The 57,671-nt window shown below is 73.2% G+C and carries 50 protein-coding genes (2 of these 50 cut by a window edge); 31 read left to right on the top strand and 19 right to left on the bottom strand.

The window, feature by feature from the left end:
* Positions 1-382, bottom strand: partial view of a PQQ-dependent sugar dehydrogenase gene (locus tag ASG76_RS05485; protein ID WP_157558958.1) — the 5' portion only. It extends 806 nt beyond the left edge of the window; the window shows 382 of its 1,188 coding nt (coding positions 1-382); it begins with the start codon at positions 380-382; its stop codon lies off the left edge, out of view.
* A gap of 42 nt (positions 383-424) precedes the next feature.
* Positions 425-1,306, bottom strand: a complete 882-nt coding sequence (locus ASG76_RS05480; RefSeq protein WP_162254086.1) for a GNAT family N-acetyltransferase — start codon at positions 1,304-1,306, stop codon at positions 425-427.
* Positions 1,307-1,400: 94 nt separating this feature from the next.
* Between ASG76_RS05480 and ASG76_RS05475 the strand changes: the two genes are divergently transcribed.
* From ASG76_RS05475 to ASG76_RS05430, 10 genes are all read left to right on the top strand, one after another.
* On the top strand, positions 1,401-1,886 hold the full coding sequence (locus tag ASG76_RS05475) for a SigE family RNA polymerase sigma factor (RefSeq protein ID WP_056600934.1): 486 nt from the start codon (positions 1,401-1,403) through the stop codon (positions 1,884-1,886).
* On the top strand, positions 1,883-3,184 hold the full coding sequence (locus tag ASG76_RS05470) for a hypothetical protein (protein ID WP_056600932.1): 1,302 nt from the start codon (positions 1,883-1,885) through the stop codon (positions 3,182-3,184). The genes ASG76_RS05475 and ASG76_RS05470 overlap by 4 nt, the downstream gene beginning before the upstream one ends.
* An 83-nt stretch (positions 3,185-3,267) precedes the next feature.
* Positions 3,268-5,310 (top strand): NAD(+) synthase, encoded by a 2,043-nt coding sequence (locus ASG76_RS05465; RefSeq protein ID WP_056600930.1) that lies wholly within the window; start codon positions 3,268-3,270, stop codon positions 5,308-5,310.
* Between the two features lie 101 nt (positions 5,311-5,411).
* Complete coding sequence (locus ASG76_RS05460) at positions 5,412-6,050, top strand: hypothetical protein (RefSeq protein ID WP_056600927.1); 639 nt, start codon at positions 5,412-5,414, stop codon at positions 6,048-6,050.
* Positions 6,051-6,139: 89 nt separating this feature from the next.
* The gene (glnA, locus tag ASG76_RS05455) at positions 6,140-7,483 is read left to right on the top strand and encodes a type I glutamate--ammonia ligase (RefSeq protein ID WP_056600926.1); all 1,344 of its coding nucleotides are present in this window, start codon (positions 6,140-6,142) and stop codon (positions 7,481-7,483) included.
* A gap of 4 nt (positions 7,484-7,487) precedes the next feature.
* Entirely contained in the window at positions 7,488-8,207 is a 720-nt protein-coding gene (locus tag ASG76_RS05450; RefSeq protein WP_056600924.1) for a type 1 glutamine amidotransferase, read from the top strand.
* Entirely contained in the window at positions 8,204-11,197 is a 2,994-nt protein-coding gene (locus tag ASG76_RS05445) for a bifunctional [glutamine synthetase] adenylyltransferase/[glutamine synthetase]-adenylyl-L-tyrosine phosphorylase (protein ID WP_056600922.1), read from the top strand. The genes ASG76_RS05450 and ASG76_RS05445 overlap by 4 nt, the downstream gene beginning before the upstream one ends.
* A 45-nt stretch (positions 11,198-11,242) precedes the next feature.
* Positions 11,243-11,890 carry a SatD family protein gene (locus ASG76_RS05440; protein WP_056600920.1) on the top strand — a complete coding sequence of 216 codons (648 nt, stop codon included), beginning with the start codon at positions 11,243-11,245 and terminating at the stop codon, positions 11,888-11,890.
* Between the two features lie 11 nt (positions 11,891-11,901).
* Complete coding sequence (locus tag ASG76_RS05435) at positions 11,902-12,630, top strand: hypothetical protein (RefSeq protein WP_056600918.1); 729 nt, start codon at positions 11,902-11,904, stop codon at positions 12,628-12,630.
* Positions 12,631-12,739: 109 nt separating this feature from the next.
* The gene (locus tag ASG76_RS05430; RefSeq protein WP_056600916.1) at positions 12,740-13,894 is read left to right on the top strand and encodes a hypothetical protein; all 1,155 of its coding nucleotides are present in this window, start codon (positions 12,740-12,742) and stop codon (positions 13,892-13,894) included.
* A 522-nt stretch (positions 13,895-14,416) separates the two neighbouring features.
* Here the strand turns inward: ASG76_RS05430 and ASG76_RS19345 are convergent.
* Positions 14,417-15,496 (bottom strand): hypothetical protein, encoded by a 1,080-nt coding sequence (locus ASG76_RS19345; RefSeq protein WP_200948067.1) that lies wholly within the window; start codon positions 15,494-15,496, stop codon positions 14,417-14,419.
* 398 nt (positions 15,497-15,894) lie between these two features.
* Between ASG76_RS19345 and ASG76_RS05420 the strand changes: the two genes are divergently transcribed.
* The 5 genes from ASG76_RS05420 (at position 15,895) to ASG76_RS05400 (ending at position 21,532) form a co-directional block, all read left to right on the top strand.
* Complete coding sequence (locus ASG76_RS05420) at positions 15,895-17,193, top strand: HNH endonuclease signature motif containing protein (protein WP_056600912.1); 1,299 nt, start codon at positions 15,895-15,897, stop codon at positions 17,191-17,193.
* Between the two features lie 191 nt (positions 17,194-17,384).
* Entirely contained in the window at positions 17,385-18,473 is a 1,089-nt protein-coding gene (gene cax / locus ASG76_RS05415; RefSeq protein ID WP_162254085.1) for a calcium/proton exchanger, read from the top strand.
* Positions 18,474-18,697: 224 nt separating this feature from the next.
* Complete coding sequence (locus ASG76_RS05410) at positions 18,698-19,003, top strand: hypothetical protein (RefSeq protein WP_157558956.1); 306 nt, start codon at positions 18,698-18,700, stop codon at positions 19,001-19,003.
* Positions 19,004-19,161: 158 nt separating this feature from the next.
* On the top strand, positions 19,162-19,728 hold the full coding sequence (locus tag ASG76_RS05405) for a TerD family protein (protein ID WP_056600907.1): 567 nt from the start codon (positions 19,162-19,164) through the stop codon (positions 19,726-19,728).
* A 214-nt stretch (positions 19,729-19,942) separates the two neighbouring features.
* On the top strand, positions 19,943-21,532 hold the full coding sequence (locus ASG76_RS05400; protein WP_056600905.1) for a CHAP domain-containing protein: 1,590 nt from the start codon (positions 19,943-19,945) through the stop codon (positions 21,530-21,532).
* Positions 21,533-21,583: 51 nt separating this feature from the next.
* Here the strand turns inward: ASG76_RS05400 and ASG76_RS05395 are convergent, their stop codons facing one another.
* The 4 genes from ASG76_RS05395 to cobT are packed head-to-tail and all read right to left on the bottom strand — an operon-like array spanning position 21,584 to position 24,674.
* Positions 21,584-22,270: a maleylpyruvate isomerase family mycothiol-dependent enzyme gene (locus ASG76_RS05395; protein ID WP_056600904.1), complete on the bottom strand. Its 687-nt coding sequence runs from the start codon at positions 22,268-22,270 to the stop codon at positions 21,584-21,586.
* Between the two features lie 4 nt (positions 22,271-22,274).
* Positions 22,275-22,802 carry a bifunctional adenosylcobinamide kinase/adenosylcobinamide-phosphate guanylyltransferase gene (locus ASG76_RS05390; RefSeq protein ID WP_056600902.1) on the bottom strand — a complete coding sequence of 176 codons (528 nt, stop codon included), beginning with the start codon at positions 22,800-22,802 and terminating at the stop codon, positions 22,275-22,277.
* Between the two features lie 31 nt (positions 22,803-22,833).
* On the bottom strand, positions 22,834-23,613 hold the full coding sequence (locus ASG76_RS05385; RefSeq protein WP_235529413.1) for an adenosylcobinamide-GDP ribazoletransferase: 780 nt from the start codon (positions 23,611-23,613) through the stop codon (positions 22,834-22,836).
* Entirely contained in the window at positions 23,610-24,674 is a 1,065-nt protein-coding gene (gene cobT / locus ASG76_RS05380; RefSeq protein ID WP_082587269.1) for a nicotinate-nucleotide--dimethylbenzimidazole phosphoribosyltransferase, read from the bottom strand. Before cobT ends, ASG76_RS05385 begins: the two co-directional genes overlap by 4 nt.
* Before the next feature lie 29 nt (positions 24,675-24,703).
* On the opposite strand from cobT, the gene ASG76_RS05375 reads away from it, so the two are divergent.
* From ASG76_RS05375 to ctlX, 4 genes are read left to right on the top strand one after another with little or no spacing between them, the layout of a single operon-like run.
* Entirely contained in the window at positions 24,704-25,228 is a 525-nt protein-coding gene (locus ASG76_RS05375) for a 2'-5' RNA ligase family protein (RefSeq protein ID WP_056600901.1), read from the top strand.
* Positions 25,229-25,254: 26 nt separating this feature from the next.
* The gene (locus ASG76_RS05370) at positions 25,255-25,458 is read left to right on the top strand and encodes a hypothetical protein (RefSeq protein WP_056600899.1); all 204 of its coding nucleotides are present in this window, start codon (positions 25,255-25,257) and stop codon (positions 25,456-25,458) included.
* A 13-nt stretch (positions 25,459-25,471) separates the two neighbouring features.
* Entirely contained in the window at positions 25,472-26,569 is a 1,098-nt protein-coding gene (locus tag ASG76_RS05365; RefSeq protein WP_056600897.1) for a threonine aldolase family protein, read from the top strand.
* Entirely contained in the window at positions 26,566-27,597 is a 1,032-nt protein-coding gene (ctlX, locus tag ASG76_RS05360; protein ID WP_056600896.1) for a citrulline utilization hydrolase CtlX, read from the top strand. Before ASG76_RS05365 ends, ctlX begins: the two co-directional genes overlap by 4 nt.
* Positions 27,598-27,621: 24 nt before the next feature.
* Here ctlX and ASG76_RS05355 read toward each other — a convergent pair whose 3' ends face one another.
* Positions 27,622-29,439, bottom strand: coding sequence for a bifunctional metallophosphatase/5'-nucleotidase (locus ASG76_RS05355; RefSeq protein WP_056600894.1), 1,818 nt, complete (start codon positions 29,437-29,439; stop codon positions 27,622-27,624).
* Between the two features lie 127 nt (positions 29,440-29,566).
* Positions 29,567-31,591: a PhoX family protein gene (locus ASG76_RS05350; protein WP_056600892.1), complete on the bottom strand. Its 2,025-nt coding sequence runs from the start codon at positions 31,589-31,591 to the stop codon at positions 29,567-29,569.
* Between the two features lie 151 nt (positions 31,592-31,742).
* Between ASG76_RS05350 and ASG76_RS05345 the strand changes: the two genes are divergently transcribed.
* Positions 31,743-32,567 carry a class I SAM-dependent methyltransferase gene (locus ASG76_RS05345; protein WP_056601051.1) on the top strand — a complete coding sequence of 275 codons (825 nt, stop codon included), beginning with the start codon at positions 31,743-31,745 and terminating at the stop codon, positions 32,565-32,567.
* Between the two features lie 165 nt (positions 32,568-32,732).
* On the opposite strand, the gene ASG76_RS05340 is transcribed toward ASG76_RS05345, so the two are convergent.
* Complete coding sequence (locus ASG76_RS05340; RefSeq protein WP_056600890.1) at positions 32,733-34,151, bottom strand: HNH endonuclease signature motif containing protein; 1,419 nt, start codon at positions 34,149-34,151, stop codon at positions 32,733-32,735.
* Positions 34,152-34,209: 58 nt separating this feature from the next.
* On the opposite strand from ASG76_RS05340, the gene ASG76_RS05335 reads away from it, so the two are divergent.
* Together ASG76_RS05335 and ASG76_RS05330 are read left to right on the top strand one after the other, a co-directional pair.
* Positions 34,210-34,836, top strand: coding sequence for a hypothetical protein (locus ASG76_RS05335; RefSeq protein WP_056600888.1), 627 nt, complete (start codon positions 34,210-34,212; stop codon positions 34,834-34,836).
* Between the two features lie 9 nt (positions 34,837-34,845).
* Positions 34,846-35,514, top strand: a complete 669-nt coding sequence (locus ASG76_RS05330; RefSeq protein ID WP_056600887.1) for a GOLPH3/VPS74 family protein — start codon at positions 34,846-34,848, stop codon at positions 35,512-35,514.
* Positions 35,515-35,538: 24 nt separating this feature from the next.
* Here the strand turns inward: ASG76_RS05330 and ASG76_RS05325 are convergent, their stop codons facing one another.
* The 6 genes from ASG76_RS05325 to ASG76_RS05300 are packed head-to-tail and all read right to left on the bottom strand — an operon-like array spanning position 35,539 to position 42,900.
* Entirely contained in the window at positions 35,539-36,699 is a 1,161-nt protein-coding gene (locus ASG76_RS05325; protein WP_056600885.1) for an endonuclease/exonuclease/phosphatase family protein, read from the bottom strand.
* 56 nt (positions 36,700-36,755) lie between these two features.
* On the bottom strand, positions 36,756-37,763 hold the full coding sequence (locus tag ASG76_RS05320; protein WP_082587266.1) for a 5'-3' exonuclease: 1,008 nt from the start codon (positions 37,761-37,763) through the stop codon (positions 36,756-36,758).
* Positions 37,764-37,792: 29 nt separating this feature from the next.
* Positions 37,793-38,491, bottom strand: a complete 699-nt coding sequence (locus tag ASG76_RS05315; RefSeq protein WP_082587265.1) for a glycosyltransferase — start codon at positions 38,489-38,491, stop codon at positions 37,793-37,795.
* Entirely contained in the window at positions 38,488-39,801 is a 1,314-nt protein-coding gene (locus tag ASG76_RS05310) for a bifunctional PIG-L family deacetylase/class I SAM-dependent methyltransferase (protein ID WP_056601047.1), read from the bottom strand. The genes ASG76_RS05315 and ASG76_RS05310 overlap by 4 nt, the downstream gene beginning before the upstream one ends.
* On the bottom strand, positions 39,798-40,832 hold the full coding sequence (locus ASG76_RS05305; protein ID WP_200948065.1) for an acyl-CoA dehydrogenase family protein: 1,035 nt from the start codon (positions 40,830-40,832) through the stop codon (positions 39,798-39,800). Before ASG76_RS05305 ends, ASG76_RS05310 begins: the two co-directional genes overlap by 4 nt.
* Positions 40,825-42,900 (bottom strand): catalase, encoded by a 2,076-nt coding sequence (locus tag ASG76_RS05300; RefSeq protein ID WP_056600882.1) that lies wholly within the window; start codon positions 42,898-42,900, stop codon positions 40,825-40,827. The genes ASG76_RS05305 and ASG76_RS05300 overlap by 8 nt, the downstream gene beginning before the upstream one ends.
* Before the next feature lie 136 nt (positions 42,901-43,036).
* Here ASG76_RS05300 and ASG76_RS05295 point away from each other — a divergent pair, with 136 nt between their 5' ends.
* Both ASG76_RS05295 and ASG76_RS05290 read left to right on the top strand, forming a co-directional pair.
* Positions 43,037-43,360: a putative quinol monooxygenase gene (locus ASG76_RS05295; RefSeq protein ID WP_056600880.1), complete on the top strand. Its 324-nt coding sequence runs from the start codon at positions 43,037-43,039 to the stop codon at positions 43,358-43,360.
* Between the two features lie 75 nt (positions 43,361-43,435).
* Positions 43,436-44,299: a universal stress protein gene (locus ASG76_RS05290; protein WP_056600878.1), complete on the top strand. Its 864-nt coding sequence runs from the start codon at positions 43,436-43,438 to the stop codon at positions 44,297-44,299.
* A gap of 22 nt (positions 44,300-44,321) precedes the next feature.
* On the opposite strand, the gene ASG76_RS05285 is transcribed toward ASG76_RS05290, so the two are convergent.
* Positions 44,322-45,299 carry a zinc-binding dehydrogenase gene (locus tag ASG76_RS05285; RefSeq protein WP_056600876.1) on the bottom strand — a complete coding sequence of 326 codons (978 nt, stop codon included), beginning with the start codon at positions 45,297-45,299 and terminating at the stop codon, positions 44,322-44,324.
* 108 nt (positions 45,300-45,407) lie between these two features.
* On the opposite strand from ASG76_RS05285, the gene ASG76_RS05280 reads away from it, so the two are divergent.
* The 4 genes from ASG76_RS05280 to ASG76_RS05265 all read left to right on the top strand — a co-directional run bounded on the left by ASG76_RS05280 (position 45,408) and on the right by ASG76_RS05265 (position 51,758).
* The gene (locus tag ASG76_RS05280; protein WP_056600874.1) at positions 45,408-45,776 is read left to right on the top strand and encodes a DUF2256 and DUF3253 domain-containing protein; all 369 of its coding nucleotides are present in this window, start codon (positions 45,408-45,410) and stop codon (positions 45,774-45,776) included.
* A gap of 236 nt (positions 45,777-46,012) precedes the next feature.
* The gene (locus ASG76_RS05275; RefSeq protein WP_056600872.1) at positions 46,013-47,527 is read left to right on the top strand and encodes a DUF3375 domain-containing protein; all 1,515 of its coding nucleotides are present in this window, start codon (positions 46,013-46,015) and stop codon (positions 47,525-47,527) included.
* A complete protein-coding gene (locus ASG76_RS05270; protein WP_056600871.1) occupies positions 47,524-48,315 on the top strand; it encodes a DUF4194 domain-containing protein in 792 nt (263 codons plus the stop codon). The genes ASG76_RS05275 and ASG76_RS05270 overlap by 4 nt, the downstream gene beginning before the upstream one ends.
* A complete protein-coding gene (locus ASG76_RS05265; protein ID WP_056600869.1) occupies positions 48,312-51,758 on the top strand; it encodes an ATP-binding protein in 3,447 nt (1,148 codons plus the stop codon). Before ASG76_RS05270 ends, ASG76_RS05265 begins: the two co-directional genes overlap by 4 nt.
* A gap of 140 nt (positions 51,759-51,898) precedes the next feature.
* Here ASG76_RS05265 and ASG76_RS05260 read toward each other — a convergent pair whose 3' ends face one another.
* Complete coding sequence (locus tag ASG76_RS05260; protein ID WP_056600867.1) at positions 51,899-52,192, bottom strand: hypothetical protein; 294 nt, start codon at positions 52,190-52,192, stop codon at positions 51,899-51,901.
* 77 nt (positions 52,193-52,269) lie between these two features.
* Here ASG76_RS05260 and ASG76_RS05255 point away from each other — a divergent pair, with 77 nt between their 5' ends.
* The 3 genes from ASG76_RS05255 to ASG76_RS05245 all read left to right on the top strand — a co-directional run bounded on the left by ASG76_RS05255 (position 52,270) and on the right by ASG76_RS05245 (position 56,912).
* Positions 52,270-54,264 (top strand): ATP-binding protein, encoded by a 1,995-nt coding sequence (locus tag ASG76_RS05255; protein WP_056600865.1) that lies wholly within the window; start codon positions 52,270-52,272, stop codon positions 54,262-54,264.
* On the top strand, positions 54,261-55,874 hold the full coding sequence (locus tag ASG76_RS05250) for an amidohydrolase (protein WP_056600863.1): 1,614 nt from the start codon (positions 54,261-54,263) through the stop codon (positions 55,872-55,874). The genes ASG76_RS05255 and ASG76_RS05250 overlap by 4 nt, the downstream gene beginning before the upstream one ends.
* 99 nt (positions 55,875-55,973) lie before the next feature.
* Entirely contained in the window at positions 55,974-56,912 is a 939-nt protein-coding gene (locus ASG76_RS05245; protein ID WP_056600861.1) for a universal stress protein, read from the top strand.
* Positions 56,913-56,938: 26 nt separating this feature from the next.
* Here the strand turns inward: ASG76_RS05245 and ASG76_RS05240 are convergent, their stop codons facing one another.
* A protein-coding gene (locus tag ASG76_RS05240; protein ID WP_056600859.1) for an alcohol dehydrogenase catalytic domain-containing protein crosses the window boundary here: on the bottom strand, positions 56,939-57,671 show its 3' portion. The gene runs 371 nt beyond the window's last position; only the last 733 of its 1,104 coding nucleotides appear in the window; its start codon lies off the right edge, out of view — the gene reads right to left on this strand; the stop codon is at positions 56,939-56,941.

Raw genomic sequence — 57,671 nt, 5'->3', positions numbered from 1 at the left:
AGACGGTGCGCGAGCGGGCATCGACGGCCAGGGACATCAGGCCGGTCTCGCCGGAGACCCACACGAGCCGCGACAGGTCCGCGAGCGTGCGGCGCCTGCCGTCGCGTGCGACGCTGATGCGGGCGCGGTCGCGCTCGGTCACCACGAGCCGCCCACCGGGCGCCGGCTGCACGTCCCACGGGTGCTGCAGCCCCCGGGCGACCGTGCGGACCCGCCAGCGGGACGACCCGGCGCTCACGGCGCGGTGTGCCGACGGCAGCGCGGCGCGGTCGGCCGTCCCGACCCCGGCGGCCGACCCCGGCGGCGCCGTCGCCGGCAGCGCGACGCCCACTGCGGCGGTCAGGGCGGAGACGAGGCGGGTGGTCCGAGACGTGGGGCGCACCCCGGCGACGCTACGCGCGTCGGTGGTCGCCGGGAAGGGCGCTCACGCGGGGTGCAGGGGCCGCGCGAGCTGGAGACCGACCCGCGTCGTGGCGTAGCCCAGGCGGGTGTTGAGGGCTCGCATCGCCGCGTTGCCGTCCTGGGTCCAGGTGTAGACCTCGCTGACGCCGTGGTCGGCGGCCCACGCCAGGGCGACCAGCTTGAGGTGGATCGCCAGGCCCCGACCGCGCCAGTCGCGGCGTACGGCGGTGAGCCCGTTCTCGGCCCGCGACGGGTCGTCGGCGTCGAGCCCGAGGCCGGCACAGCCGACGACCTCGCCGTCGTGGACGGCGAGGAACATCGGGTCGACGAGCCAGTCCCGCGCCCACCGCTCCGGGCTCACCTCGAGCGGGGTGTCGACCGCGAAGTCGGCCAGGCACTCGCGACCGAAGCGCTCGTAGGACGCCTCCCACAGACCGGGACGGTCATGGGCGGTGACTACCTCGACGCCGGCGGGCACGGGCGTCGGCTCGACCGGACCCTCCACCCGGAAGGTCTGCTCGATCTCGCGGTTGACCTCGCGGAAGCCGAAGCGCTCGGCGAAGGCCAGCGAGCCCTCGTCGTCGGCGCCGGCGCGCAGGACCGGGAGGCCGAGCCGCTCGACGTGCGCGACGAGGTGGTGCAGCAGCGCCGTCCCGACGCCCCGGCGGCGGTGCTCGGGCAGGACCCGGGGGATGACCGAGCCGCCGCCGGCCGTGTCGGAGGGCTGCGCCATCCCCGAGCCGACGACCGTGCCGTCGACGCGGGCGAGCACCATCAGCCGCTCGGGGGAGTCGCCGGCGCGGAGCTCGGCGACGGAGGAGGTCCGCTCGTAGGGCAGCACGGCGATGCGCACCTGCCGCCACTGCTCGTAGTCGTCGTCGCTGACGCAGGGCGCAATGTCCATCCCCATCTCCATGCCACCACGGTCGCGCACGGGCGGCAGGTCGCGCCAACCATTTCGGCGCTCGGTGCAGTTGAGTGGGTGACGAGGGGGATGCGTGGACGAGCAGGGCTTCACCGAGTGGGTGACCGGGCGGCAGCGCCAGCTGCTGCGCTCGGCCTACCTGCTCACCGGTGACCTGCACCGCGCCGAGGACCTCGTGCAGGAGGCGCTGACCAAGGTGGCGCTGCGGTGGGCGCGGCTCGCCGACGGCAACCCGACGGCGTACGCGCTGCGGATCATCGCCCGCGACAACATCTCGTGGTGGCGCCGCCGCCGCGACGTGCCGACTGACTCGTTCCGCGACGCGGGGGCGAGCGAGGAGCCCGAGACCGCTCTGGTCGTACGCCGAGCGCTGGCGCGCCTGACGCCGGCGCAGCGGGCCGTGCTGGTGCTGCGGCACTTCGAGGACCTCACCGAGCGCGAGACCGCCGACGTGCTCGGTGTCTCGATCGGCACCGTCAAGAGCCAGAACGCCGCCGCGCTCGCCCGGCTGCGCACCGGAGCCCCCGAGCTCCTCAGCCTCATCGGGAGGACGCCGTGACCGACCTGCACCGAGTGCTCACCGAGGCGACCGAGCACGTGGGATCGCCCGACCTGGCCGGGCGCGCGCTGGCCGGCGCCCACCGCCGACGCGTGCGACGTGCTGCCGCCGGCGCGCTCGCCGCCGTCGTGCTGGTGGGCGGCGGTGTGGCGTGGGCGGTGCAGGACCGGGTGCCGCACGCGGACGTGGTGGACACGCCGGTGCCGACCCCGGACGGCGGCACCGTCGACCCGGCCGACCTGCCTGCCGTCCCGGCGATCGACCCCGGTGCGGTCCAGGCCCTGTGGGACCCGGCGGGGGCAGGCCGCCTGCCGTGGGTGGACCTCGGCCTCCCGGAGTCGCTCCAGCCTCCGGTCGAGACCTACGACCCGCCGATCGAGTCGCCACCGCTGGTCAGCATGCGGGGCGCGCGGGCGGTCGTCGCGAGGGACGACCGGCTCTACCTCCTCGACACCGACGGCACGCGTGGGTGGTACTCCCTGGAGTGGCCGGACGAGCCGCTCGCTCCGGCCGACGACTACCTGGCGCTGTCGCGGGACGGCACGATGCTCTCGTTCGCCGGCAGGGACGGGCTCTGGTCGCGCGAGGTCCGCAGCTCGCGATGGCGCCGCGTCGACTACCCCGACGGGTTCCGGGCCGGGAGCGAGTACGGCGTCAGCATCGAGGCGCTCGTGGCGGAGATGGCGTACCTCTCGGACGGCGAGGACCGGTGGCAGATCGACGTGCAGACGGGCAGGGCCGACGAGATCAGCGTGCCCCCCTACGTCTACGACGTGGAGCTCGCTCCGAACGGAGTCGTCCTCGGGCTCGGTTCTGCCGGTCGAGGACCGTACTTCGTGCGCGCACTCGTGGAGATGATCGGCAGCCGCACGTCGGTCACCCGGGCCGACGCGTTGCAGAGCCTGACCGGCCTCGCTGCCGACGAGGACTCGCTCGTCGCGACCCGAGGGGTGTCCACCCCACCCGGCGACGCACCGGACGACACCTGGCGCAACGGACTCGTCGCGCTGGATCGCGACGACTGGTCGACGCGGGCCTACCTGCCGATCCGCGACCCGCGCTGGGCCTACACCGACGGCGGGCTCCTCACGTCGATCGCCTGGCTGGACGCCGACACCGTCCTGGCGCAGGTGGTCGCACCCGACGGTGCGTACGACGCCGGCGAGCTGACCCTCTTCACCTGGAACGTCGAGACGGGCGAGCTGCGCAAGGTCGCGGCCCTGCCCGCGGGGCAGCGCTTCGACGTGGCCATCGACCTGCTGGGGAGCCTGGGGTCGATCGCCGGGGTGGTCCAGTGAGAACTGGCTGCCGCGGGCGACGTACTGCCGCCGTTGGTCACTGGACTACGGGGGAGGGCGGTGCGAGTCCCTAGAGTGGCGGCGTGGACTTCTACTCCGCCTACGCCCAGGGCTTCGCGCGGATCGCGGCCGTCACCTTGCCGGTGCACCTCGCCGATCCCGCCGCCAACGCGGCCGCGGTCATCGAGCAGGCCCGCGCCTGCCACGACGACCACGTCGCGGTCGCGGTCTTCCCCGAGCTGTGCCTGACCGGCTACTCCGTCGACGACCTGTTCCTCCAGGACACGCTGCTCGAGGGCGTGCAGGAGGCGATCGCGGAGATCGTGGCCGCGAGCGCCGACCTGATGACGGCGCTCGTCGTCGGCGCGCCGGTCGTGCAGGGCAACCGCGTGCACAACTGCGCGGTCGTCATCCACCGCGGCTCCGTGCTCGGCGTCGCCCCGAAGTCCTACCTGCCCAACTACCGCGAGTTCTACGAGCGCCGGTGGTTCGCGCCGGGCGACGACCGCGAGCTCGAGTGGGTCTCGGTCGCCGGGCAGGACGTGCGGTTCGGCCCCGACCTCGTCTTCCGCTGCCTCGACGTGCCCGGCCTCGACCTGCACGTCGAGGTGTGCGAGGACATGTGGGTGCCGGTGCCGCCCAGCGCAGAGGCCGCGCTGGCGGGTGCCACGGTGCTGGCCAACCTCAGCGGCTCACCGATCACCGTGGCGCGCGCGGAGGACCGTCGGCTGCTGGTGCGCAGCGCGAGCTCGCGGTGCTCGGCGGCGTACGTCTATGCCGCGGCGGGGCAGGGCGAGTCGACGACCGACCTCAGCTGGGACGGCCAGACGATGGTCTACGAGTGCGGCGACCTGCTGGGCGAGAGCGAGCGCTTCCCCGACGGCCCGCGCCGCAGCGTGGTGGACGTCGACCTCGACCGGATCCGCCAGGAGCGGCTGCGGCAGGGCACCTTCGACGACAACCGCCGCACCCACCACGAGCGCACCAACCGCTTCCGTACGGTCGAGTGGGAGCTCGACCCGCCGGCCGGCGACATCGGCCTGCTGCGCAAGGTCGACCGCTACCCCTTCGTGCCCGACGACCCCGAGCGGCTCGCGCTCGACTGCTACGAGGCCTACAACATCCAGGTCTCCGGCCTCGAGCAGCGACTCACCGCCATCGGCACGCCCAAGGCCGTGATCGGCGTCAGCGGCGGCCTCGACTCCACGCACGCGCTGATCGTGGCCTGCAAGGCGATGGACCGGCTCGGCCGTCCGCGCAGCGACGTGCTGGCCTTCACGATGCCCGGCTTCGCGACCGGCGCGACCACCAAGTCGTACGCCACCCGCCTCTCGCAGGCGCTCGGCGTCACCTTCGCCGAGATCGACATCCGCCCCGCCGCGGAGCAGATGCTCGCCGACATGGGCCACCCCTACGCGAGCGGCGAGAAGGTCTACGACGTCACCTTCGAGAACGTGCAGGCCGGCCTGCGCTACGACTACCTCTTCCGCCTGGCCAACCAGCGCGGCGGCATCGTCGTCGGCACCGGCGACCTGTCGGAGCTGGCGCTCGGCTGGTGCACCTACGGCGTCGGCGACCAGATGTCGCACTACACCGTGAACGCCGGCGTGCCCAAGACGCTCGTGCAGCACCTCATCCGCTGGGTGGTCAGCCACGGCGAGCTCGACGAGGCCGCCAACGAGGTGCTGGTCGAGATCCTCGGCCAGGAGATCACCCCCGAGCTCATCCCGATCGAGGAGGGCAAGAAGGCGCAGGCCACCGAGGACTCGGTCGGCCCCTACAACCTCCAGGACTTCACCCTCGCCCACGTCGTACGCCTGGGGGTGCGACCGCGCAAGATCGCCTTCCTGGCCTGGCACGCGTGGAAGGACGTCGACGCGGGGGAGTGGCCGCCCGGGTTCCCCGACGACGCGCGCGTGGCCTACGACCTGCGCGACATCCGTAGCTGGCTCGAGGTGTTCGTCAAGCGCTTCTTCGCCAACCAGTTCAAGCGCTCGGCGCTGCCCAACGGGCCCAAGGTGAGCGCCATGGGCACCATGAGCCCGCGCGGCGACTGGCGGATGCCCAGCGACGCCAAGGCCACGGCCTGGCTGGCCGAGATCGAGCGGGACGTGCCGACCTCCTGAGGCGTGCGCTGCGCCGGTCCTCGCGGGGACGTCTGGACCGGTGCAACCTCTCGCCGCCGCGATGCGTCCACACTGAGCCGGACCAGACACGGGGAGAGCTCATGACCATCCGCACGACCACCACCGCACGCGCCGCATCGGCCGCCGCCGTCCTGCTCGCGACGCTGCTCGCGCCCGCCACGTCGTACGCCGTCGCGCCGGACGCGGCCGCCGCGCCGCAGGCACGCACGGCCGAGCCACGCACCCGGCTCACCTTCACCGTCGCCGACTGCGAGGGCTGCCGGGTCCAGCTGACCAGCGCGCTCGGGACCTACGCCGAGGCTGACGCCGGGCTCGTCGACATCTGGACCTCGCGCGAGCGGGTCGTCGAGGACGGGTCGGTCACCTTCACGATGGCGACCCGGCGCACGTCGGGGCTCTCGGCCACCGTGGTCGCGCCGTGGGAAGGCTTCACCGGCTACCTCACCACTGTCGCGTGGCGCTACAACGGCAAGCGGGTCGGCGACCCGGTCACCCTCGAGGAAGCTGTCACCAGGACGAAGGCGTCCGCGTGCTGGGAGGGCACGCGCCGGCGCGAGGTCACCCTGCCGCTCGTGGTGGAGAAGGTCCGCGTGCGCGGGGTCCACAAGATGGTCCCCGGCAGCATCGCCTACCTGCCCACCACCCAGAGCTGGCTGAGGCCCGTGCGCGAGGTGTGGGACGGCGTCCTCGGCTCGCAGGACGTCAACATCTGCCACTGACGCCACCAGGTCGCGGCACGTGGTCATGTGCGTGGTCATGTGCGTGGTCATGTGCGGGCGGCGCCGCGCACGACCCCTAGGCTGGCCCCATGGGCAAGCAAGAGGACTTCGTACTCCGCGCGCTCGAGGAGCGTGACGTCCGGTTCGTGCGGTTGTGGTTCACCGACGTGCTCGGCTTCCTCAAGAGCGTGAGCGTGGCCCCGGCCGAGCTCGAGAACGCCTTCGAGGAGGGCATCGGCTTCGACGGCTCGGCCATCGAGGGCTTCGCCCGCGTCTACGAGTCCGACATGCTCGCGCACCCCGACGCCTCGACGTTCCAGATCCTGCCGTGGCGCGGTGGCCAGGAGGGCCCGCAGACGGCGCGGATGTTCTGCGACATCCGGATGCCCGACGGCAGTCCGTCCTACGCCGATCCGCGGCACGTCCTGAAGCGCACGCTGGGCGCGGCGGCCGACAAGGGCTTCACGTTCTACACCCACCCCGAGATCGAGTTCTACCTGTTCAAGAACGTGCCGGGGAAGGGCGACGAGCCCGAGCCGGTCGACCGCAGCGGCTTCTTCGACCACACCGCGCAGTCGCGGGGCTCGGACTTCCGCCGCGAGGCGATCACGATGCTCGAGGCGATGGGCATCTCGGTGGAGTTCAGCCACCACGAGGGCGGCCCGGGCCAGCAGGAGATCGACCTGCGCTACGCCGACGCGCTCACCACGGCCGACAACATCATGACCTTCCGCACGGTCGTCCGCGAGGTCGCGCTGGGCCAGGACATCTGGGCCTCCTTCATGCCCAAGCCGTTCACCACCCACCCCGGCTCGGGCATGCACACCCACGTCTCGCTCTTCGAGGGCGACCGCAACGCGTTCTTCGAGGCCGGCGCGCAGTACCAGCTGTCGAAGACCGGGCGGCAGTTCATCGCCGGCATCCTGCGCCACGCCAGCGAGATCAGCGTGGTGACCAACCAGTGGGTCAACTCCTACAAGCGCCTGCTGGGCGGCGGCGAGGCGCCCTCGTCGATCTGCTGGGGCCACAACAACCGCTCGGCGATGATCCGCGTGCCGATGTACAAGCCCAACAAGGGCCAGTCGACCCGCATCGAGCTGCGCACCGTCGACCCGGCGTGCAACCCCTACCTCGCCTTCGCGGTCATGCTGGCCGCCGGCATGAAGGGGATCGAGGAGGGCTACGAGCTGCCGCGCGAGGCCGAGGACGACGTGTGGTCGCTGACCGAGCGCGAGCGCAAGGCCCTCGGCATCGCGCCGCTGCCCAAGAGCCTGTCGGAGGCCATCGACGTGGCGGAGAGCTCGGAGCTGCTCGCCGAGACGCTCGGTGAGCACGTCTTCGACTTCTTCCTGCGCAACAAGCGCTCGGAGTGGGAGGAGTACCGCACCCAGGTCTCCGCCTACGAGCGCGACCGGATGCTCCCGGTCCTCTGAGCCTGTGACCGGCCCGCGCGTCCTCGTCGTCGAGCACCAGGAGTCCTGCCCGCCGCACCTGGTGGGCCGCTGGCTGACCGACGCCGGCTGCACGCTGTCGGTCTGCCGCCCCTACGCCGGTGATGCGTTGCCCGCGCTGACGTCGTACGACGCGGTGCTGGTGCTGGGCGGCGAGATGAGCGCCAACGACGACGACACCGTGCCGTGGCTGGGCCCGCTCAAGGCGGGCATCCGCGACGCGGTGGATGCCGGGACGCCGCTGCTGGGCATCTGCCTGGGCCACCAGCTGATCGCCGCAGCCCTCGGTGGCGTGGTCGAGCGCAACCACCGGGGGCAGATCGTCGGGCTGCAGCCCGTGGGCTGGTCCGAGCACGCGGCCGCTGATGACTGGGTCGCCGGGCACAGCGGCACCGAGGTGGCGATCCACTGGAACAACGACATCGTGGTCGCGCTGCCCGAGGGCGCGGTCGTGCTGGCCCGCAGCCCCGGCGGCGAGGTGCAGGCGGCCCGCTTCGGCCCGGCTGCGTGGGGCGTCCAGGCGCACCCCGAGGCCGACACCGGGGTCGTGTCGCGGTGGGCGGAGTCCGACCGTGCCGACCACGTCGCGCTGGGGCTCGACCAGGACGCGGTGCTGGCCGCGATCGAGCAGGCCGGCCCGGCGCTGGCCGCGCACTGGCGTCCGCTCGCGGCCCGCTTCGCCGAGCTCGCGGGGGCCCGCGGATGAGGTCGGCGGGCTCCTTCGTCCGGATCGGCTTCGTCGACGGGGCGGCTGCTGCGGACGGCATCGAGCGGCTCGGTGACGCAGGGCGTCCGCTCACCGACACCCTCGCCGCCACCGCCGACCCCGACGCCGCGCTCGAGGGCCTGCTGCGCCTCTCCGACGCGCTCGACGAGGAGTCCGCCGGCGCCGGTGCCGCGATGCTCTCGGAGGTCGCCGACGACGAGGGCACCGCGATGCGGCTGTGCAGCGTGCTCGGCGCGAGCGCCGCGCTGACCCACCACCTCGTGCGGCACCCGGGGCACTGGCGCGAGCTGACCGACCCGACGCTGGGCAGCACCCGCCCGGCGGCGTACGCCGTGCGCGAGGCGATGCTGACCGCGGTCGGCGCCGACCCGCACGCCGACGAGCCGGTCGCGAGCCTCCCGGACGCCGACGCCGTCGACGTGCTGCGAGTGGAGTACCGCCGGATCCTGCTGCGGCTCGCCGCCCGCGACCTGGCCCACCACGTCGGCATCGACGACGCCGCCGCGGAGATCTCCGACCTGGCCGGCGCGACGCTCGAGGCGGCGCTGGCCATCGCCCGGGCGCGCGTGGGGGAGACCGCCCACGCGGTGCGGCTCGCCGTGATCGCGATGGGCAAGTGCGGTGGGCACGAGCTCAACTACATCTCCGACGTCGACGTGGTCTACGTCCACGAGCCCGCCGTGCTCGCGTCGGGGGAGCTGGCCGACGACTCGGTCGCGCTGCGCGCGGCCACCCAGCTCGCCTCGCACCTGATGCGCATCTGCTCCGACCACACGCGCGAGGGCACCATCTGGCCGGTCGACGCCAACCTGCGCCCCGAGGGCAGCCAGGGTCCGCTGGTCCGCACCCTCGCCAGCCACCGCGGCTACTACGAGAAGTGGGCCAAGACCTGGGAGTTCCAGGCGCTGCTCAAGGCGCGCCCGGTCGCGGGCGACCTGGCGCTGGGGCGCGCCTACCTCGAGACGATCGACCCGCTGGTGTGGAGCGCGGCGGAGCGCGCCGGCTTCGTCGCCGACGTGCAGGCGATGCGCCGCCGGGTCATCGAGCACATCCCCGCCCACGAGGCCGAGCGGCAGATCAAGCTGGGCTCGGGCGGCCTGCGCGATGTCGAGTTCGCCGTGCAGCTGCTCCAGCTCGTGCACGGCCGAGCCGACCCGACGCTGCGCGAGGGCGCGACGCTGAGCGCGCTGGCCCGCCTCACCGACGGGGGCTACGTCGGGCGCGAGGACGGCGAGCGGCTGCACGAGGCCTACTCCTTCCTGCGCACCCTCGAGCACCGCATCCAGCTGCACCAGCTGCGGCGCACCCACGTGCTGCCCGACGACGAGGCGTCGCTGCGCCGGCTGGGCCGCTCTCTCGGGCTCTTCTCCGAGCCGGCCGCGCAGCTCGACAAGCAGTGGCGCTACCACCGCCGTGAGGTGCGCCGGCTGCACGAGAAGCTGTTCTACCGCCCGCTCCTCGGCGCGGTCGCCAAGCTGTCGGGCAACGAGGCCAGGCTCTCGCTGGAGGCGGCCGAGGCCCGGCTCGCGGCGCTCGGCTACGCCGACCCGAGGGCGGCGCTGCGCCACCTCGAGGCGCTGACCGCCGGCGTCTCGCGCACCTCCGACATCCAGCGCACGCTGCTGCCGGTGCTGCTCGAGTGGTTCGCCGACTCGCCCGACCCCGACGCGGGGCTCTTCGGCTTCCGTCGCATCAGCGAGAGCCTGGGGCGTACGCCGTGGTACCTCACGATGCTGCGCGACGAGGGCGAGGTCGCCCAGCGCCTGGCCTTCCTGCTCGGCACCTCGCGCTACGCCACCGACCTGCTCGAGCGCGAGCCGCGCGGGGTGAAGATGCTGGGGGAGTCGCTCGAGCCGCTGAGCGCCGAGGCCGTGCTGGCCGAGATGCAGGCGCTCACCGAGCGTGCCGAGTCGCCGGAGGCCGCGGTCGTCGCCGTGCGGGCCGTACGTCGTCGCGAGCTGCTGCGCATCGCGTGCGGCGAGCTCGTCGCCGGCACCGACGTGGCGCTGGTCGGCCAGGGGCTGAGCCGGCTCACCGACGCGACCCTGCAGGCAACGCTCGACATCGCGACCGAGTCCGTACGGCGCCAGCGCGAGCTCGACGAGCTGCCGAGCCGCATAGCGGTGGTGGCGATGGGGCGCTACGGCGGTTTCGAGCTGTCCTACGGCAGTGACGCCGACGTGATGTTCGTCCATGACCCGGTCGAGGGGGCGGACGTGCAGGCGGCGACGTCGTTCGCCACGGCGGTGGTCTCCGAGCTGCGGCGGCTGCTGTCGCTGCCTGCGAGCGACCCGCCGCTCGAGGTCGACCCCGACCTGCGTCCGGAGGGCAAGAACGGCCCGATGGTGCGCACCGTGGAGTCCTACGCCGCCTACTACGCCAAGTGGTCGCACGTGTGGGAGTTCCAGGCGCTGCTGCGCGCCGACGCCGTGGTGGGCGACGAGGCGCTGCGCCGCGAGTTCACCGAGCTCATCGACCCGATCCGCTTCCCCGCCGGTGGGCTCTCGGACTCCGACGTCATCGAGGTGCGCCGGATCAAGGCCCGCGTGGACGACGAGCGGCTGCCGCGCGGCGCGGACCGGCACACGCACCTCAAGCTCGGGCGCGGTGGTCTCGCCGACGTGGAGTGGACCGTGCAGCTGCTGCAGATGCGCCACGCCGGCGAGGTGCCGGGCCTGCGCACCCCGCAGACCCTCTCCGCGCTGGAGGCGGCGGTGGCGGCCGACCTCGTCTCCGAGGCCGACGCGGCGACGCTGGCCGAGGCGTGGCGCCTGGTCAGCCGGGTGCGCAACGCCGTCACGCTGGTGCGGGGCAAGCCGTCGGACCAGCTGCCCCGCGACGCACGCGAGCGCGCTGCCGTGGCGCGGGTGCTGGGCTACCCGCCGGGCTCGAGCGACGAGATGGTCAACGACTACCTCCGCACCACGCGGCGGGCGCACGCCGTGGTGGAGCGCGTGTTCTGGGAATGAGAGGTTCCTGGCTTCATCACGGCCTAATCAATGTATGATCTTCATATGGCTCAGGTGAAGACAGAGGCTTCAGTCACGGTGATCGGTGACCTCGTCGGCTCGCGCCGGAGCGAGGACCGGGCGGCTGTGCACGCGCGCTTCGAGCAGGCGATCGGGGCCGTCAACGCCGAGCTCGCCCCGAGGGTGCCCCTGCGCATCGGCCTGGGCGACGAGTTCCAGGGGATCTTCGCCAGCCTCGGCGACGCGATCGCCGCGACGCTGCGGATCCGGATGGCGCTGCTACCCGACATCGACGTGCGGCAGGGGATCGGCTGGGGTCAGGTGCAGGTCCTGTCCGAGGAGCCCCGGGTGGAGGACGGTCCCGGGTGGTGGGCCGCCCGGGCCGCGATCGAGACCGTCGAGGCCTACGAGCGCAAGGCGTCGCTGCGCGCGGTGCGCACGGCGTACGTCGCTGCCGGCGGAGAGCCGGGCCCGGACCCCGCGCTCGTGAACGCCGCCCTGATGACGCGCGACGTCGTGGTCACCGGCCTGTCGGAGCGCTCGGTGTCGGTGCTCGATGGTCTGATGAGGGGCAGGCGGCAGCAGGACATCGCCGACGACCTGGGCATCAGCGCCTCGGCCGTCTCCCAGCGGGTCCGGGCCGAGGGGCTCGGTGTCGTGCTGGCTGCCGACGAGCTGCTGCGAGATCTCTGAAGGAGGGGCGGATGAGCTGGCTGGGGGTCCTGCTGATCGGCTTCGCCGTCACCGACCTGGCGCACGCGGTGCGACGGGTGCGGTTCCTCCCCGAGTGCGTCGGCGCGCTGGTCGCCCTGTCCGTCGGGCTGCTGGCCGGGTTGACCTCGGCTCGCGACGTGGTCGCGTTGTCCGTCATCGCCGTCCTGGTCCTGGCGTGGGGCTCCGCGGTGACGTGGGGCTTCGGTCACTCGGGGCCGGCGTGGCTGCCGCTGGCCGTCTTCGTCGTCTCTTTGTCCGCCGCGGTGGCCGTCTCCGGTCTCGCGCCGTCGGCCGGCGGCCCGTTGGGGACGTGGCTGTCCTCCGTGGAGCTCCCCGCCCTGGAGGACGTCTCGGCCGACCGCTTCCTGCTCGTGCTCGGCGCCTTCGGCATCCAGCTCTCGACCGGCAACGTCCTGGTGCGACTGGTCCTCAAGTCGACCCGGACCATCAACCCCGGTGCAGACGGAGCGATGCCACGTACGCCGCTCAAGGGCGGCCGGCTGCTCGGCCCGCTCGAGCGCGTGTTCATCCTGGCGCTCGCGCTCGGCGGTCAGGTGACCGCGGCTTCCGTCGTGGTCGCCGCCAAGGGCCTGCTGCGCTTCCCCGAGCTCTCCTCGCGGCGGGACCAGGAGCGGATCCACCAGCTGACGGAGTACTTCCTGCTGGGGTCTTTTGTGTCGTGGCTGGTGGCGTTGGGGTCGTACGTGTTGTTGGTGTGAGGGGGGTCGGGGGCGCCCAGCCCGCCGCGTTTACGCGTGCTCGAAACGTCCGGGATCTGTCGGGACATGCCGACCGCTCTGATGACATCCCCCCGCCCAGGCAAGGCAGGTGACCACGTCGCCGTCGGCGGGTGCTGTCACGCTGGCCTGCATGGGGGAACAACGCCAACCACTGTTCGATGACTTCAAACGAACCAACGCCACGCCGGCGAGCCACCAGGAGTCCAGCTTCGACTTCCTTAGCCGCATCGCCGGTGACTATTGGGAGTGCCCTCGTGCCCTCATGCAGGAGTGGCTCGACCGCATCCCAGGCGAGCAGGAGTACAACGACGTGCGGCAGCGGTTCCGGTCCCGGGACGACGAGCAGTTCCGCAGCGCGTTCCTTGAGCTCTACTTGCACGAAAGTCTCGTAAGGGCTGGGTACACCGTCACAATCCATCCCGAGGTCACGGGCACTAGTCGCCGCCCGGACTTCCTGGCAGAGCGCGACGACCTCCGGTTCTTCGTCGAGGCCATTGCGCCAGGCTCGACTCCAGCCGAGAAGGCGGCGGCGCAACGCCGAGCCGTACTGTTCGACACGGTGAATCGGTTGGGCGACCCCAACTTCATGCTGTGGCTGGACGAGCTCGAAGAGGGGGTCTCGCCACCCGCCTCCGCACGCCTTCGCCGGGACCTCCGGCGCTGGCTCGCGAGGCTCGACCCCGATGCCCCGTGGGAGGCGGACGCGGCGCCGACGCGTCGATGGGAGCACGACGGCTGGGCGGCTACATTTAGGGCGGTTCCGAAGAAGCCCGAAGTTAGAGGCACGAGGTCGAACGATCGGGCGATTGGTGTTTACGGCCACACGGGTGTCGACTTCGTCAATGACGCGCCGGCGATCAAGAAGGCACTGGCGACGAAGCACCACGAGTACGGGGACCTCGGGGCGCCGTTCGTCATCGCGGTCGGCACCTACATCCACGACAGGGACCGTTGGCACAGCGGCAACGCCATGTTCGGGCCCGTCGCCGTGCAGATCGGCGAGGCGCCCGACGGTTCGACGGTGACCCGGGAAGTCCGGCAGCCGGATGGCTACTTCGGCACGCCACCGAAGTGGGCCAACCGCCACGTCTCTGGCGTTCTCCTCGTGAATCAGCTCATGCCGTACTACGTGCAGCGAGCGGAGACGACCCTCTGGCGGCACCCGAACCCAGCCCACGAGCTTCCCGAAGCGGTTGGGTTTCCAGGCCGACACGCTGAGCCTTGCCGACGACACGCTGGTTGAGGCCTCAGCCCCCACGAGGGCAGACGAGTTCTTCGGACTTCCGGACCCTTGGCCACCTGGCGATGCGTGGCCGGACGACGAGTAGGCGTATCCGATCGAGCAGCCCAAAGGGGCGATCGATTCGTCGGCTCACGAGCAAGGGGGCGTAACTGCGCGATGCGTCATTCCGCCGCCTGTCGTCCGACCTGTATCGGCGACCGACGCAGGGCGTAGTCGTGCAACGACGCACGTCGATCACAGCAGGCGCGATTGGTCGCATCTCCGATTCGTCGGCATCCACTCGTCGATCCACCGCGCCGTCGACCCGCACTCCCGCCGAGGCCTGCCGTGACTGCTCGTCACGCTCCTCGTCGCCGCGTGGGCTCCGTCCTGGGAGCCGCCGTCTCGGCCACCGGCACGAGCTTGGCGTCGTACGACGAGGCGCCCTTCTCGGGCGTGCGCGTGCCTTGCTGGCTCTGAACGCACGAGCGGCCGTACCTCCCGCAAGGTACGGCCGCGTGCATGCAGTTGGTCAGGTCGCGGTCAAGGGGTCGCACCAACCGCGCACAACACGTACAGGGTCGGGGTGGCCCCGCTCGTGTTGGTCGTGATGTTGACCACCCAGTCGGGGCCGCCCGTCGGATAACTCATTCGCACGAGGACCGTGCCGCCGCTGGGCTGGTATCCCATCGAGACGGCGACCTCGCCGGGATCACAACTCAGCGTGATGAAGTGGTCCGCGGCCGAGGTCATCGGCGGCACCACGGTGGACCTTCTCGTGAAGGTTGTTCCTGCGCCGGCAGGTCCTGCCGGCCCCGCAGCTCCCGCCGGTCCTGCCGGTCCTGCCGGTCCTGCCGGTCCTGCCGGTCCTGCCGCACCGGCGGCCCCATCTGCGCCGGTGGCGCCGGTCAGACCCTCCGGCCCTTGCGCGCCGGCCTGGCCCTCGGGCCCCTGGGCGCCACTCTCGCCAGTGGCACCCGTGGCACCCGTGGCACCCGTGGCCCCGTCGTCGCCCTTCGGGCCGATGGGGCCGCGGAGGTTGACCACGGCCATCCAGCCGTCAGCATCCTTCACGTAGGTGTCGTACGTCGTGGTGTCGAAGTACCAGTCGCCGACGGCGCCGGATGCAGGTCCCGGGGCACCGGACCCACGAAGCCACACGCTGCCCGCAGCCCCGTCGGCGCCATCCGCGCCATCAACTCCGTTGGCTCCGTCAGCTCCGGTGGCGCCGGCCGCACCATCGGCACCTGCCATGCCGGTCGCTCCCGTCGCACCGCGGGAACCCGTCGCACCTGCGGCACCATTGGTGCCCTGCGGGCCGGTCGCGCCAGGCGCTCCGGTCGCGCCCATGATGTTGACGCGGAACTCCCAACCGCGTGCGGTCATCTTGTAGGTGTCGCCACTCGACTCGTCGAGGAACCACGTCCCCACAGCCGCGTCCTTGCTCCGCGGCGTTCCGTTGCCTGCAATCCAGCGGGTCTGCAGCCGCGCGATGGCCGCGGCGCTGATCTGCTTCGTGCCGATCGAGTTGTCAGCGATGTTCGCTGACGTGATGGTCTTGGCAGCTATGTCACGGCCCGTGATGAGCGCGCCGGCGGTCGCACCGCCGACTCCCGCGGACACCACCAGCGCCCCAGCGACCGCCAGAGCCGCGATCGTGCGACCCTCCCGAAACCGTGACAGGCGTGACAGTTGTGCAAGCAAGATGAGACCCCCAGTCGAAGAGCGCACCCTCCACGGGGCGCGCAGCGTCGTCGACCTTAGGTGGGCAGCACGGCTGCGTCAGGCGAAGGACGAAAACTTCCGGATGAGTCGGGTGCCTCGAAGAACTCTGGCGACAACACAGGGTTTTCGAACCCACCGCCACCGACGCTGTCGGTGGCCGCAAGTAGAGTTGACACACAGTTTCGAGCGAGCGAGCTCGGGTCCTACGGATAGCCGCACATCGGCTGCACTCACCTCAGACATCGGCCCCCCACCTGTTGTCGACGCGCCTTCCTGGCGCGGAGAGGTCCGATCCCGTGAGTGCCATCCCAGCCGAGGACGAGCAGTCCTGGGGTGCGCCTGGCCTGGCGGCCGGTGCGTCGCCGCTGTTGGCGTCGCTGCTGCGACGTCTCGACGGCGTTCTGGACGAGCTCCACGCGGTGTCGTTGGGAGCCCTGGTCGATGCTGACGTGGTGCGGCTGCTCGATGCCGCCACTGCGGCCTCGAGCCGGGTGGCGAGCCTGGAGTGCCGGTCGGTCGCGGAGGCCGACAGCAGGCGGTTGGGCGACGAGATCGGTGCCAGGCACACGCACGAGTGGTGGGCCAGGCGCAGTCGTCGGACCAGCGCAGACGCCTCGCGCTCGACCCGGCTCGCCACAGCGCTGGAGTCCGAGCGGCACGGTGCGGTGGCTCGCGAGCTGGCCGCCGGCCGCCTCCGGGTCGAGCAGGCGCGGGTGATCGTTGAGGCGGTCGACGCGCTCCCAGCCCGGGTGGATGCCCAGACGCGGGAGCAGGCGGAGTCGGTGCTGGTCGGCCTCGCCGCGCAGCACGACGCGCGGGAGCTGCGGCAGATCGGGAAGCGGATCCTGGACGTGGTGGCTCCGGAGGTGGGGGAGTGTCACGAGGAGTCGGTGTTGCTGGAGGAGGAGTCGCGGGCCGACGCGGGCGTCGACTTCGCCATGTCCGACGACGGCCTGGGCAGGTGTCATGGCACGTTCACGGTGCCGTCCCACGTCGGGAAGATGCTGAGGCGGCACCTGCTGGCGTTGGCGAACCCGGCCCGGCACACCGAGGCCGAGCTCCTCGACGAGACCGGCGGGTGGAAGCCGCTGCGCCGACGGATGGGGGAGGCGCTCGTGGAGTACGTCGAGCGCTACCCCGTCGATGCCGCACCGCAGACCGCGGGGGTGAACGCCACCATCGTGGTCACCATGACCCTGGAGCAGCTGCTGGGCGAGCACGCCACCGCGCTGCTCGACGACGGCACCCGCATGACCGCAGGGCAGGCCCGTCGGCTGGCGTGCGAGGCAGCCATCATCCCGGTCGTGCTCGACAGCAGGTCCCAGCCGATCGACCTCGGTCGTGCGGCCAGGTTGTTCAGCAGGGCCCAGCGCATCGCCCTGGGTCTGCGTGACGGCGGCTGCACCGCCCGCGGCTGCGAGACCAGTGCATCGGGGTGTCATGCCCACCACGACGACCCGTGGTCCAGGGGCGGGCTCACCGACCTGGCCAACGGCCGGCTGTTGTGCCCGCGCCACCATCGTCTGGCCCACGACTCCCGCTACGCGATGACCGTCCACGCCGACAACAAGGTCGAGTTCGCCAGGCGGACGTAGACCGGCCCATGGACAACGGCTCACCCCTGCGCGTTCGTGAGCATCATCCGACGAAGGGGCGCCCCGCTCTTGCTTCATGGGGGGGTGGTGTCGGGGTCGTACGTGCTGTTGGCGTGAGGGCGGGACAGCCCGTCGCGCGAACGGGCAGGCTCGCGCTCGTTAAGGTGCGAGCCAGTCGTCGAGGAGGATTCATGAAAGCGCGATCACTGGGGCCGTGGCGTTGGCTGGACCTCTTGGTGGTGGCGCTGCCGGTCGCCGTCGCCGCCCGTCTGCTCCACTCCGGAGCGGCCGTGCTGTTCGTCCTGGCAGCCCTCGCGGTGATCCCGCTCGCCGGTCTGGTCGGTCGCTCCACCGAGGTGCTTGCCGAGACCTTGGGCGGCAGCAAGGGCGCACTGCTCAACGCCACGTTCGGCAACATGGCCGAGCTCATGATCGCCGCGCTGCTCGTCCTCAACGGTGAGATCGCCGTGCTCAAGGCATCCGTCACCGGCTCGATCATCGCGAACCTCCTGCTGTTGCTGGGGGTCGCCATGATCGTCGCTGGGCGCGGCAAGGGCGAGGTGAAGATCACCGCCACCTCACAGATCCAGTCGACCATGCTGTTCTTGTCGATCGGCATCCTCCTGCTGCCCACCGTGTTCTCCTTCCGGCCGGAGAGCTCGACGAGCCGGCTCGACGAGGTCAGCTGGTTGGTCGCCCTGATCCTCTTCGTGGTCTATGCCCTCTCGCTGCTCTTCATGCTGCGCACCCACCAGAAACTCTTCCGTGCCGAGTCCGCGGTCGACGCCGACGCCGACGCCAACGAGCACAGGGCCACCTGGTCGGTCAGGGGCGCGGTCGCCGTCCTGGCTGTCGCGACGGTCCTCGTCGCGATCGCCGCCGAGATGGTCGCCAGCAGCGTGCAGGAGGCCGGCTCCGCCCTCGGCCTGCACAGCGGGTTCATCGGGTTCGTGATCCTGCCGCTGGTGGGCAACGCGGCAGAGCAGTTCAGTGCACTCACCCTTGCTGCCAAGGACAAGCTCGGGACGGCCGCCGAGATCGCGGTCGGCGCCAGCATGCAGCTGGCGATGCTGGTGGTCCCCATCCTGGTGCTCCTCGGCGCGATCACCGGCCACCCGTTCGACCTGGCCTTCAGCCTCCTGGAGCTCACGGCGTTGCTCGTCGGGACACTGCTGACTCGCCAGCTCCTCGACGACGGGAAGACCAACTGGCTCGAAGGGGTCATGCTGCTCGGGCTCTACCTGGCCTTCGCCGGTGCGGTCTTCTTCGCAGAGATCTGAGCACCTGCGGCACGAAGTGCCGCCTCGACGGACCGGACGGGCACGAAGTGCCGGGTCAGCGGGTGGGCGCACTCGCGTCGGGCTCGTCCCGACGAGTTCCCCCATGTGGGCGATGTGGCGGCGGGCACGCCCGGGTGACCCTGCAACCAGGCGTGGGACTCGGGCTCGGCCCCTGACGCGGCGCCGCACGCCGCGAGATCGGTTCCGACGAGAGGTGGGCGAGGATGATGGTGAAGCGTTTGTGCGCGACCGCTTTCTGCGTGGTCGCCGTGGTGGCCGGTTCGGCCGGTCAGGCCGCGGCTGGCGAGGTGAAGGGACCTCCGGGCACCCCCAACAACGTCAACGAGACCGGGGCCCTCGATCACGCCAACTCGGCGTGCGCGGCGAGTGGGCTCAACGACATGGACTCGACAGCGGGGCAGACCAGCTCGCAGGTGCAGACGGCGGCGGACTCGTGGAGGTACTACGGCCTCCCGAAGGGCGCTCCCGGCACGCTCGGACTGTGCCGGGGTGGCACCGGCGAGCCGTGAGGGGGCGGTGCCTCCCGGCGCGCCCGTGACGACCGACCATGAGGGCCACCTCCTCGCGTGCGAGGCGGTGGCCCCCGTGCGTCGAGTGTGTCCGACCGAGCGTGGGTGAGGGGTGGTCCCTGTACGTTCGAGGGCACCACCGGACGGAGGAGCGACCCGTGATCGAGCTGACCGAGGGCCAGGAGCTCACCCTCACCGCCGTCGACGGAACGCCCCTGACCACGGTGCAGATGGCCGTCGGCTGGGACCACGCTCCGACGGCCGGGTTCATCGGCAGCGGAGCAGCGCCCATCGACCTCGACGCCTCGGCCGTGCAGTTCGCGGGCGGCCAGCTCTTCGACCTCGCCTTCTTCAACCACCTCGCGACCCGGGACGGCTCGGTGACCCACCTGGGCGACAACATCACCGGGAAGGGCGAGGGCGACGACGAGGTGATCACCGTCGACCTGATCAAGGTCTACGCCAAGGTCGACTCGATCCTGTTCCTGGTCAGCAGCTATCAGGGGCACTCCCTGGAGTTCATCCGCAACGCCTACTGCCGCCTCGTCGATGACCACGGCACCGAGCTGGCCCGCTTCACCCTCACGCTGGGGGTCCGGGAGACGGGGCTCGTCATGGCCACGCTGGTCCGCGACGGGTCGGCCTGGAAGCTCCGCGCGATCGGGAGCGGCATCGCCCTGAAGACGCCGACGGACTCGGTCGAGGCACTCCTGCCCTTCGTCTGACGACCTCCGCGTCGCCGACCTCACCCCCCGCGGGCGCCTGCGAGCGCTGCCCGAACGAATTACACATTTGTTCTTCACTCATCGGCGTGGCGGGCTTGACTTATGACCCATACGATCTCTCATCGTGCAACAACAGCCTCATTCGTCACAGCCGTCACAGCGGCAACGCCCCGCCCTCGTAGCGCTCCAGCGCTGCGTGCGGGGTGCCGGTCGCGTGGTCAAGCTGTTCACGGGTGTGCTGGCGGTGATCGTGCTGTTGGTGCCCACTGGGGCCGACCGGATCAGCCTGGTCACGTCGACGTACCTCTGCTCCGGCTACGCCGGCTGCCAGACCGCGGGCTACGGCAACGCCGGCTACCGGCAGGCGTCGGGGACGGCGTACTGGCGCATGTTCACCGGCCACAACTGCACCAACTACGTCGCCTACCGCCTGGTCCAGTCCGGGATGCCGAACGTGCGCCCCTGGGAGGGCAGCGGCAACGCCTCGAACTGGGGCGTGGCGATGGCGAGCATCACTGACCAGACTCCCACGGTCGGGTCCGTCGCGTGGTACCGGTCGAACGTCACCCCGGCGGGCTCGAACGGCCACGTCGCCTACGTCGAGCAGGTCATCTCCGCCACCGAGATCGTCGTCTCGGAGGACTACTGGGGCGGGGACTTCCACTGGCGTCGCGTCACCATGTCCGGTGGGGGCTGGCCCTCGGGGTTCATCCACTTCAACGACCGCGTGGTCGCGCCCACCACCGCTCCCGCCATCGTCGGGACCCCTGCGGTCGGAGCGCCGCTGGAGGTGGCGCCCGGTGCCTGGACGCCCACGCCCAGCACCGTGACCGTGCGGTGGCTCGCCGACGGCGCTGCCATCCCGGGCGCGACAGCCGCCAACTACGTCCCGACCCCCGACGTGAAGGGCAAGGCGCTGACCGCGGAGGTCACGGCCGCGCTGGACGGCTACTCCGCCGGTCAGGCGGTGCTCGCCACCGCTCCCGTCGCCCCCGGCTCGTTCGAGCGCACGGCGGTGCCGACGATCCAGGGTGTCGCCGAGGTCGGTCAGACCCTGACGCTCACGACCGCGTCGTGGTCGCCGCAGCCCGCCAAGGTGACGACCCAGTGGTACGCCGACGGCGTCGCCATCCAGGGGGCCACCGGTGGATCCCTCGTCCTCACCCGCGACCACATCGACCGGCGCATCAGCGCGCGCGTCCAGGCCAGCGCGAGCGGCTACCGCAAGTCCACCTCGACCGCGCTCGAGACCACCCCGGTCCTCGCCAAGCCCATCGTGATCACGAGCCCGTCCCGCGTGAAGGGCGCACCTCGGGTGGGGAGCAAGCTCGTGGCCCAGGTCGGGAGCCTCAAGCCCACCGACGCGAAGGCGACGTACGCCTGGTTCAGGGACGGGCAGCGCATCGCCAGGACCACGAAGCCCACCTACACGGTCCGCCGCGCCGACCTCGGCCGCGCCCTGTCGGTGCAGATCACCCTGTCGCGCCAGCACTTCCGCGACACCACCGAGTCCGTCGCCGTCGCCGCCGTCACGACCGTGCCGGAGGTGAAGGTGCACTCCGAGGCCACGCGCAAGCGCGTCGTGCTCGACATCCGCGTCAAGGCTCCGGGTGCGTCGCGCCCGGACGGGGCCGTGACCGTCAGCGTGGGGGGCCGCACGGTCGACGCCCAGGTCGTCGGCGGACGGGCACACGTCGTCGTGCGCGACGTCCGGCCCGGCACGAAGCCGGTGGTCGTGCGCTACGCGGGGACGGCCGTCGTGGAAGCCGCGGTCGCGCGGGGCAGCGTCACCGTCCCGCGCTGAGGCGGTCGCCGCCGTCGTCGCAGGATCCCCGTGGGCCGAGCGTACGGGCGCTCAGGGGGTGACGGCTGCCGACAGCAGCGCCGCCGCGCGCGGGTCGAGGGCGGTGACGTCGGCGCGGTGCCAGAGCAGCCGCAGCAGCACCTCGGCACGGTCCCGGACCACGACCGGATCGCCATGTCCGATGGTGACGTCGCCGGACACGTCGGTGGCAATGAGCCGTACGGCATCGGCGGGCGGCTGGGCGCGCCCGAGCCGGACCTGGCGGGGATGCAGGACGTCGACCACCTCGAGGACGCCGTCCCACGCCAGCCACGGATCGATCGGGCGGGGCTGGCCGAGCGCCTCCTCGAGGTCCCAGACGTGCATCGCGGTCTCGTGCACCTGACGACGGCGCCAGAAGCCCGCGGTGCGGTCGTCGCGGTCGAGCGTCCACGCGGGGGCGTCGCTCGGTGTCCGCGTGAGCACGTCGAGGAGGTGCGCGGCGCGATCGGCGTACCACTCGGCGAGCTCGCGGGAGTCGGTCGCCGACGGCTGCTCGGGGCTGAGGTCGGGGTCGCCCGCGACCACGGCGTGGGCTGCCCACTCGTGCACGCCGCCCAGGTGCGCGACCAGGTCGTGCACCGTCCAGTCCGGGCGGTGGGTGACCGGAGCGTCGAGGTCGGCGTCCCGGACGAGGTCGGCGAACGTGTCCGTGCGGGCGCGGAGCAGGGCGAGCCAGTCGGGGGTCGGGTGGTCCACAGGCTCAGAGTCGCAGCACGCGACCGGCGACGACGAGGTGCACCTCGTCGCAGGACGCGGCGACCCGCTGGTTGACCGTGCCCAGCAGGTCGCGGAACAGCCGGCCCGAGCGGTGCTCGGGCACGACCCCGAGACCCACCTCGTTGGTGACGACCACGACGTCGTGCTCGGAGCCCCGCAGCGCCTCGGTGACGGCGTCGGTGCGGGCCAGCACCAGGTCGTGCACGCGGTCGGCGTCGAGCTCCCACGCGTCGGCGGCGTCGACGACGGCGGTGAGCCAGGTGCCGAGGCAGTCGACCAGCACGGGCTGCTCGGCCCCGGCGAGCGCGCCGGCGAGGTCCTGCGTCTCGAGGGTCGTCCACGCCGCGGGACGCCGGGCCCGGTGGGCGGCGATGCGAGCGGTCCAGTCGGAGTCGGCCTCCGCGTCGGGCGTGGGCCCGGCAGCGACGTAGGTCGCGGGCTCGTCACCGATCAGGGCCTCGGCGTGGGTCGACTTGCCGGACCGTACGCCGCCGGTGACCAGGATCCGCATGGCGCGCATCCTGTCAGAAGACGGAGCCCGCTCAGACGGTGGCGGCGGCCAGGACGAGCACCGCGAACGACACCTCGACCGCCGCTCCCAGCACGTCTCCCGTGATCCCGCCGAGCCGGCGCGAGCAGCGCAGCAGCAGCACGACCACGACGCCCGCCATCACCACCAGGCCGACGAGCGGCGGCCACACCGACCCGAGCGCGTGACCGGCCAGGCCCGCGGCGAACCCCGCCACCAGCAGGACCGCGACGGTGCCGACGACGGGGACCGCGCCGATGACGGTCGCGCCGAGGCCGTCGGCCCGCGCGGCCGGGACGCCGCGCACGCAGGCCAGCGCCAGGCTCGAGCGGGAGGCGCAGACGAGCAGGGCGATCGCCCACCAGCCGTGCTCGTGCCGCAGCACGGCGGTGAGGCCGGCGGCCTGCAGCCCGGCGACCAGCACGACGGCGACCACGCCGGCCGGGCCGACGGGCCCGGTGCGCATGACCTCGAGCGAGCGCTCGGGGGAGTACGACGCGGTGAGGCCGTCGGCGGTGTCGGCCAGCCCGTCCCAGTGGAAGGCGCGGGTGCCGAGGGCGAGCGTGAGGAGGACGGCGTACGCCGTGGCGAGGGGCGGGAGGTCGATCCAGCCGCCCACGAGCACGACGGCCGCAGCGGCCGCGGCGAGCGGCATCACCGCCAGCGGCGCCAGGACCATCGCCAGCCCGGCGACCGAGCGGTCGACGCGGCCCGGGGGTGGCACCCGCACGACGGTGAGGGTGCCCGTGGCCAGGAGCCACGCGTCGCGCAGCGTCGTCCGGGGCAGCGTCACGAAGGCAGGACCTCGGACAGGAGCGCCACGTCGCGCAGCACGGCGACGGCCGAGCGCAGCACCGGGAGGGCGGCGACGGCGCCCGAGCCCTCGCCGAGGCGCATGCCGAGGTCGAGCAGCGGCTCGAGGCCGAGCGACTTCAGCGCATGGGTCTGCGCCGGCTCGGTGGAGCGGTGCCCGGCGACCCACCAGGCGGACGCGCCCGGCGCGATCGCCTCGGCCAGCACCGCGCAGGCCACCGACATCAGCCCGTCGAGGACGACCGGCACCCCGCGGGTGGACGACTCGACGAGGAAGCCGGTCGCGGCCGCCAGGTCGGCGCTGCCGATCGCGGTGAGGACATCGACGGGCTCGCCCGTGCGGCCCTCGACGCGGATCAGTGCCTGCGCGACGACGTCGCGCTTGCGGGCCCAGCCGTCGTCGTCGACGCCGGTGCCGCGGCCCGTGACCTCGTCTGCGGGCAGGCCGAGCACGGCCGCGACGAGCGCGGCAGCCACGGTGGTGTTGCCGATCCCGAGGTCGCCGGTCATCAGCACCTGGGCGCCGTCGTCGACGTGGGCGCCCGCCACCTCGGCGCCGAGGGCGAGCGACCGCACGGTCTCCTCGCGGGTCAGGGCGTCGGCGAGGTGGATCGGCCCGGAGCCGCGGCGCACCTTGCGGGCGGTCACGTCGGCCGGCAGGTCGTCGAGGTCGGCGTCGACGGCGACGTCGAGCACGCTCACCGCCACGCCGTGCTCGCGCGCGAGGGCGGACACCCCGGCTCGGCCCGACACGATCGTGCGCACCATCGCCTCGGTGACGGCGGCGGGGTAGGCCGAGACGCCGTGCGCGGCCACGCCGTGGTCACCGGCGAACACCACGAGGCGTACGTCGTCGAGCGGGCGCGGCGGCACCTCGCCCTGCGCGGCGGCCAGCCAGGCGCCGAGCTCGCCGACGCGGCCCAGCGCGCCGGGCGGCGTGGCCAGGCCGGACAGGCGCTCGCGGGCGCGGTCGAGGACCTCGGGGGACGGGGGAGCGAGGCGGGCTGCGGGGCGGGGTGCAGTGCGGGGGGTGTGGTCCATGGCGTGCGCCAGCCTGCCAGTCTGTGCCCGTGACCGGCCACTCCGTCCTGCAGCTGCCCGTGCCGGAGCTCGAGGGGTGGGTGCGGGCGCGGACGGCGCACTACGACGCCGGCTTCGTCTCCGACGACCCGCGCTTCGGGCACGCGCACATCACCGCGCTCGGCCCCTTCGACCCCGCACCGTCGGCCGAGGTGCTGGCGAAGGTCGCCGGCATCGCCGCTGCCACGGCCCCCGTCGCGGTCCGGCTGGCCGACCTGGCGCAGTTCCCCAACGGGATCATCCACCTCGTGCCCGACCCGGTCTCGTGCCTGAAGGACCTGACCGCCAGGCTGGTCGCCGCGTTCCCCGACCACCCGCCCTACGGCGGCGAGTTCGGCGACGACGTGCGCCCGCACCTCACCGTCGATGCCGCCTCCGAGGAGGTCAGCCTGGCCTCCACCGCCGCGCTGCTCCGCGACGTCGTCCCGGTCGAGGTCGTTCTCGACACGCTCCAGCTCGCCTGGTGGGAGACGGGGCGGTGCCACGTGGTGGCGCAGTGGCCGCTCGGCGGCTGAGTGGCATCTCGTGGCAGGATCACCGCATGGCTTCATGGGCGCACCTCGAGATCACTGTCGACGACCAGGGCAACGTGGAGGTCGGCGGCTACAACGCCGACCCCGAGGCGCTCGTCGCCGGGACCGAGTCGTGGGAGGACCTGCTGACCAGCCTCGGCGTCAACGGCTGGGAGCTCGTGCAGGTGATCCCGGGCGTCGAGACGACGTACTGGTTCAAGCGCGAGGCCTGAGCCGGGTGCTGACGTGAGCGCGCTGCACGACCGGTTCCGCGCCGCCTCGGCGACGGCGGAGGCCATCTTCTGGCGCCCGCCCTCGACGCCCGCGGCCGTCCTGCGCGAGCTCGCCGACTTCGCCGAGGAGCACGACGTCGCGTGGGACCGCTACGGCGAGCGCGGCGCGGTCGCGCAGCTCGAGGCCGAGGTCGCCGAGCTGCTCGGCAAGCCCGCGGCCGTCATGTTCCCCAGCGGGGTGATGGCCCAACAGGCCACCCTGCGGGCGTGGTGCGACCGCTCCGGCTCGCGCCGGGTGGCCCTGCCCGACCTGTCGCACCTGCTGCACCAAGAGCAGGACGGGCCCCGCCGGGTGCTCGGCCTCGAGCTCGAGTGGCTCACCACCGGTCGCGAGACGCCCACTGCCGCCGCGCTCGAGAAGGTCGGCGGCCGGCTCGGGGCGGCGATGGTCGAGCTGCCGCTGCGCGACGCCGGGTGCCTGCTCCCGACGTGGGACGAGCTGGTCGAGCTGTCGACCGCCGCCCGCCAGCGCGGCGTGCCGCTGCACGCCGACGGTGCCCGCATCTGGGAGTCCGTGCCGCACTGGGGCCGGAGCCTGGCCGAGGCGGGCGACCTCTTCGACTCGATGTACGTCTCGCTCTACAAGGGCCTCGGCGCCACCAGCGGAGCGCTCGTCGTGTGCCCCGAGGACCTCGCCGGCGAGCTGCGGGCGTGGCGTGCGCGGATGGGCGGGACGCTCTTCTCCCTGACCGCCGCCGCGATCGGCGGCCTGGTGGGCCTGCACCAGGACCTGGGCCGCTTCGGCGACTACCGTGCCTGGGCGATCGAGCTCGCCGCCGCGCTGCGTGCGCGCGGCTTCGCGACGTTTCCCGAGGAGCCGCACATCGCGACCTTCCTCGCCTACGCGCCCGGCACCGCCGACGAGGTCAACGAGCGGGTCGTGGCCTGGACCGAGGCCAACGGCGTCGTCCCTTGCGGGCTGTGGCAGCCCGCCGACGTGCCGGGCTGGGTGGTCACCGAGCTGACCTGCTACGAGTCCGCGGCGGGCCGCGACCCGGGCGAGGTGGCCGATGTGATGGCCGCGGCCGTGTGCCCTACATTCCTCCCGTGAGCGCCCAGGCCCCTTCCGCTGTCATCCTCGTCCGCGCGACCAGCTTCGTCCCCAACCCGGCGACGGCCGCGGACAACGCCTTCCAGGCCGAGGCGCCGGAGGGCCAGACCGACTTCACGACGTCGGAGAAGGCGCTGCAGGAGATGGACGCCCTCGCCACGGCGCTGCGCGAGGTGGGGGTGAGGGTGCACGTCTTCGACGACGACGACCACACCCGCCCCGACAGCGTCTTCCCCAACAACTGGCTCTCGACCCACGCCGGCGGCACCGTCGCGGTCTACCCGATGTATGCCTCCAACCGCCGCCACGAGCGGCGCACCGACGTGCTGGAGATGCTGAAGTCGGAGTACCGCGTGCAGGCGATCGTGGACTACTCCGGGCTCGAGCCCGACGGCATCTTCCTCGAGGGCACCGGCGCGATGGTGCTCGACCACGTCTCGCGCGTCGCCTACACCGCGCGCAGCCACCGCGCCGACGTCGCCGTCCTCGAGCGCTTCTGCACCGACTTCAACTACGAGCCGATGGCCTTCGACGCCGTCGACTCCGACGGCGTGCCGGTGTACCACACCAACGTGATCGCCTGCGTGGGCACGCACGTGGCCCTCTTCGCGCTCGAGATGATCCCCGACGAGCACCGCCGCCAGCAGGTGCGAGAGCGCCTCGAGGTCACCGGCCGCACGGTCGTGGAGCTGACCGAGGAGCAGATCCGCGAGTTCGCCGGCAACGCCGTCGAGCTGTGCGGGCGTACGTCGGACGGCAAGCGCCGCTACGTGATGGCCATGTCGGCCCGGGCCCGGCGCTCGCTGCGCCCCGACCAGGTGGCCGCGATCGAGGAGTCGTGCGAGATCGTCGCGGTCGACATCCCCACCATCGAGCTGGCCGGCGGCTCGGTGCGGTGCATGATCGCCGGCGTCCACCTCGACCACCGCCGCCCCCTCGCGGAGGCGGAGCTGACCGAGGCGGTCGCGGCGATCAACGTCGACGACCCGGTGACCCCCGACGGCCGCTACGTCGACGGCAACGTCTGACGCAGCGGCCCCCGGGCGCCCGCGTCAGCTGATCTGGACGGGCTGTCCGCCCGACACCAGTCGCCAGTCCACCGAGGCGAACGCGGCGGGGTCGATCACGCCGTGGGCGGTCACCCAGTCGATGATGAGCTGGCGGATCTCGTCCTGCCGGTTGTAGACGACGGGAGCGGTGCTCACGTGGGGGAACCCGCCGCCGCCCGACTGGCGGTAGTTGTTGACCGCCATCGCGAACTCCTGGCCGGGTGCGACGGGCACGCCGTCGTAGGCGAGGCCCACGATGCGTGAGCCCACCGGCTGGGAGATGTCGATCTCGTAGGTCAGCGGCGCGTCCAGCCCGGCGACCGTGTCGAAGTTGTAGTCCGGCGTGCCGTTGGGGGCGGTCGGGGTCACCGCGCGGGTGACCTGCTCCACGGTGAACGGGCCGGTGCCCGAGACCTGCTGGAAGTAGCGCGCGGAGTACTCCAGGTAGTCCTTGACCTGGGCGCCGGTGACCTTCACGCCGAGCAGCGTGTTGTCGTAGATGTAGAGCCCGGCCACGTCGCGGACGGTGACCTCCCCGGCGGGGAAGGACGCCCCGCGGTTGAAGGGCGCGGCGATGGAGAGGACCGGCAACGAGGCGTCGGCACCGGAGAGCGCGGCCTTGACCGCGCCGGCCTGGACGTACTGCACGAAGTCGATGATCGGTACGTCCTCGACCACCGCACGGTCGGCGGACAGCGCGGTCGTGGAGGTGCCGATGACGGAGTTGACGTAGGCCACGACGGTGTCGTGCTGCTCGCGCACCGCAGCGAGCACGGCGGGGTCGCCGGACACGGTGTTGGAGTTGAGCAGCTGGCCCTTGGACCTCGTGACCCGCCAGCGACCGCGGTCGAGCTCGACGTCGAGGTCCATCACCGCGACCCGCATGCCCCAGTAGGCCGGCTCGGTCAGCAGGACCTCATGACCGGTCTCGGCGTTGGTGACGTAGCGGGCGGGGATGTCCTTGTGGGCGTGCCCGACGAGGATCGCGTCGACGTCGGGGACCTGCTCGGCCACCAGCGAGGCTGCGTTCTCCGGCCACGGCAGGGCGTCGCCGTACGACGAGGAGGTGTCGGCGCCGCTGTGGGCGCTGATCACCACGACGTCGCAGCCGCGGCGCTTGAGCTCGGGCACGAACTTCGAGGCCTGCTCGACCAGGCCGGGGAACTCCATGCGGCCCTCGACGTTGGCCTTGTCCCAGATCGCGATGCCGGGGTTGGTCAGGCCCAGCACGCCGACGGTGAGGTCGGGGGCGCCGTGCACCTTGAAGCGCTTGATCACGTAGGGCGGGAAGACCGGGCGGCCGGTGGCGGGGTCGACCGCGTTGGCGCCGAGCAGCGGGAAGTCGAGCTGCGACTCGAAGGTGCGCAGGGTGTCGATGCCGTAGTTGAACTCGTGGTTGCCCAGCGCGGCCGCGTCGTAGCCGACGAGGTTCATCGCGTTGGCCATCGGGTGCGTGCTGCCGCCGGTGATCGGGTCGATGCGCGCGTAGTAGTAGGCCAGCGGGGTGCCCTGGATGGTGTCGCCGGCGTCGAGGGTGAGCACGGGCTGGGTGCCGAGCTGCTCGCGGACCGCCTTGATCAGGGTCGCGGCCTTGGCGATGCCGATGTCGTCGTGTTTGCTGTTGTCGAACTCGAGGTTCTTGAAGTAGTCCCAGTTGAGGACGTTGCCGTGGAGGTCGGTCGTGCCGAGCACCGTCACGCGGGTCCGGAGCGCGCCGGGGCGTGCGGACGCCGGTGCTGCGGTGGCGACGAAGCCGGCGGCGGTGAGGGCGGCGGCGCCGGTGACGACGGTGCGGCGCGAGGGGGTGTGCTGCGAGGTCATGGGGGATCGCTTTCCGAGTGTGCCGAGATTCCGAGGAGGCCCCGGGTCTGGCCCGGAGCCGGTCCATATACCTACACGACCCACCTGCGGGTCTACACCCGCAGGTGGGTCGGCGGGGCGGGCTGCCTCAGGCGCGCGTGACCTGCACGACCGTGGGGCGCGGACCGGCGAACGAGCCGGCCGGCGCCGTGGAGCCCGCGGGCACGAAGTCGGGGAAGCGCGACTGGGGTGCCGTCCAGGAGCCGTCCTCGCCGGGGTGCTGGACGGCGACGAAGACCGAGCCGTCACGGTCGTGGACGACCGGTCCGCAGGTCTCCGCGCCCGCGGGGACCGCGAGGAACTGCTGCACGTGCCCGCGCTCGGGGCCCTCCACCGGCACCTTGAACAGGCCGTCGCTGAGCTTGATCGCGCTCGGCTGGCCGTCGGTCGAGATCCACAGGTTGCCCTCGCTGTCGAAGGCGACGTTGTCGGGGCACGAGATCGGCGAGACCGGGCCGGTCCAGCCGCCGAAGTAGGTGCCGGCCGAGGCGGCGTCGCCGCAGATGAGGAACAGGTCCCAGGCGAACGTGCCGGAGGTGTGGTCACCGCCGGTCGGGGTGATCTCGACGACGTGGCCGTCCTTGTTGGCCGCGCGCGGGTTGGGCTCGGTCGGGCCCTCCTTGCCGACCTTGCCGCGGTCGGTGTTGTTGGTGCACGCGACGTAGATGCGGCCGTTGTGGAGGCTGGGCTGCACGTCCTCGGGGCGGTCCATCTTGGTGGGCTGCACCGCGTCGGCGGCCAGGCGGGTGTGGACCAGGACCTCCTCGATGCTGAAGCCGGGCACCATCGACGCGCCGTCCTTCGTCAGCGGGATCCACTCGCCGGTGCCGTCGCTGACGCCGTCCTCGAGGCCGTCGCCGGTGAACCGCGCGACCGAGAGGTCGCCCGCGCTGAGCAGGCGCAGGTTGTGCGCACGCGCCTTCGCGCTGCTGCCCGGACGGAAGGTGTCACGCGAGACGAAGCGGTAGAGGTAGTCGAAGCGCTCGTCGTCGCCCATGTAGGCCACGACGTGGCCGTCGCGGTTCACGATGACGTTGGCGCCCTCGTGCTTGAAGCGGCCCATCGCGGTGTGCTTGACCGGGGTGGAGGTCGGGTCGGTGGGGTCGATCTCGACGACCCAGCCGAAGCGGTTGGGCTCGTTGCGGAAATCGGCGGTGGTGGCGTCCCAGCGCGGGTCGACCGAGCGCCAGTTGCGCGAGTCCTGGGTGGGAGAGAGGCCGTAGCGCTTCTCCTCCGCGGCGGTGCCGGTGGCGCGGAAGTACTGGTTGAAGTTCTCCTCGCCCGACAGGACGGTGCCCCACGGCGTGGTGCCGCCGGAGCAGTTGTTCATGGTGCCGCGCACGCTGCGCCCGGTCGGGTCCTCCGCGGTCTTCAGCAGGTCGGAGCCGGCGGCCGGGCCGTCGACGGCGAACGGGGTGTCGAGGGTGATGCGGCGGTTGAGTCGCGCGCCGGGGACGTACGTCCACACGTCGCCGCGGCGACGTCGCTCGAGCTCGACGACCGACAGGCCGTGGGCGGCCCAGACGGTGCGGATGAGCGTGGTCGGGTCGGTGCCGGGCGGGAACATGATGTTCTCGTTGGTGTACTCGTGGTTGCACACGAGCAGCGCGCGGGTGCCGGCGCGGTTGGTCTCGATGATGTCGAGGTAGTCGTTGTTGTAGCCGAACTGGCCGGCCTGGGCCTCGGGCGTCTGGTTCGCGGGGTCGAAGGCGGGCGCGCCCGCCAGGATCGGGTCGCCCCAGCGCAGGATCGGGTCCCAGCGGTAGCCGCCGGGGACCGTGACGTCGTCGACGGCGGTCGCGACCGGCGCGATGGGGGAGAAGGGCAGGGGCTGCGGACGCCCTGCGGCGCGCGCGGGCAGCGGTGCGGCGGGGCCGGCAGCCGCGGGGAGGCTGGTCACGGCGGTCAGGGCGGCGACGCTCAGGCCGGTGCCGACGACGGAGCGGCGGCTCAGCGCCGTGGCGGCGACGTCACGGAAGTAGGTGGTGTCGGTCGTGTTGGGCGCAGCGGTCGAGCAGGCGTCGCCGCAGCGCAGGTGGCAGGTGACCGCGCTGCGGTTGCCGTGGGTGCGGCCGGACATCGGCAGCAGGGGGAGGCTCGGGCGAGGAGTCATCGGGGGACTTTCCGAGTAGGCGGGGTGGCGGACGTCCCGACTCTGCTCATCCGGTGCGCCGGGCAGCCGGCCGGCAGGTGGACGTCGGGTGAACGTCAGCCGACCCGTCCGTTTCGTCGACGGCGCCGCCGTCCGGTGCCACGATGTCGCCATGGACGACGTCGTCGACTTCTACAGGGGCCCGGGGCAGCTGGTGGCGGCGATCGACGCCGCCCTGACCGGGGCCGGGGTGGACCGGGACTCCCTCCGCCCGGCCGACCTCGCCTCCGTCGACGAGTTCCACATCCGTGGCCGTGCCGCGACGACGGAGATCGCCGAGGCGCTCCGCCTCTCGCCCGACTCCCACGTGCTCGACCTCGGCAGCGGGCTCGGGGGTCCCGCGCGGACGCTCGCCGAGCTGACGGGGTGCACGGTCACCGGTGTGGACCTCACGCCGGACTTCGTCGAGGTCGCGACGGCACTCTCCGAGTGGACCGGCCTCGGCGACCGCACGCACTTCCGCGTCGGGGACGCCACGGCCACGGGCCTCCAGGATGCAGCCTTCGACGCGGCGTTCACCGTGCACGTGGCGATGAACATCAGTGACAAGCCCGCGCTCTACGCCGAGGCGCTGCGGGTGCTCCGGCCCGGCGGACGGTTCGTCGCGTACGACGTGCTGCAGGGCGAGGGCGGCGACGTCCGGTATCCCGTGCCCTGGGCCGACGACGCCTCGACGAGCTTCCTGGCCACCCCTCCCGAGATGCGCGACCTGCTCGCCGCAGCGGGCTTCGAGGTGGTCGCGGAGGTCGACTCCTCGGACGAGAGCCTCGCCTGGTTCCGCGAGGTGCGCGCCCGGGTCGAGCGCGACGGTCCTCCGCCGGTCAGCTTCGGGGCGTTCCTCGGTGAGCGCTTCGGTCAGATGGCGGTCAACCAGGTGACCAACCTCGCCGAGAGGCGCATCCGCACGGTCATGTTCACCTGCGTGCGCCCGGGCTGAGGGTCTTTTCCGAGGCGTCATTCTCCGTGTGGGCGAGGACGCGTTCGTAGCGGAGGAGCGCGGTCGCAGTCATTCCCGCAGGGTAGACGCGGCTGGCGCTCGGCCGGCGCCCTCAGACGCGCCTGTGGCCCCGCCGGCTGGGGGCTGGCGGGGTGTGGGGCGGGGTCATGGTCGGCGCTGGCGTGGGATCCGCGGCGGACCCGGGTCGGGCGGGTCGAGCGCGGCGGTGCCGTGCCGGTCGCGGCGGTAGTGGTGGCCGTGGGGGCTGGTCCACACGAACACCCCGAGCTCGACCATCTCGTAGCGCCAGGCGGAGTGGGTCTTGAGCCGGTGGTGGGAGCGGCACAGGGCTGCGAGATTCGAGGTGGCGGTCGGCCCGGGCTGTTCGCGGCTCTCGGCTGCGGCGTCGTGGTCGAACTCGACGACATGGTCGATGTCGCCTCCCCTGGCCGGTCGGGTGCACCACGGGAACACGCACGTCCCGTCTCGGAGAACAACCTGCTCGCGGATCCGGTCAGGCACGGCGTACGCCGGCGTCGAGAGCTCGGTGTTGAGGTCGATGACCGGCTTGATCGTGATCTTCGTGCGCGAGTCGGCACACCACGAGCGAACCTGGTCCAAGAGCAGCAGTCGCTGGCGCTCCTCGAGACGGCCGGTGGGACCAAACACGGTCTGCCCGTCCCGGACGCTCGCGTCGAAGTGGGCGTGAAGCACGACCTCGCGAGCCGCGGGAAGGCCGTCCTCTGCCGTGGCGCCCGTGGGTCCCTGGGAGAACAGGTCGAGCACGGTCTGCGTCCTGGCGAGGTCCCCGAGGGCGGCAGCGCGCCTGGCGTCGAGGGAGTCGGTGGACCCGAGGGCCTTCTGGACCGCGGCTCCGTGCGCCAGCGCGCGGTCGAGGTCGAGGGCGTCGGCCAGATCGAGCTCGGCCTCGATCCGCATGGTGCCGGCGAAGTGCACGTCCTGGTCGTGGATCGTCACGTGCCGTGGGTCGACCGACAGGTAGCCGTCCTCCGGGTCCGAAGCGGGGTCGGCGGCGGCGAGGTCGAACCGCTTGATCGACTCGGCGACGAGGCGGTCGAGCTGCGCGGGGCCGATCTTCCCCGCGACGGCCGCGACCTGGGCGTCGACGAACGCCGCGGCCTCGCGGGTCAGTGCCGGAGCGGCGTGGATCGTCGCCTCCGCCACCGAGCGCGCCCGCCAGGCCGGCACCCGTCCGGACTGCACCTGCGCCCACAACCGCGGGAGTCGGTGGCGCAGCTCGAGGGCGTGGCCGATGAGCTTCTTCGCCGACGTCGTGGAGATCCCGAGGACGCCGCCGAGCTCGGCGATGCAGAACTCCGCGACCAGCGGGCAGCCGTCGCCGGCGATTGGCTCCTCGTGCTCCGAGCCGGGGACGGTGAACGCGGCTGCGGAGTGGATGGACTCGGGCGGGTGGAGGTCGGCCCACCGGGCGGCGAGGTCGAGCTGGTCGGCCGCCGCGCGGTCCTCGACGGCCTTGCGCTCACGAAGGAGTGCGAGCAGGGCGGCCGGGCTGAGGGCGGCTGCCCCAGCCTCTGCTCTGGGCCCTGCCAGAGTGTCGATCATGAGTTTGATTCTAGTCGTCGCCACCGACAGTCGCCGTCGGTCAGCAGCGTGGCCTGACATGCTGGCGCCCGTGATGCCCAGCCCGCGCCGTACGGCGATGCTCCTGCTCGGCTGCGTCGTGCTGGGCACCGGTGTGGCGCTCCTGCTGACGGCCGACCTCGGCTCCGACGGCTACTCGACCTTCGTCAACGGTCTCTCGCTCACCACCGACGTCAGCTTCTGGGTCGTCAACCTCGTGGTGGGGGTGGTGCTCGTCGCGATGGCGGCGCTGCGCAAGGTCTACCCGGGCGTCGGGACGGTGGTGCAGGTGGTGCTGGTCGGGGTCACAGTGTCGGTGGTGCTCGACCTGCTCGAGACGCCCGACGACCTCCTCTGGCGCGCCGTGCTGCTCATCGCGGCCTTCCCCGTGCTCGCGGTCGGCATCGCGCTCTACCTCGGCAGCCACACCGGCGCGGGCCCGGCCGAGGCCGCCGCGCTGGCGTGGGACCCGCCGATCGCGTTCCGGTGGAGCTACAGCCTCGTCCAGGGCGGCGGTGCGATCGGTGGCTGGCTGATGGGCGCCACGGTCGGGGTCGGCACCCTCACGGTGATCTTCCTGCTCGGTCCCGCGGTGGACCTCGCCGCCCGGATGATGCGGGTGGACCTCCACCAGTCGCGGGATGCCACGCACGAGGACGCTGCCTAGGCTGGTCGCATGCTGATCGTGGAGGAGCTCTTCCTGCTGATGCGCCGTGACGACGGCAAGCCCGAGAGCGCGACCGCGCAGCGTGGTTACGGGCTCGCCGCGGCCGTGATCACCGACCTCGTCCTCGCGGGGCGCATCACGCTCAGCGACCACAAGGACCCGCGGATGTCGGTCCTGCAGGCGGGGCCTGTCGGTCACCCGGCGCTGGACGCGGCGATGAGCCGGCTGCAGGAGCGCGACGGCAAGAGGCTGTCGTCGCTGGTGACCGACCGCAAGCTCGCCGTCGAGCAGCAGGTCGCCACCGCGCTCGCCGCGCGCGGGGTGGTCGAGGTCGAGGAGAAGCGGGCGCTCGGCCTGGTCCCCGCCAGGTATCCCGTGCGTGACCCCGAGCCCGAGCGACGCCTCCGCGAGCAGCTGCGGACCGTGCTCTCGGGCGGCACCCCGCGCACCGAGGACGCCACCCTGCTCGCGATCCTCCAGGGCCTCGGCGTCGCTGCGAAGGTCCTGGCGGACGAGAAGGGCACCCTGGGGCGCCGCGACCTCAAGCGCCGGATCGAGGAGGTGTCGACCGAGATCCCCGCCGGGGAGGCCGTCGCCAAGGCGGTCGCTGCGATGAACACCGCGATCATGACCGCAGCGATCCTCCCGGCGATCACGGCCGGGGGCAGCAGCGGCTGAAGGTCCGGCCCCGGCCGCGTGTACCTATCTGCGCGCCGGCACCACCAGGCGGGCCACGACCCCCGCGTGGTCGGAGGGCCACAGGCCGGAGGCGGTCATCTCCGCCGGGTCGTCGCCGACGATCGTCGCGCGCGCGGCCTTGACGTCGCTGCTGTGCAGCACCAGGTCGATGCGCGAGGTGAGCGGGTTGTCCGGGTCGGTCAGGGTCGCGCCGAGGCAGCAGGTGAAGCCCGGGTCGCCGGGGTGGGTCCGCGGCCAGGCGTCGGCGCCGACGCCGGCCAGCAGCCGGGCGTACGCCGCCGCGTCGGGGGCGTCGGAGTTGTAGTCACCGGCGTAGACCATCGGCAGCTCACCGTCACGCGTCGCGATCGCGGCCTGTGCCGCGAGCAGCTCACCGACCTGCGCGACACGCACCTGCTCGGCGTCCTGGCCCGGGATGCCGAAGGCCTCGAGGTGGGAGTTGACGAAGCGCAGCCGCGCCTTGCCGACCCGCAGGTCCGCCGAGCCCCAGCCGCGCGCGACCGGGAGGGTGGTGGTGCCGTAGGGGAACCGCACGATCGCGGAGTACGTGCCGGTCTGCGCCGCGTCGACCCGCACGTCGTCGCGGACCAGGACGACGTCGCGGTCCGCCAGGCGTACGGCCCGGGTCGGGACGGTCGCGGTCGGGCTGGCCAGGACCGGGATCGGCGGCGAGGTGAAGTTGTGCGCCGTCGCGCCGGCGACCTCGCGGTAGTCGGCGTCGCGCGCCTCCAGCGCGTCGAGCAGCAGCGCGAGGAAGTCGTAGGCGACGACGGGGTTGCTCACCGCGCCGGTGGCCGGGTCGTAGGTCCAGGTCGTCCACTCCGTCACCTCCTGCAGGCCCACCGCGGCGGGGTCCGCGGCGACGATCTCGTCGGCGATCGCACCCATCCGCTCGGCCGGCCGGGTCGCCTGCACCGCGGCCCAGGTCCGGGTCGCCGCGAGGACGATGGCGGTGGTGTTGCCGCTCGCGAGCGCGGTCAGGACCGGGCCGAGGTCGGCGCCCAGGTAGAGGTTGCGCGTCATGACCGTCGCCGTCCGGGCCGGCGCCGACGTGGACGACGCTGCGGGCGGGCCCGCCTCGACGCCAGACGTGGGCGCCAGCGCCGCGGCGAGCGCGAGGACCGAGGCGACGAGGGCGAGGACGGGGCGACGGGCTCTGGTCATGCCAGCAACGTCGCACCGCCCGATGGGGGCAGCAAGCCCCATTCGGGGGATAGGTCTCAGGCCGACGCGGGGCGCGCGGTGAGCACCCGGACCGCGAAGTCGGTGGTGAAGTCGTTGTCGAGGAAGCCCACCACCCGGGTCACCCGGTCGAGGTCGAGGGGCAGCAGGCCGCGCGACCCGGGCACGTCGGGGGTGAGACCGAGGTCGAGGTCGTCGCGCCCCGACATCATCCGCACGTTGAAGTCGTAGCGCTCGCGCGCGCCCTCGGCCTGCAGGCGGCGTACGACGGTCGCGCCGACGCGGCGCCCACCGGTCTCGGCGGCCCAGTCGTCGAGCGCCTCCAGCAGCGCCCGGCCACCGTTGTGGTCGATGTCGGCCCACGCGGCGTCCATCGAGCCGGCCACGTCGAGCAGGATCGCCGCGGTCTTCTCGCCGATGCCGAGCACGCCGGGCAGGTTGTCGCTGGAGTCGCCGCGCAGAGCGGCGAAGGCGAGGTAGTTGGCGGGGCGGACGCCGTACATGTTGAACAGTCGCGCCGGGTTGAGCATCGGCGAGCCGTGGATGCCGCCGTCGATGAGCCGCAGCACCTGGGTGTGCGCGCTGATGTGGGCGAAGGCGTCGCGGTCGGAGGTGATGATGACGCAGCTCCAGCCGTTGCGCTCGGCCCAGACCGCACCGGAGGCGTTGACGTCGTCGGCCTCGAGCCCGGCCGGGGTGACGGTCGCGAGGCCGAGGGCGTCGAGCAGGGCGCCGGCGCGGTCGAGCTGGTCGACGAGCTCGGGGTCCTTCTGCGCACGGCCGGCCTTGTAGTCGGGGTAGGCGTCGCGGCGCACCGAGCCGGTGCGGTCGTCGAGGCCGAAGACGACCGCGTCGGGCGCCATGGTGTCGATCGACTCCAGGATCTGGCGCAGCATCCCCTGCAGCGCCCAGATCGGGCGGCCCTGGCGGTCGCGCAGCCCGGTGTGGGCACGCGCGTGGTGGTTGCGGTGCAGCAGCGAGGGGGCGTCGACGACCAGCAGCAGGCGGCGGGAGCGGGCGTCGGGGTTGCTGTGGGTGGCGGCCATGGCGATCGGCGTCAGCCTAGACGGCGGTGTCAGGCGCCGAGCTCATCGAGGTAGGCAGCGAAGCCGACCGGCGTCCGCCCGACCCGGCGACCAGACGTCGTCACGTCGATGGCGCCGGTCGCCACGTGCGAGAGGCCGGCGCGTCGCATCGACTCGACCAGCTCGACGTCCTCGTGGGCCGGGAGCGGGGCGAAGCCGCCCACGGAGCAGTAGGCCTCGAGCGAGAAGCCGAGGTTGGCCCCGTGCACGTGCTCGTGCCCGTCGGCGCTGCTGTGCCGGGCGTGCCAGGCCGCGAGGACGTGCGGCGGCAGGTCCGACGACCGCGGGGTGACCGTGCCCACGACGAGGTGGTGCCCTTGGGCCGCGAGCCGCCACTGGGCGAGCAGCCAGTGGGCGGGGACCTCGCTGTCGGCGTCCGTGCTGGCGATCCACACCCGACCTCCGCCGGCGGCCGAGGCCCACGCCGAGGCCGCCTCGACGCCGAGGGCCCGGGCCTCGCCGACGTTGCCCGCGGTGCTCGTGACCACCTGCACGCCGGGGCGACGGTCCACCACCGCTGCGGTGTCGTCGCCGCACACGTCGAGCACCACGACGACGTGGGTCCGCACCTCGGGGTGCGCGGCGCGGAGCGCGCGGGCGGCGTGCGCCACCGCGTCCAGGCACGCGCCGACCAGCTGCTCCTCGTCGCGGGCGGGCACGACGACCACCACCGCTGCCGGCGCGCTCACGTGGGCCGGCCCAGCACGTGCAGGAGGAAGTCGGGCTCCTGGTGCTCGACCAGGACCGGCGCGCCCGTGGCGAGGAACGCGTCGTGGACGGCCGGACCGGCGAGCGGCCAGCCGACCGGCTGGTGCCGCCAGTGGCACAGCAGCAGGTGACCGTCGTCGGCCAGCGCTGCCGTGGCGAGCCGGACCACCTCGGCGAGCCGGCGTGGGCTGAGGAAGTAGCCGACCTCGGAGATCGAGACCAGGTCGAAGCGACCCTCGGGCCACTCCTCGGGCACCCGCGCGCGACGTACTGCGAGGTGCTCGACCCCGCTCGTACGCCGACGGGCGAGGTCGATCGCCGCAGGGCTGGCGTCGACGGCGAGGAGGCTGTCGCAGCGGCCCGCGAGGTCGACGGCCAGCGCGCCCACGGAGCAGCCCACCTCCAGGCCGCTGCGGTAGTGCTCGCGCGGCAGGCTGGCGAGGGTCACTGCCCGCTTGCGGCGCTCGTAGGGGGAGTCGACCTGCCACGGGTCGGGGCGCTCGACGTGCACCTGGTCGAGGGCGTCGTCGTCGACCGGGTCGTCGAGGAGCAGGAGGACCTCGTCGGGGCGGTCGAAGTGGGCCAGCAGGTCGGCGCCGAGCAACACCTCGTCACCGGGCCGCGGCGACAGCGGACGCACCTGGCTGGCGTGGGCGGCCACGGCGTCGCGCTTGGCCGCCTGCCCGGCGTCGTCGAGCACGAGCCGGCGCGCGCGGTCCCACGGGACGTCGGTGTGCCCGGCCCAGTGCCACATCCAGACGGCGTACTCCACGAGCAGCGCGTCGGTGCGCCCGGCGGCCACCGCCGCGGCGCGGCCGACGGCCTCGTGGTCGGGGTGGCCGTCGCCGCGCCACGGTGCGCAGAGCACGACGTCGTCACCGTCGGTCCCGACTGCCTCGACCAGTGCGGCGACGACCTCCGCTCCGTGGGCCGCCACCTCGCCGTCCGGCAGGTCGAGGCACCGCACCCGCGCGGCGGGGGCGAGGACCGCGGCGGCCTCGCGCAGCTCGCGGCGGCGTACGCCGGCCAGCTCGGCGGGCGGGTGCGTGGGGGAGTGCGGGTGGGATCCCTCGCCCGCGGTCACCGAGACGACCTCGACGTCCCAGCCGGCGCGTGCGGCGGCGTGGACGAGCCCGCCCGCGCCCAGGGTCTCGTCGTCGGGGTGCGCGCCGACCACGACGAGGCGGCGACGATCGGACGGCAGCCCCATGACGGGCAGCGCCTCGATCGCTGGTGTCCAGGACGCGGCAGGCGTGCCCGCCCGGTCGTGGCGGAAGGGGGGCTCGTTCACCACCCGGTGGCCCCCGCGCGCAGGAGCTCGGCGCCCAGCGCGGCCTGGTCGCGCTCGGCGTGCCACTGGCGCAGGTAGAGCTCGAGGTCAGCGACGCGGCGGGCGTGGTCCTCGTCGGTCGCCAGCGGTCCCGGGCCCAGCCCGTGCGCCGCGCGCCGCAGCACGTCCTCGGCGGCGTTCGCGACGACCTCGCGCACACGGAGCGCGGCGCGCCAGCCGTTCCCGCCGCCGAGGTCACCGTCGTCGACGGCGCGCGCAGCCTGCTCGAGCACACAGCGGGCGGCGTGCAGCGCTGCGTCGACGGCGCCGAGGTGCATCGTCGCGACCTGGTCGGGCAGCCGCGCGTCGGCGGCGGCCAGCATCCGGCGCGCGACGCCGACGGCTCCGCCGAGCCAGACCGCGGCCACCCCGATGCCGCCCCAGGCGAAGCCGGGCCGCTCGAGGTACCACCCCGGGGCGCCGACCGCGCGCGCCGTCGCGCCGTCGAGGTCCACCGGGCCGGAGTCGACGGCGGTGAGGCCGCGCCCCACCCACGTGCCCGGCACGGCCGTGGCGCCCGGCTGTGTCAGGTCGACCGCGAAGAGCTGGCGCTCGTCACCCACCCACGCGCTGACCAGCGCGTGGTCCAGCACGCCGGCGAGCGAGCACCAGTGCTTGCGCCCGTCCAGGACGTACGCCGACCCGCTGGGCCGCGCGCGCAACGGCTCGCCCGGACCCTCGGCGGCGTACACGCCCCACGTGCCCGACGGTGCCGGCTCGCCGGCCTGGTCGAGGATGGCGAGGGCGTCGAGGTGCGGCTCGAGCACGCGGGCGAGGGTCAGGTCGATGGCCGCCACGCTGGCGAGCGCCGACCACAGGTGCACCGTGCGGCCCGCGCCCGGCACCGGCAGCTGGGTGCCGACGACCCCGGCGAGCTCCAGCGCGGCGGGCACGTCGTCGACGGCGTCGCGGGCGCGGTCGACGAGGTCGGCCAGCTCGTCGTGCTCGTCGTCGGTGACCTCGCCGAGCAGCACCGGCCCGCGGTCAGGCACGCACGTCCCGCTCCCAGTGGCGCAGCGAGCCGCAGCGGGTGGCGAAGACGTCGGCGTCGTCGGCCGAGGCCAGGTCGAGGAAGCCGTCGTCGGGCTCGACGCCGGCCGCCGCCAGCAGCGCCTCGGCGTGCGCACCTACCCCGACCAGCTTGTGGTGGGCGAACGCGTCGGCGACGAAGTCACGGGCGCTCGCGCGACCGGCGAGGTCGGTGGCGCCGTCCGCCGACGGCAGGAGCGCCACGGCGTCGAAGAGCACCGAGGGGCCGCCGTCGATCGCGTGGTCGGGGGTGATGGTCCCGCCGCCCTTGAGCTTGACCGGGCCGATCGCCGGGGCGACGTACTCCACGACCGCGCCGACGCCCTCGAACGCGGCGGCCACCGCGCGGACGACGGCCTTGTCGCTGCCGCTGGTCACCAGCACGCCGAGCTTGCGTCCCGCGAACGACTCGGGGCCGTTGAGCAGGATGCTCAGCGCCGGGGACTCCGGCAGGTCGGTGCGGGTGGGCACCGCGGCCTCCGCGGCGTCGGGCAGCGGCATGGCGAGCTTGTCGGCCACGGCCTGGGCGAGGTCGTCGTCGACGTTGCGGAGGTTGCCCAGCATCCGGGTCCGGATCTTCGGGTCCTCGACCTTGGCGAGCTCGAAGGAGAAAGCGTCGACGATGTGGCCCTGCTCGACCTCGGTCTGGCTGAGGAAGAACTGGCGCGCCTGGCTGTAGTGGTCGGCGAACGACTCCGCCCGCAGTCGCCGCGTCGGGCCGGCCTCGTCGCGCACGACGCTCTGGTAGCCGTGCACCACGTCGGCCCGCGGTCCGCGGTCGTCGCCGGTCAGCGAGCTGGGCTCGTAGTTGCCGCGGCCCTCCTGCAGCGAGGTCTGCATGTGCCCGTCGCGCTGGAAGTGCGCCACCGGGCAGCGCGGAGCGTTGACGGGGAGCTGGGTGAAGTTGGTGCTGCCGAGCCGCTTGAGCTGGGTGTCGAGGTAGGAGAAGTTGCGTCCCTGCAGCAGCGGGTCGTTGCTGAAGTCGATGCCGGGGATCACGTTGTGGGTGCCGAAGGCCACCTGCTCGTTCTCCGCGAACATGTTGTCGACGACCCGGTCGAGGGTGAGCCGGGCGATGACCCGCACCGGCAGCACCTCCTCCGGGATGAGCTTGGTCGCGTCGAGCACGTCGAAGTCGAACTCGTCGGCGAAGGCCTCGTCGAAGACCTGGACGCCGAGGTCCCACTGGGGGAGGTCGCCGCTGTCGATGGCGGCGTAGAGGTCGCGGCGGTGGAAGTCGGGGTCGGCGCCGTTGATCTTGAGCGCCTCGTTCCACACGACCGACTGCAGGCCCTGGCGCGGCTTCCAGTGGAACTTCACGAAGGTGCTGTCCCCGTCGGCGGTGACGAAGCGGTAGGTGTGGACGCCGAAGCCCTCCATGAAGCGGAACGAGCGCGGGATCGCGCGGTCGCTCATCGCCCACAGCAGCATGTGGGTCGACTCGGGCATCAGGGACACGAAGTCCCAGAACGTGTCGTGGGCCGAGGCCGCCTGCGGCCAGCCGCGGTCCTGCTCCTCCTTGACCGCGTGGACGAGGTCGGGGAACTTCATCGCGTCCTGGATGAAGAAGACCGGGATGTTGTTGCCGACGATGTCCCAGTTGCCGTCCTCGGTGTACATCTTCACGGCGAACCCGCGCACGTCGCGGGCGAGGTCGGGGGAGCCGAGGTTGCCCGCGACGGTGGAGAACCGGACGAACGCCTCGGTCTTCTTGCCCCTGGCCTGGAACGGCGCGGCGCGGGTCAGGTCGGGGATCGCGTCGAGGCACTCGAGCGTCGCGTGCGCGCTGTAGCCGCGCGCGTGGACGACCCGCTCGGGGATGCGCTCGTGGTCGAAGTGGAACATCTTGTCGCGGAAGGCAAAGTCCTCGAGCAGCGTCGGCCCGCGGTCGCCGACCTTGAGCGAGTTCTGCCCGTCGCCCAGCGGCACACCGGTCGCGGTCGTCATCCGCTCGCCGCGCTTGACGCCCTGGTGCAGCTCGTCGCCGCCACCTCGCTGGTCGGGCGTGCTGGTCCGTCGGGCGTCAGGCATGGGTCCCCCAGGTGTGGTGGGACGCAGGGGCGCGTCCGTCCGCGACGCTAGGGGCGCGGGTCGCTCCCGGGTCACCCCCGTCGGGGCGTGAGTAGGTTGGACGACGACCCGTCACACGTCCCTGCGAGGAGCTCCCTTGATCTTCATCACCGCCAAGTTCGCCGTCCGTCCCGAGCACGCCGACGCATGGCCGGAGATCTCGCGCGCCTTCACCGAGGCGACCCGCGCCGAGGAGGGCTGCCTGTGGTTCGACTGGTCGCGCAGCCTCGACGACCCGAACGAGTACGTGTTGGTGGAGGCGTTCCGCGACGGAGACGCCGGCGGCGCCCACGTCTCGTCGGAGCACTTCAAGGCCGCGCAGGCCGAGCTCCCGCCCTACCTCGCCGCGACGCCGAGGATCGTCAGCCAGAGCGTCGAGCAGGACGACTGGTCCGAGCTGGGCGAGATGGCGGTCGACTGACGCGGGCCGCTGGGCCCCGTCGGCCCGGGACCAATGCCCCTGACCGTCCGGCCCGGTCGGCGCAAGGCTTGAGCCATGACGACGACACGGTCCCACCTGCCCATCCTCGTTGCCTACGACGGCTCGCACGACGCGCACCTGGCGCTGACCTGGGCCGCCGAGGAGTCCGTCCGCACCGGCGTGCCGGTGCGCGTGCTGTCGGTCAACGAGCTGCTGCCGCCCACGTGGGGCGGCGTCTCGGGGATGATCGTGGTCTCCGACACCTGGGTGGTGGACTCCAGCGAGCTGCTCGAGCAGGCCGAGAAGACCCTGGCAGATGCCGGGGTGGGGAGCGCGAGCAGCGAGCAGCGCTCCGGCAACGTCGTCGACGAGCTGCTCCGCGCGGCCGAGGACGCCTCGGTGCTCGTGGTCGGCAGTCGCGGTCACGGCGCCGCCGGTGAGGTGCTGCTCGGCTCGGTGAGCCACCACCTCGCCCGCCACGCGAGCTGTCCCGTCGTCGTGGTGCGCGAGCCGCACGACCCCGGGGCACGCCGGATCGTGGTCGGCATCGACGGCTCGCCCACGAGCATGGCCGCGCTCGACTACGCCGTACGCCGCGCGGAGGCGACCGGCGAGACGGTCGTCGCGCTGCACGCGTGGCACGTGCGTGCGCCGTCGACCGACGTGTGGAACGCCCAGCCGCGCGACCTGTCGACCGAGAACCGCGAGCTGCTGCTGGCCGAGAGCCTCGCCGGGATCCGCACCGACCACCCCGACGTACGCCTCGAGCACGAGGTCGTCGCCGTGGCACCCCAGAAGTGCCTGGTGGACGCCTCTGCCGGCGCGTCGCTGCTGGTCGTCGGATCGCGCGGGCTGGGCTACTTCCGCGGCCTCATGCTCGGCTCGGTCAGCCAGGCCGTGCTGCACCGCGCCGAGTGCCCGGTGGCCGTGGTCCGCTGACCGCGGCCACCGTTGCCCTGGCTCAGGGGCGCAGCAGGACCTTGCCGCGCCGCCCGGGCTCGCCGTTGGCGCGCGCCGCCTCGGCGATCTCGTCGAGGGAGTAGACCTTCTCGACCGGCAGGGTCAGCGCGCCCGAGGCGATGCCGCTGACCAGCTCGCCCATGAGCGCGGCGCGCTTCTCGCCCGACATCGCGCCGAAGACCTTGCTGCCCCAGAAGCCCTTGATGACGGCCTGCTTGAAGATCACGTCGCCCGAGGAGATCTCCAGGGTGGGCGAGGCCATCGCCCCGAAGACCACGAGCACGCCGTCCTCAGCGAGCAGCGACACCACGTCGCCCGCGGCGCTGCCGCCGACCGAGTCGACGCCCGCCACCACCGGGGCGTCGCCGACGATCGCCTTCGCCTGGTCGCGCCAGCCGTCGTCGTCGGTGGCGACGATGCGGTCGATGCCCTCCTCGCGGAGCTCCGCGACGCCCGCGGAGCGGCGTACGAGCCCGAGGACGTGCACGCCGCGGGCCTTGGCGAGCTGGGCGACGAGGCGACCGACGGCGCCGTTGGCGGCGTTCTGCACGATCCAGTCGCCCTCGGAGACCTCGAGGAAGTCGAGCAGCGCGATCGCGCTGAAGGGCATCGAGACCAGCTGCGAGGCGGCCTCGTCGCTCATGCCGTCGGGCACCGGGACGAGCGCCGCGGCCGGGGCCACGATGAGCTCGGCCCACGCGCCGAACGTGCCGCCGCTGGCGACGCGCTGGCCCACGGCCAGGCCCTCGACGCCCTCGCCGAGCGCCTCGACGACGCCGACGGCCTCGGTGCCGGCACGGGCGGGCATCTCGGGCTTGAAGCCATAGCTCCCGCGCACGGTCCACAGGTCGTGGTTGTGGATGGGGGAGAGCAGGACGCGCACGAGCACCTGGCCGGGACCGGGCTGGGGGTCGGGGACCTCGGTGACCGAGAGGACCTCGGACGGGTCGCCGAACTGGGGCTGGACGAGTGCGCGCATGGGTGCTGCCTTCCGGTTGCGGTGTGGTGACTTCTCCCGGCTCCAACCGGCGAGCGCCTCCGGCTATGCCGCGACCGCGCGTCTTGAGGGTGAGGTCACACTGGAGCGATGACGCCCGAGCCGAAGACCTGCCAGTCGTGCGGGCGCACCATCGAGTGGCGCAAGAAGTGGGAGCGCGACTGGGACCAGGTGCGCTACTGCTCGACGTCGTGCCGCAAGCGGGGCGTCTCCGACGTCGACCAGCGCCTCGAGGCCGCGATCACCGACCTGCTCGCCCAGCGGGCCCGCTCGGCCACCATCTGCCCCTCCGACGCCGCCCGGCTGGTCGGCGACGAGGACACCTGGCGCGACCTGATGGAGCCCGCGCGCCGTGCCGCCCGTCGCCTCGTCGACCGCGGCGAGGTGGAGATCACCCAGGCCGGGCACGTGGTGGATCCCTCGACCGCGAAGGGGCCGATCCGGATCCGAGGGGTGTGAGGCTGGGGCTGTCGCCCGCCCTGTCGCCCGCCCTGTCGCCCGCCCCCGTCGCGATCCCCGGATATCCGGGGAATCTGGAGCCTCCACCCCGAAGCTTCGGGGGTGAGGCTCCAGCTTCGATCCGGAACCCCGGCGCCCGTACGCCGCCCGCGGCACCCTGTGCCCGCCGCTGTCCGTCGGCTCTGGGATGCTGTCGCGTCGCGACGCGGGTCGGACGGGCACCAGGAGGTGAGCAGATGAGCGAGATCGCCGGCGAGCTGGCGCGGGTCAAGGGGGCCTTCGCGCAGCCGACTCTCACCCTGCTCCACCAGCGGCAGGCGCCCGTGGTCATCACGATCTTCCGCGCCGCCTTCGGACGCAACAACCGCCCGATCCCCACCGCGCGCCTCCACACGCAGGTCGAGGAGCACCTCGCCGGCATCCGCGCCGCGGGGGAGACCGACCTGCCGACGGGCACCGGGCGCGACATCTGCCAGCGGTGGATGCGCGGGCAGTGGCTGGTGCGCTCGCTCGACGAGCAGGGCCACGAGGTCTACACGCTGACCTCCCACGCGCAGCAGGCGCTCGAGCTGGTGAAGAACCTCAGCCGCGACCGGGCCACGCTCAGCGAGCACCGCATCGCCACGATCCTCGGCACCGTACGCCGCTTCAACTCCGAGGCGAACCCCGACCGCACCTCGCGCGTGAGCATCCTCAACGAGGAGATCGCGCGGCTGCGCGCGGAGCGTGACCGCCTCGTCGACGGCGCGGAGATGGTGGGTGCCACCGAGGACTACATGCACGAGGGCTTCACCGAGCTGCTGTCGCTGATCTCCGCGCTGCCCAGCGACTTCGCCCGGGTGGAGGAGCGCTTCGGAGCGATCCGCGGCGAGATCCTGGCGGCGTTCCGCGCCGAGGACCGCCCGGCCGGGGAGGTGATCGACGCGTACCTCGCGCGCGCCGACGCGCTGATGACCGCCACCCACGAGGGCCGCGCCTTCGAGGGTGCCTTCGCGCTGCTGCGCGACGACGCGATGGTCACCCAGCTGCGCGACGACCTCACCGCGCTGCTCGAGCACCCGCTCTCCGACCGGCTGCTCAGCGACGCCGACCGCGCCGAGCTGCGCGGCACCGTGAGCCTGGTGCGCGAGGGCCTGGACCGGGTGCTGTCGCAGCGCTCGCGGGTCACCGCGACGCTCAAGGAGTACATCGTCTCCCACGACGCCGTGCGCGACCGCGAGCTCGAGCAGACGCTGCGCCAGGTCGAGTCCGAGCTCATGACGTGGATGGCCACGACGGGTCCCCGCGCGGTGCACGCCGTCCCGCTGCTGCCGGCCCGCGCGTCGGTGGAGCACCTGCGCGAGCGCTTCCACGACCCGGCCGACGACGTGCTGCCCGAGCGGATCAGGCCCGCCGACCCCGCCGACGCGCCCCCGGTCTCGCTCGACGAGCTCATCGCGCACGGCGGCCCGCAGCTCGACGCGCTGCGCCAGCGGCTCGACGCCACGCGCACGGACCTCGCGCCCGCGCAGTCCCTCGGCGAGCTCTTCGACTCACTCGAGCCGTCGCTGCGGCGCCCCGTGGAGATCTTCGGCCTGCTCCACCTCGCCGCCGACCTCGCCCGCGAGGACGGCGTACGAACCCCGTCGGACGAGCCCACCGAGTCCTACGTCGCCGTGCGCCACGACGGCAGTCGCCGCATCTTCGCCGTGCCCCGCGTGGCGCTGCCCGACCCCGACCTCGACCCCCAGCAGCAGGAGGCCCGCGCATGAGCGTGGACACCGACCTCGACCTCGCGCCCGACCTCGACGAGGACCCCGACGAGCAGGAGGACCTCGCCTCGGTCTCGCTCTGGGAGGGCGACGAGGGCGGCCTCGAGCACGCCCAGCGGCACGCGCTGGTCACCCTGCTCAAGCAGCGCTTCATCAGCGCGCGCACCCACCCTCGCGACTGGCGCGTGCTGGTCGAGCACGAGCGCGTCATCCGCGGCCGGCTCAACGACCTGTTCCTCGACCTGCTCCTCGACCGCTCCCGCGAGGTGGCTTGGAAGCGGCAGGCGACGTCGGAGACCGGGAGCCGCTTCCCCACCCTGCTCTACGACGCGGCCTGGACGCGCGAGGAGACGCTCGTGCTGGTGCACCTGCGCGACAGGCTGCGCGCCGGCCTTGCCGGTGGCGACTCGCGCGTCTACGTCGACCGCGACGACGTCGTCGACTACATCGAGAGCTTCCGTCCCGCCCACGCCACCGACGAGGCGGGTGACGAGAAGCGCGCTCGCAACGCGGTGACCAGCATCGTCAAGGCAGGCCTCCTGATCGGCGCACCGGGCGACGAGCGCTACGAGATCAGCGAGGCCGTCGAGCCGCTGCTGCCGCTCGAGCTGCTCCAGGAGCTGCTCGAGGCGCTGCGCCGGGCCAACGGCGGCGAGCCGGAGGCGGCACCCGAGGGCGACCTCTTCGCCGAGGGGCCCGAGGGAGTCGACGCGGACGACGACGAGGCAGAGGCGGCGTACGACGCCGACGCACCGGTCGCCGGGCAGCACGGACAGGGGCAGGCATGAGCATCGACGAGGCGCGTCCCGAGACCGGCGCCGAGGGGCTCTTCTCCGAGCACAGCGTCGCGACGCCGGCCGACGACACGATGCAGTGGCGTGCCGCCCTGCTCCAGCTGGTCAACTGGGGTGGCTTCGGCGGCCTGACCACCGTGGCGCTGCGCGGTGACGCGACGATGATCTCCGGGGCCTCGGGCGTCGGCAAGAGCACGATCCTCGACGCCTACACCGCGCTGATGATGCCGTCGGACACCAAGTTCAACGGCGCCTCCAACGACGCCGTCGCCGGCCGCGCGCGCAGCCTGGGCCAGCGCAACCTGCTGTCCTACCTGCGGGGTGCCGTCGACGTCATCGACGACCCCCGCACCGGCCGTCCGGTCGAGCAGCTGCTCCGCGGACGCGGCAGCGACACGTGGGGCGCGGTGGCGATGACGTTCGTCAACGACCGCGGCGGTCAGTTCACCGTGCTGCGCACCTACTACGTGCCGCGTCGCGCGACCCGCTCCGGGGAGGTGCAGATGCAGCTCGTCACCCACGACGGACCGCTGCCGCTCGACACCCTCGAGGTGGCGGTCGCCGAGCGCTTCCACGCCAACACCCTCAAGAAGCTCTATCCAGGCGTGCGGGTGCACCGGACGTACGCCGAGTTCGCCGCCGTGCTGCACGCCCGCCTCGGCATCGGCGCCAACGGCGACGGCGCGAAGGCGCTGCGGCTGCTGGCGCGGATCCAGTCGGGCAACCAGGTCCGCAGCGTCGACGAGCTCTACAAGGAGATGGTGCTCGAGCGACCGGCGACCTACGCCGCGGCCGACCGGGCCATCGAGCACTTCGACGACCTCGACGCCGCGCACGCCGCCATGCGCACCGAGCAGCACAAGCTCGAGCTCCTCGAGCCGATCACCGGCGTCCACGAGCGCAAGGTGCAGGCCGCGAAGCGCCTCGCCGAGCTCGACTCCTTCGGCGTCACCCGCACGGGCGACACCCCGCTGCGCACGTGGCTGCTGCAGGAGCACCTGCGCCTGATCTCCGCCGCGGTGACGACCAACCGCGCCGACCGTGCGGCCACCGCCGACGCGCTCGCCGCGACCACCGCGGCCGAGCGCGCGCTGGTGGCCGACGTCGACACCGCGCAGGAGGCCCACCGCGCCGCGGGCGGGTCGAGCCTCCAGTCGCTCGCGCTGTCGCTCGAGCAGGAGAAGGTGGTCCGCGACGACCGCGCGAGCCGGCGTACGGTCCTGCACGAGCGCCTGCTGCCCCTCATCGACGTCTCCGACGCGAGCGCGCCCGACGTGGACTCCGCGCTGATGTCGGCCGAGTCGTTCGCCGTGCTCCAGATGCACGCGCGGCAGTGGCTCGCGGGGTGGGAGCGCGAGCAGGAGCGGATCAAGCGCGAGCGCGACGGCGCCCGCGACCGGCGCTACCCGCTCAGCCACCGCCAGGCCGAGCTGCGCCGCGAGCGCGGCTCGCTGGAGAGCCACAAGGGCCGGGTCGGTGCCCGCATGCACGAGCTGCGCGCCGAGGTGGCGCGGGCGTCCGGGCTGGGCGAGGACGAGCTGCCCTACGTCGCCGAGCTGGTCGACCTCGCGCCGGAGGAGTCGCGCTGGCGCACCGCCGTCGAGACGGTGCTCGGGGCCAGCGCGCGCACGATGCTGGTGCCGCTGGACCGGCTCGACCACTTCTCCCGCTCCATCGACGGCCTGCACCTGCGCGGCCGTCTGGTCTTCGAGGGCGTCGAGCTCGACCTGCCCGACCTCGGACCCGCCGACCCCGAACGGGTCGCCGGCAAGCTGCTCTTCAAGGACTCGCCGTTCTCCGGCTGGGTGCAGGCGCACGTCGCCGAGCCCGCCCGCAACGCACTCTGTGTCGAGGACGCCGCCGACCTCGACGGTGGCAGCTTCCGCGTCACCCTCGCCGGCCAGACGCGCAACGGTCGCCGGGGTGCGCACGGCCGCGGCGACTCCCGCAACATCATTGGCTTCTCCAACACCGAGGCGCTCGACGAGATCGACGCCGAGCTCGCCTCGATCTCCTCCGACCTCGACGCCATCGACGCCGAGGTCAGCGAGCTCGACCGGCGCTCGGCCGTGCTCGAGCACCAGCGCGCGGCGTACGACGCGGTGGCGGTCGCCCGCTTCGACGACCTCGACGTCGACGCCAGCGAGCGGCGCCTGGCCGACCTCGAGGCGCGACGCAGCGAGATCCTCGGTGCCGACGACCAGCTGCAGGTGCTGGAGCGCCAGATCGAGGACCTCACCGGTCGGCTCGAGTCGACGCGCCGGGTGCGCTTCGGCCTGGAGGAGCGCCAGCGCGAGCTCAACGAGCGGCACGGCCGCCTCGTCGACGACGAGGACCTCGTCAACGACCGCCTGGAGGCGGCCGGCCCGCTCGCGCTGACCGACGAGCAGCAGGCGGCGCTCGCCGAGGACTTCCGCTCCGCGGCCGCCCCGGGCGACCCCGACGACCTCGAGCGCTTCACCGAGACCTCGCAGCGCCTCGCCGAGCGGCTGCGCGAGGCCGTCGGCGACGCCGAGGACGAGCTGCGCCGCGCCGACGACGAGCTGGCGGCGACGTTCCGCGCCTACAAGCTGCAGTGGGAGTCGCCCAACCTGGGCGCCACCGCCGACTCCTACGGCGACTACGCCCGCATCCTCGAGGAGATCCGCGGCACCGGCCTGGCGGGCCGGCGCGCGGAGTGGCGCCGCCGCCTGACCGAGTGGAGCGGGCAGGACCTGGTGCCGCTGCTCGGCGCGATGGCGGCCTCGGTGGAGGACATCGAGGACCGCCTCGAGCCGATCAACGCGATCCTGCGCCGGCTGGAGTTCGGCGGCGCCGGCGACCGGCTCCGGATCCGGCTGCGCCGCCTCTCGCCCGCGCACGTGCAGGTGTTCCTGCGCGACCTGCGCGCGCTCACCGCCCGCTCTGCGCCCGACGCCGACGAGGCCGACCTCGAGCAGCGCTTCGCCGAGCTCAGCCGCTTCATGGAGCAGCTGCGCAGGCCCCAGGGCGGCGACGCGACCGGCACGACGAGCGAGCGCGACCGCCTGCTCGACGTACGTCGTCACGTCGAGGTCAGTGCCGAGCGCTACGACTCGCTGACCGGCGAGCTGCGCGCGACCTACCGCACGCTGGGGGAGAAGAGCGGCGGCGAGAGCCAGGAGCTGGTGGCGTTCATCGTCGGCTCCGCGCTGCGCTTCCGCCTCGGCGACGAGATGCGCTCGCGTCCGCGCTTCGCGCCGGTCTTCCTCGACGAGGGCTTCGTCAAGGCCGACTCCGAGTTCGCCGGGCGCGCGGTGCGGGCCTGGAAGGGCCTCGGCTTCCAGCTCGTCATCGGCGTGCCGCTCGACAAGGTCACCGGGCTCGAGCCGCACATGGACGAGCTGCTGGCGATCACGAAGAACAGCACCACCCACCAGTCGTGGATCACCTCGATCACCGATGCGGGGGCGCGGTAGGGGGGTCGGCGTCTGTCGTCTGACCTCGCCCGGAGTCACCGGATATCCGGGGAGTCTCCTGGTTGTCACCCGAGATCTGGTGTGACAACCAGGAAAGTCACCGGATATCCGGGGACTTCGTCGGGTGGACGGCCGCCCCGCTACTCCTCGAAGAGCCGGTCCTCGGCCTCGGCGGAGGTGACCTCGAGCCGCAGCGCCATCACCTGCTCGGGGCCCACGCCGAGCCGGGACAGGATGACCTGCACCTGCGGCAGCACCCAGGCGTGGGACTGCACGGCGACGCGTCCGGCCTCGGTGGCCACGCGGATCCACACGACGGGCGCGCCGTCGCGGTCGGGGAGCCAGTGGGCCTCGAGCACGCCGGCGGGTGCGAGCGAGGCGACGATCGGCAGCATCGCGGCGTCCGCGGCGCGCCTGAGCTGGTCGTCGGCCACGCCGCCAGCCTAGGACCGGGTCACTGACTTCGCGTTCAATCGCATGCGCCGGGCCCGCGCGGCCCTAGGTTGGTCCCATGACGCCCGCCACGGTCGTCGGGGGCGACGCACACGACACGGGGTCCGGTCTGCGACCCCTGCACGCGGTGGCATTCGCGGCGGCGTACGTCCTGCTCGTGATGGTCGGACGCGCGACGGTGCTGCCCGGCGGGTCGGCGAGCCTGGTCTGGCCGGCCGCGGGCGTCGCCGTGCTCTGGCTCCTCGCCGAGAGCCCTGACCGCCAGGTCCGGGTCCTGGCGCAGGTCGGCGGGCTGCTCGCGGTCGTGCTGCTGCTCGACGGCGCGGACCCGGTCCTGGTGGCGATCGGGGCTGCCGGGGTGGTGCTGCAGGCCTGGCTGACGGTCGTCCTGCTGAGGCGGTGGTGCCCCACGCTGATGGGAGCCGGCGGGCAGGCGAGCGTGCACACGTTCGGGATCCTGGCGGCCGGCACCGGGGTCGTGCTGCTCGCCTGCCTCGCGGGTGCCGTGGTGCTGACGCTGGGGCTCTGGGTGGGCGGCAACCTCGACCTCGAGTCGGCGCTCCTCGTGTGGGGCCGGCAGGTGGCCGGCACCCTGGCCGTCGGCAGCGTCGGCCACCTCGGGTGGGAGTGGCTGCGTGGACGCTCCGGGACCCGCACCGCCGGCGGCGACCGCACCGAGCTGGTCGTCTTCTGGCTAGTGTCGACCGCCGTCCTGGTCGTCGTCTTCGTCCAGCCGCTCCCGCTGGTCTTCCTCGTCGTGCCCCTCAGCGTGTGGGGCGCGTCCCGCTTCACCACCTTCACCGCCGCGCTCCATGCCTGCGCGCTCGGCACCGTCGCGCTGGCGCTCACCATCGCCGACGTCGGCCCGCTGGCAGAGCTCGACGACCGCTACGTGCGGTCGATGATCACGCAGGTCTTCCTGCTGACCCTGCTCCTCACCGCCCTGGCGGTCGGCACGCTCAGCGATCGCGTGGACGAGCTCGTGGCAGCGCTCACCTCGGCCCAGGCGCGCTCGGACGCCCAGGCCGAGCTGCTCTCGGGCATGACCGAGAGCATGGGCGAGGGCCTGGTCGTCCTCGACACCTCGGGCCGGGTCACCACCCACAACGCTGCTGCCCTGCGGCTCGCGCGACGGCACGCGCCCGGCGACGAGGCGGTGGCCCTGGCCTGCCTCGTCGAGGTCGCGGAGCGGGTGCCGCGACCGGGGGAGTGGCGGCGTCCCGAGCTCGGGCCCGGCGACGTGCTGGTGCCGCTCCCCGACGGGACCGAGATGGTGCTGGCCGTGACCGCGCGACCACTGGGGGCGGGCGACCTCGGCCGGCTGCTCGTGCTGCGCGACGTGACCGAGCACCGGTCCGGCTTCCGGCCGCTGGTGGAGTTCGCCGCGACGGCCGCCCACGACCTGCGCGGGCCGCTGACGACGATGCGCAGCTGGCTCTCGCTGGTCGACCACGACCTCGCGGGGAGCGGCGAGGAGGAGCTCCGCGAGACGGTGGGCCGCGTCGACCGGTCGGTCGTGCACATGAGCGAGCTCATCGACGACCTGCTGGCCCAGGCGGCCGCCGAGGGAGGCCGCCTCCAGCCGTCGGACGTCTCGCTGTCGGGCCCCCACGGCGTCCTGGCCGACGTCGCCGAGCTGACCGGCCTCGCCGACGGGCTCACCTTCGCCGACGACCTGCCGGCCGTGCACGCCGACCCCGGCGCCGTACGACAGCTGCTCGCCAACGTGGTGGGCAACGGCGCCAAGTACACCCTCCCTGGCGTCGCGCCCGAGGTCGTGGTGAGCGCCCGGCCGCGCGGCGACCGGGTCGTCGTCGAGGTGCGCGACCACGGCATCGGCGTCCCCGCGGAGGACCGCGAGCGCATCTTCGACCGGTTCCGGCGCAGCGACGCGGTGCAGGCGACGTACGCCGGCACGGGCCTGGGGCTGTCGCTGTGCCGCACCATCGTCGAGCGTCACGGTGGCCGGATCGAGTGCGTGGCGCCGGACGACGGACCGGGGTCGGTCTTCCGGTTCGACCTGCCGGCCGCCGCGGTGGGTGAGCCGCGGTGAGCACCACCGTCTTCCGCGACGCCGCGCTGTTCGACGGCCTCCGGCACCGAGGTCGCGTCGGTGACGTGGTGGTCACCGACGGCCGCATCGCCGCGATCGGCGCCGGCGACGTCCCCGCAGGAGCCGAGGTCGTGGACGTCGCAGGCGGGCTGCTCCTGCCCGGCTTCACCGACGCGCACGTCCACCCGGTGCAGGGCGGCCTCGAGCGTCTCGGCTGCGACCTGAGCGGGCTCCCGGTCGACGCCGGCGCCTACGTGCGCCACGTCGCCGAGCACGCCCGCACGCACCCGGGCACGGACTGGCTGCAGGGGGGCGGCTGGGCGATGGCGGCCTTCCCGGGTGGGCTGCCCACCGCCGCAGCGCTGGACGAGGTCGTGCCCGACCGGCCGGTCGCCCTCGCCAACCGCGACCACCACGGGATGTGGCTCAACTCCCGCGCGCTCCACCTCGCCGGCATCACTGCCGGCACCCCCGACCCGCGCGACGGGCGGATCGAGCGCGACCCCGCCGGCCGGCCGACCGGCGTGCTGCACGAGGGGGCCATGCAGCTGGTCGTCGACGTGCTGCCGCCCGCCGACGACGCGCAGATGCGCGCCGCGCTCCTCGAGGGCCAGCGCCACCTGCACTCCCTCGGCATCACCGGCTGGCAGGACGCGATCGTCGGTGCCTACTCCGGCATGCGTGACCCCGGACCCACCTATGCCCGGGCGGCCGCCGCCGGCGAGCTGACGGGCACCGTGGTGGGCGCGCTCTGGTGGGATCGCGACCGGGGCCTGGAGCAGGTCGACGACCTCGTCGCACGGCGTCAGGAGTGGTCGGGCGGCCGGTTCTCGGCGACGGCGGTCAAGATCATGCAGGACGGCGTCATCGAGAACGGCACCGCTGCCCTGGTCGAGCCCTACGTCGACCGGTGCGGCCACGCCACCCACAGCTCGGGGCTGTCGTTCGTCGAGCCCGACAGCCTGCGTCGTGCCGTGCACGCGCTCGACGCAGCGGGCTTCCAGGTCCACTTCCACGGCCTCGGCGACCGGGCGGTGCGCGAGGCGCTGGACGCGCTCGAGGGCACCCGTCCCGAGCGGCGCCACCACGTGGCCCACCTCCAGCTGGTGCACCCCGACGACGTGCCGCGCTTCGCGGCGCTCGGCGTCGCGGCCAACATCCAGGCGCTGTGGGCCTGCCACGACGAGCAGATGACCGAGCTGACCATCCCGTTCCTCGGCCCCGAGCGCTCGGCGCGCCAGTATCCCTTCGCCGACCTCCACGCCGCCGGCGCACGGCTGGTCGCCGGCAGCGACTGGCCGGTCAGCACCCCGGACCCGCTGGCCGCGATCCACACCGCGGTGCACCGTACGTCGTGGGGCGAGCCCGGGCCCGCGGGGACCGAGCCCCTCGGTCCGCACCAGGCGCTGGCCGCCGAGGTGGCCTTCGCGGCGTACACCAGCGGCTCGGCGTGGGTGAACCACCGCGACGACGCCGGTGTGGTCGCCCCCGGTGCCGTGGCCGACCTCGTGGTGCTGGACCGCGACCCGTTCCTCGTGCCCGAGGAGATCGGCGCCGCCCGGGTGCGGTCGACCTGGGTCGCCGGCACCTGCGTGCACGCCGCTCGGTGAGGGCCCCTCGCGCGATCGGTGGGACCTGTGGCCCTGTTGTGGGCGGCGTGGGAGGACGAGTCTGGAGGTGAGGACCAGAGCGACCCAGGAGGGACGACCATGGACACCACCACCCAGGACGCCGTCGTCGTCGGTGTCACCGGACCGGGACGCGAGACCGCGGCCCTGCGCTTCGCCGTGGAGGTCGCGCGCCGCGACGGACTCGAGATCGTGCTGGTGCACGCCTTCCGCACGGCGCTGACCGGGCCTCCGCCGAGCGCGCTGCTCACCACCGCCGAGACCGCCGACATGGCGCACTGGGTGGTCAAGGAGGTCGAGGAGGAGCTCGCGTCGATGACGGACGGGGAGGTGCGCCACCGCGGCCTCGCGATCGCCGGGACGCCCGCGCGCGCGCTCGCCGACCTCAGCAGGGGAGCGCGTCTCGTCGTCGTGCAGCACCGCGCCCTCCACACCATGCGACGCCTCTTCGTCGGCTCGACCGCCAACGGCGTGGCCGCCCACGCCGAGTGCCCCGTCGTCTCGGTCCCGGCGGGCTGGCTGCCCGGTGACGGGCCCGACCCCGGCGAGGTCGTCGTGGGCGTGCACGAGCGCGGCCTGCCACGACCGGCGCTCGCCGCGGGCTTCGCCTGGGCGGCCGCGACCGGCGCGCCCCTGCGCGTGGTCCACGCGTGGCGCCTCGACGCGGTCTACGACGACATCATCACCGACCGCGTAGCGGCGCAGTGGCGCGAGGAGCAACGCAAGGTCCTCGACGCCGCGGTGCAGGGCATGCGTGGCCACTACCCCGGCGTCACCGTGATCATCGAGGTCCGGCACCAGTGGCCCACCGAGGTGCTGGTCGACGACTCCCGGGTCGCCTCGCTCGTCGTGGTCGGCCGGCACGGCCCGCACGGGTGGGAGCCCCAGCACCTCGGCTCCCTGGCCCGCACCGTGCTGCGCGAGTCGAAGTGTCCGGTCTTGGTCGTGCCCGTACGCCGCCACGAGGAGGCCGCGGAGGACTGGGAGCTCCTCGCCGACGAGGTGTCGCCGCAGCTGTAGCGCGCGGGCAGGCGGTGCCCGAGGACTCAGAGCTCGATGACCTGCCGGATGGCCGTGCCCGCCGCGAGCTCGTCCATCGCACGGTTGACCTCGTCGAGACCGAGGCGCGAGGAGACCAGCGCCTCCACCGGCAGGCGTCCCTCGCGCCACCACTGCGCGAAGACCGGCACGTCGCGCGTCGGGACGGCGGACCCGAGGTAGCTGCCGATCACGGTGCGCGCCTCGGCGACCAGCAGGAGCGGGGAGACCGAGGCGAGCGCCTCGGGCGGCGGCAGGCCGACGGTGACCGTGCGACCGCCGGGCGCCGTGGCGGCGAGCGCGGCCTCGAAGGCGCGGGCGTTGCCGGCCGCCTCGACGACGACGTCGCAGCGGGTGCCGCTCGAGGCGAGCTCGGCCGGGTCGAGGACGGAGGTCGCGCCGAGCTCGCGCGCCCGGTCGCGCTTGGCGGCGACCCCGTCGACGGCGACCACGTCGCCCGCGCCCAGCGCGACAGCGGTGAGCAGCGCGGCCATGCCCACACCGCCGAGGCCGACGACCATCACGCTCTGACCCGGCTCGGGCGGGGCGGCGTTGACCAGGGCGCCACCGCCGGTCAGCACGGCGCAGCCCAGCAGCGCGGCGACGTCGGGAGGGACGTCGTCGGCGACGGCGACGACCGAGCGGACGTCGACGACGGCATGGGTCGCGAACGCCGAGACTCCGAGGTGGTGGTGGACCGGGGCACCGTCGCGGCTGAGCCGGCGGCCGCCGCCGAGCAGC

It is taken from the genome of Nocardioides sp. Soil774 (assembly GCF_001428125.1).
Taxonomy (GTDB): Bacteria; Actinomycetota; Actinomycetes; order Propionibacteriales; family Nocardioidaceae; genus Nocardioides.
Note: the sequence above shows the minus strand (reverse complement) of the source record. Positions and strands in the feature narration are given on the sequence as shown.

Excerpts from the sequence above, each read along its gene's own strand:
- ASG76_RS05275 (WP_056600872.1), top strand. The coding sequence starts at position 46,013 with ATGAGCGAGATCGCCGGCGAGCTGGCGCGGGTCAAGGGGGCCTTCGCG.
- ASG76_RS05410 (WP_157558956.1), top strand. The coding sequence starts at position 18,698 with ATGATGGTGAAGCGTTTGTGCGCGACCGCTTTCTGCGTGGTCGCCGTG.
- ASG76_RS05345 (WP_056601051.1), top strand. The coding sequence starts at position 31,743 with ATGGACGACGTCGTCGACTTCTACAGGGGCCCGGGGCAGCTGGTGGCG.
- glnA (WP_056600926.1), top strand. The coding sequence starts at position 6,140 with ATGGGCAAGCAAGAGGACTTCGTACTCCGCGCGCTCGAGGAGCGTGAC.
- ASG76_RS05245 (WP_056600861.1), top strand. The coding sequence starts at position 55,974 with ATGGACACCACCACCCAGGACGCCGTCGTCGTCGGTGTCACCGGACCG.
- ASG76_RS05460 (WP_056600927.1), top strand. The coding sequence starts at position 5,412 with ATGACCATCCGCACGACCACCACCGCACGCGCCGCATCGGCCGCCGCC.
- ASG76_RS05370 (WP_056600899.1), top strand. The coding sequence starts at position 25,255 with ATGGCTTCATGGGCGCACCTCGAGATCACTGTCGACGACCAGGGCAAC.
- cax (WP_162254085.1), top strand. The coding sequence starts at position 17,385 with ATGAAAGCGCGATCACTGGGGCCGTGGCGTTGGCTGGACCTCTTGGTG.
- ASG76_RS05335 (WP_056600888.1), top strand. The coding sequence starts at position 34,210 with ATGCTGGCGCCCGTGATGCCCAGCCCGCGCCGTACGGCGATGCTCCTG.
- ASG76_RS05285 (WP_056600876.1), bottom strand. The coding sequence starts at position 45,299 with ATGCGCGCACTCGTCCAGCCCCAGTTCGGCGACCCGTCCGAGGTCCTC.
- ASG76_RS05340 (WP_056600890.1), bottom strand. The coding sequence starts at position 34,151 with ATGATCGACACTCTGGCAGGGCCCAGAGCAGAGGCTGGGGCAGCCGCC.
- ASG76_RS05440 (WP_056600920.1), top strand. The coding sequence starts at position 11,243 with ATGGCTCAGGTGAAGACAGAGGCTTCAGTCACGGTGATCGGTGACCTC.
- ASG76_RS05390 (WP_056600902.1), bottom strand. The coding sequence starts at position 22,802 with ATGCGGATCCTGGTCACCGGCGGCGTACGGTCCGGCAAGTCGACCCAC.
- ASG76_RS05330 (WP_056600887.1), top strand. The coding sequence starts at position 34,846 with ATGCTGATCGTGGAGGAGCTCTTCCTGCTGATGCGCCGTGACGACGGC.
- ASG76_RS05290 (WP_056600878.1), top strand. The coding sequence starts at position 43,436 with ATGACGACGACACGGTCCCACCTGCCCATCCTCGTTGCCTACGACGGC.
- ASG76_RS05435 (WP_056600918.1), top strand. The coding sequence starts at position 11,902 with ATGAGCTGGCTGGGGGTCCTGCTGATCGGCTTCGCCGTCACCGACCTG.
- ASG76_RS05280 (WP_056600874.1), top strand. The coding sequence starts at position 45,408 with ATGACGCCCGAGCCGAAGACCTGCCAGTCGTGCGGGCGCACCATCGAG.
- ASG76_RS05265 (WP_056600869.1), top strand. The coding sequence starts at position 48,312 with ATGAGCATCGACGAGGCGCGTCCCGAGACCGGCGCCGAGGGGCTCTTC.
- ASG76_RS05325 (WP_056600885.1), bottom strand. The coding sequence starts at position 36,699 with ATGACCAGAGCCCGTCGCCCCGTCCTCGCCCTCGTCGCCTCGGTCCTC.
- ASG76_RS05300 (WP_056600882.1), bottom strand. The coding sequence starts at position 42,900 with ATGCCTGACGCCCGACGGACCAGCACGCCCGACCAGCGAGGTGGCGGC.
- ASG76_RS05320 (WP_082587266.1), bottom strand. The coding sequence starts at position 37,763 with ATGGCCGCCACCCACAGCAACCCCGACGCCCGCTCCCGCCGCCTGCTG.
- ASG76_RS05355 (WP_056600894.1), bottom strand. The coding sequence starts at position 29,439 with ATGACCTCGCAGCACACCCCCTCGCGCCGCACCGTCGTCACCGGCGCC.
- ASG76_RS05255 (WP_056600865.1), top strand. The coding sequence starts at position 52,270 with ATGACGCCCGCCACGGTCGTCGGGGGCGACGCACACGACACGGGGTCC.
- ASG76_RS05350 (WP_056600892.1), bottom strand. The coding sequence starts at position 31,591 with ATGACTCCTCGCCCGAGCCTCCCCCTGCTGCCGATGTCCGGCCGCACC.
- ASG76_RS05445 (WP_056600922.1), top strand. The coding sequence starts at position 8,204 with ATGAGGTCGGCGGGCTCCTTCGTCCGGATCGGCTTCGTCGACGGGGCG.
- ASG76_RS05270 (WP_056600871.1), top strand. The coding sequence starts at position 47,524 with ATGAGCGTGGACACCGACCTCGACCTCGCGCCCGACCTCGACGAGGAC.
- ASG76_RS05480 (WP_162254086.1), bottom strand. The coding sequence starts at position 1,306 with ATGGACATTGCGCCCTGCGTCAGCGACGACGACTACGAGCAGTGGCGG.
- cobT (WP_082587269.1), bottom strand. The coding sequence starts at position 24,674 with ATGGACCACACCCCCCGCACTGCACCCCGCCCCGCAGCCCGCCTCGCT.